The 57,671-nt window shown below is 37.4% G+C and carries 56 protein-coding genes (1 of these 56 only partly in view); 19 read left to right on the top strand and 37 right to left on the bottom strand.

The features are described from left to right. On the top strand, window positions 1-629 hold the 3' portion of the coding sequence (gene yfkAB / locus ACIQXJ_RS05550; RefSeq protein WP_403050608.1) for a radical SAM/CxCxxxxC motif protein YfkAB. The gene continues 484 nt to the left of window position 1, outside the view; only the last 629 of its 1,113 coding nucleotides appear in the window; its start codon lies beyond the left edge, outside the window; the stop codon is at window positions 627-629. A gap of 261 nt (window positions 630-890) precedes the next feature. On the opposite strand, the gene ACIQXJ_RS05545 is transcribed toward yfkAB, so the two are convergent. After that, window positions 891-1,883 (bottom strand): LLM class flavin-dependent oxidoreductase, encoded by a 993-nt coding sequence (locus tag ACIQXJ_RS05545; RefSeq protein ID WP_403050605.1) that lies wholly within the window; start codon window positions 1,881-1,883, stop codon window positions 891-893. 75 nt (window positions 1,884-1,958) lie between these two features. Then, window positions 1,959-2,384 (bottom strand): hypothetical protein, encoded by a 426-nt coding sequence (locus tag ACIQXJ_RS05540; RefSeq protein WP_403050602.1) that lies wholly within the window; start codon window positions 2,382-2,384, stop codon window positions 1,959-1,961. A 217-nt stretch (window positions 2,385-2,601) separates the two neighbouring features. Between ACIQXJ_RS05540 and ACIQXJ_RS05535 the strand changes: the two genes are divergently transcribed. The 6 genes from ACIQXJ_RS05535 (at window position 2,602) to ACIQXJ_RS05510 (ending at window position 8,731) form a co-directional block, all read left to right on the top strand. Further along, window positions 2,602-3,369, top strand: a complete 768-nt coding sequence (locus ACIQXJ_RS05535) for a TSUP family transporter (protein WP_403050599.1) — start codon at window positions 2,602-2,604, stop codon at window positions 3,367-3,369. A 120-nt stretch (window positions 3,370-3,489) separates the two neighbouring features. After that, complete coding sequence (locus tag ACIQXJ_RS05530) at window positions 3,490-4,008, top strand: RNA polymerase sigma factor SigV (RefSeq protein WP_403050596.1); 519 nt, start codon at window positions 3,490-3,492, stop codon at window positions 4,006-4,008. Next, complete coding sequence (gene rsiV, locus ACIQXJ_RS05525; RefSeq protein WP_403050593.1) at window positions 4,001-4,891, top strand: anti-sigma-V factor RsiV; 891 nt, start codon at window positions 4,001-4,003, stop codon at window positions 4,889-4,891. The genes ACIQXJ_RS05530 and rsiV overlap by 8 nt, the downstream gene beginning before the upstream one ends. A 108-nt stretch (window positions 4,892-4,999) precedes the next feature. Continuing rightward, complete coding sequence (locus ACIQXJ_RS05520; protein ID WP_403050590.1) at window positions 5,000-6,124, top strand: endospore germination permease; 1,125 nt, start codon at window positions 5,000-5,002, stop codon at window positions 6,122-6,124. Further along, on the top strand, window positions 6,124-7,581 hold the full coding sequence (locus ACIQXJ_RS05515) for a spore germination protein (protein WP_403050588.1): 1,458 nt from the start codon (window positions 6,124-6,126) through the stop codon (window positions 7,579-7,581). The genes ACIQXJ_RS05520 and ACIQXJ_RS05515 overlap by 1 nt, the downstream gene beginning before the upstream one ends. Then, complete coding sequence (locus ACIQXJ_RS05510) at window positions 7,574-8,731, top strand: Ger(x)C family spore germination protein (protein WP_403050585.1); 1,158 nt, start codon at window positions 7,574-7,576, stop codon at window positions 8,729-8,731. The genes ACIQXJ_RS05515 and ACIQXJ_RS05510 overlap by 8 nt, the downstream gene beginning before the upstream one ends. A 58-nt stretch (window positions 8,732-8,789) precedes the next feature. Here ACIQXJ_RS05510 and ACIQXJ_RS05505 read toward each other — a convergent pair whose 3' ends face one another. Next, window positions 8,790-10,541 carry an ABC transporter ATP-binding protein gene (locus ACIQXJ_RS05505; protein ID WP_403050582.1) on the bottom strand — a complete coding sequence of 584 codons (1,752 nt, stop codon included), beginning with the start codon at window positions 10,539-10,541 and terminating at the stop codon, window positions 8,790-8,792. 443 nt (window positions 10,542-10,984) lie between these two features. Between ACIQXJ_RS05505 and ACIQXJ_RS05500 the strand changes: the two genes are divergently transcribed. From ACIQXJ_RS05500 to ACIQXJ_RS05490, 3 genes are all read left to right on the top strand, one after another. Continuing rightward, the gene (locus ACIQXJ_RS05500; RefSeq protein WP_403050580.1) at window positions 10,985-11,740 is read left to right on the top strand and encodes a TerC family protein; all 756 of its coding nucleotides are present in this window, start codon (window positions 10,985-10,987) and stop codon (window positions 11,738-11,740) included. Window positions 11,741-11,945: 205 nt separating this feature from the next. Further along, complete coding sequence (locus ACIQXJ_RS05495; protein WP_403050577.1) at window positions 11,946-12,581, top strand: Bax inhibitor-1/YccA family protein; 636 nt, start codon at window positions 11,946-11,948, stop codon at window positions 12,579-12,581. Window positions 12,582-12,716: 135 nt separating this feature from the next. Next, the gene (locus ACIQXJ_RS05490) at window positions 12,717-13,226 is read left to right on the top strand and encodes a ferritin (RefSeq protein WP_403050574.1); all 510 of its coding nucleotides are present in this window, start codon (window positions 12,717-12,719) and stop codon (window positions 13,224-13,226) included. Between the two features lie 61 nt (window positions 13,227-13,287). On the opposite strand, the gene ACIQXJ_RS05485 is transcribed toward ACIQXJ_RS05490, so the two are convergent. The 16 genes from ACIQXJ_RS05485 to ACIQXJ_RS05410 all read right to left on the bottom strand — a co-directional run bounded on the left by ACIQXJ_RS05485 (window position 13,288) and on the right by ACIQXJ_RS05410 (window position 34,514). Beyond that, window positions 13,288-14,472: an iron-containing alcohol dehydrogenase gene (locus ACIQXJ_RS05485; RefSeq protein ID WP_403050571.1), complete on the bottom strand. Its 1,185-nt coding sequence runs from the start codon at window positions 14,470-14,472 to the stop codon at window positions 13,288-13,290. Window positions 14,473-14,489: 17 nt separating this feature from the next. Then, window positions 14,490-15,335, bottom strand: coding sequence for an AhlS family quorum-quenching N-acyl homoserine lactonase (ahlS, locus tag ACIQXJ_RS05480; protein ID WP_403050568.1), 846 nt, complete (start codon window positions 15,333-15,335; stop codon window positions 14,490-14,492). A 23-nt stretch (window positions 15,336-15,358) separates the two neighbouring features. Next, a complete protein-coding gene (locus ACIQXJ_RS05475; RefSeq protein ID WP_403050565.1) occupies window positions 15,359-16,780 on the bottom strand; it encodes an aldehyde dehydrogenase family protein in 1,422 nt (473 codons plus the stop codon). 104 nt (window positions 16,781-16,884) lie between these two features. After that, entirely contained in the window at window positions 16,885-17,874 is a 990-nt protein-coding gene (locus ACIQXJ_RS05470; protein WP_403050562.1) for a LacI family DNA-binding transcriptional regulator, read from the bottom strand. A 188-nt stretch (window positions 17,875-18,062) separates the two neighbouring features. Beyond that, window positions 18,063-19,913: a dynamin family protein gene (locus tag ACIQXJ_RS05465; RefSeq protein WP_403050559.1), complete on the bottom strand. Its 1,851-nt coding sequence runs from the start codon at window positions 19,911-19,913 to the stop codon at window positions 18,063-18,065. A 244-nt stretch (window positions 19,914-20,157) separates the two neighbouring features. Next, window positions 20,158-21,039: a ribokinase gene (rbsK, locus tag ACIQXJ_RS05460; protein ID WP_403050556.1), complete on the bottom strand. Its 882-nt coding sequence runs from the start codon at window positions 21,037-21,039 to the stop codon at window positions 20,158-20,160. 252 nt (window positions 21,040-21,291) lie between these two features. Beyond that, on the bottom strand, window positions 21,292-21,882 hold the full coding sequence (leuD, locus tag ACIQXJ_RS05455) for a 3-isopropylmalate dehydratase small subunit (protein ID WP_403050553.1): 591 nt from the start codon (window positions 21,880-21,882) through the stop codon (window positions 21,292-21,294). Window positions 21,883-21,913: 31 nt separating this feature from the next. After that, window positions 21,914-23,323: a 3-isopropylmalate dehydratase large subunit gene (gene leuC, locus ACIQXJ_RS05450; protein ID WP_403050550.1), complete on the bottom strand. Its 1,410-nt coding sequence runs from the start codon at window positions 23,321-23,323 to the stop codon at window positions 21,914-21,916. 16 nt (window positions 23,324-23,339) lie between these two features. After that, the gene (gene leuB / locus ACIQXJ_RS05445) at window positions 23,340-24,440 is read right to left on the bottom strand and encodes a 3-isopropylmalate dehydrogenase (protein WP_403050547.1); all 1,101 of its coding nucleotides are present in this window, start codon (window positions 24,438-24,440) and stop codon (window positions 23,340-23,342) included. Between the two features lie 90 nt (window positions 24,441-24,530). Next, window positions 24,531-26,072, bottom strand: coding sequence for a 2-isopropylmalate synthase (locus ACIQXJ_RS05440; protein WP_403050544.1), 1,542 nt, complete (start codon window positions 26,070-26,072; stop codon window positions 24,531-24,533). Further along, complete coding sequence (gene ilvC, locus ACIQXJ_RS05435; RefSeq protein ID WP_401010082.1) at window positions 26,059-27,093, bottom strand: ketol-acid reductoisomerase; 1,035 nt, start codon at window positions 27,091-27,093, stop codon at window positions 26,059-26,061. The genes ACIQXJ_RS05440 and ilvC overlap by 14 nt, the downstream gene beginning before the upstream one ends. A 96-nt stretch (window positions 27,094-27,189) precedes the next feature. After that, window positions 27,190-27,705, bottom strand: coding sequence for an acetolactate synthase small subunit (gene ilvN, locus ACIQXJ_RS05430; RefSeq protein ID WP_173478925.1), 516 nt, complete (start codon window positions 27,703-27,705; stop codon window positions 27,190-27,192). Next, window positions 27,702-29,465 (bottom strand): biosynthetic-type acetolactate synthase large subunit, encoded by a 1,764-nt coding sequence (gene ilvB, locus ACIQXJ_RS05425; RefSeq protein WP_403050542.1) that lies wholly within the window; start codon window positions 29,463-29,465, stop codon window positions 27,702-27,704. The genes ilvN and ilvB overlap by 4 nt, the downstream gene beginning before the upstream one ends. 512 nt (window positions 29,466-29,977) lie before the next feature. Continuing rightward, window positions 29,978-31,648, bottom strand: coding sequence for a dihydroxy-acid dehydratase (gene ilvD / locus ACIQXJ_RS05420; RefSeq protein WP_403050540.1), 1,671 nt, complete (start codon window positions 31,646-31,648; stop codon window positions 29,978-29,980). 380 nt (window positions 31,649-32,028) lie between these two features. Next, a complete protein-coding gene (locus tag ACIQXJ_RS05415) occupies window positions 32,029-33,351 on the bottom strand; it encodes a D-arabinono-1,4-lactone oxidase (RefSeq protein WP_403050537.1) in 1,323 nt (440 codons plus the stop codon). Next, window positions 33,339-34,514: an amino acid deaminase/aldolase gene (locus tag ACIQXJ_RS05410; RefSeq protein WP_403050534.1), complete on the bottom strand. Its 1,176-nt coding sequence runs from the start codon at window positions 34,512-34,514 to the stop codon at window positions 33,339-33,341. Before ACIQXJ_RS05410 ends, ACIQXJ_RS05415 begins: the two co-directional genes overlap by 13 nt. A 493-nt stretch (window positions 34,515-35,007) precedes the next feature. Between ACIQXJ_RS05410 and ACIQXJ_RS05405 the strand changes: the two genes are divergently transcribed. Further along, a complete protein-coding gene (locus tag ACIQXJ_RS05405) occupies window positions 35,008-35,553 on the top strand; it encodes a cysteine hydrolase family protein (RefSeq protein WP_403050531.1) in 546 nt (181 codons plus the stop codon). 118 nt (window positions 35,554-35,671) lie between these two features. Then, complete coding sequence (locus tag ACIQXJ_RS05400) at window positions 35,672-35,929, top strand: GlsB/YeaQ/YmgE family stress response membrane protein (protein ID WP_340824015.1); 258 nt, start codon at window positions 35,672-35,674, stop codon at window positions 35,927-35,929. 40 nt (window positions 35,930-35,969) lie between these two features. On the opposite strand, the gene ACIQXJ_RS05395 is transcribed toward ACIQXJ_RS05400, so the two are convergent. Beyond that, window positions 35,970-36,665: a lytic transglycosylase domain-containing protein gene (locus ACIQXJ_RS05395; protein WP_403050528.1), complete on the bottom strand. Its 696-nt coding sequence runs from the start codon at window positions 36,663-36,665 to the stop codon at window positions 35,970-35,972. Window positions 36,666-36,825: 160 nt separating this feature from the next. Here ACIQXJ_RS05395 and mscL point away from each other — a divergent pair, with 160 nt between their 5' ends. The 3 genes from mscL (at window position 36,826) to ACIQXJ_RS05380 (ending at window position 39,774) form a co-directional block, all read left to right on the top strand. Continuing rightward, window positions 36,826-37,215, top strand: coding sequence for a large conductance mechanosensitive channel protein MscL (gene mscL / locus ACIQXJ_RS05390; protein ID WP_403050525.1), 390 nt, complete (start codon window positions 36,826-36,828; stop codon window positions 37,213-37,215). A 278-nt stretch (window positions 37,216-37,493) separates the two neighbouring features. Further along, window positions 37,494-38,609 (top strand): methionine biosynthesis PLP-dependent protein, encoded by a 1,116-nt coding sequence (locus tag ACIQXJ_RS05385; protein ID WP_403050522.1) that lies wholly within the window; start codon window positions 37,494-37,496, stop codon window positions 38,607-38,609. A 4-nt stretch (window positions 38,610-38,613) separates the two neighbouring features. Continuing rightward, the gene (locus ACIQXJ_RS05380) at window positions 38,614-39,774 is read left to right on the top strand and encodes an aminotransferase class I/II-fold pyridoxal phosphate-dependent enzyme (protein WP_403050519.1); all 1,161 of its coding nucleotides are present in this window, start codon (window positions 38,614-38,616) and stop codon (window positions 39,772-39,774) included. Window positions 39,775-39,872: 98 nt separating this feature from the next. On the opposite strand, the gene ACIQXJ_RS05375 is transcribed toward ACIQXJ_RS05380, so the two are convergent. Together ACIQXJ_RS05375 and ACIQXJ_RS05370 are read right to left on the bottom strand one after the other, a co-directional pair. Beyond that, a complete protein-coding gene (locus ACIQXJ_RS05375; protein ID WP_403050516.1) occupies window positions 39,873-40,664 on the bottom strand; it encodes an alpha/beta fold hydrolase in 792 nt (263 codons plus the stop codon). Between the two features lie 80 nt (window positions 40,665-40,744). Further along, window positions 40,745-41,179 (bottom strand): NUDIX hydrolase, encoded by a 435-nt coding sequence (locus ACIQXJ_RS05370; protein WP_403050513.1) that lies wholly within the window; start codon window positions 41,177-41,179, stop codon window positions 40,745-40,747. Window positions 41,180-41,250: 71 nt separating this feature from the next. Here ACIQXJ_RS05370 and ACIQXJ_RS05365 point away from each other — a divergent pair, with 71 nt between their 5' ends. After that, window positions 41,251-41,745: a GNAT family N-acetyltransferase gene (locus tag ACIQXJ_RS05365; RefSeq protein WP_403050510.1), complete on the top strand. Its 495-nt coding sequence runs from the start codon at window positions 41,251-41,253 to the stop codon at window positions 41,743-41,745. 33 nt (window positions 41,746-41,778) lie between these two features. On the opposite strand, the gene ACIQXJ_RS05360 is transcribed toward ACIQXJ_RS05365, so the two are convergent. The 5 genes from ACIQXJ_RS05360 to ACIQXJ_RS05340 all read right to left on the bottom strand — a co-directional run bounded on the left by ACIQXJ_RS05360 (window position 41,779) and on the right by ACIQXJ_RS05340 (window position 44,754). After that, window positions 41,779-42,120 (bottom strand): cupin domain-containing protein, encoded by a 342-nt coding sequence (locus ACIQXJ_RS05360; protein WP_403050507.1) that lies wholly within the window; start codon window positions 42,118-42,120, stop codon window positions 41,779-41,781. 98 nt (window positions 42,121-42,218) lie between these two features. Further along, window positions 42,219-42,347, bottom strand: a complete 129-nt coding sequence (locus ACIQXJ_RS05355; protein WP_403050504.1) for a hypothetical protein — start codon at window positions 42,345-42,347, stop codon at window positions 42,219-42,221. Further along, window positions 42,326-42,478 (bottom strand): GNAT family N-acetyltransferase, encoded by a 153-nt coding sequence (locus ACIQXJ_RS05350; protein WP_403054841.1) that lies wholly within the window; start codon window positions 42,476-42,478, stop codon window positions 42,326-42,328. The genes ACIQXJ_RS05355 and ACIQXJ_RS05350 overlap by 22 nt, the downstream gene beginning before the upstream one ends. Before the next feature lie 338 nt (window positions 42,479-42,816). Continuing rightward, a complete protein-coding gene (locus tag ACIQXJ_RS05345) occupies window positions 42,817-42,969 on the bottom strand; it encodes a YpzG family protein (RefSeq protein WP_069513162.1) in 153 nt (50 codons plus the stop codon). Between the two features lie 117 nt (window positions 42,970-43,086). Continuing rightward, window positions 43,087-44,754: a sensor domain-containing diguanylate cyclase gene (locus tag ACIQXJ_RS05340; protein WP_403050501.1), complete on the bottom strand. Its 1,668-nt coding sequence runs from the start codon at window positions 44,752-44,754 to the stop codon at window positions 43,087-43,089. 191 nt (window positions 44,755-44,945) lie between these two features. Here ACIQXJ_RS05340 and ACIQXJ_RS05335 point away from each other — a divergent pair, with 191 nt between their 5' ends. Continuing rightward, on the top strand, window positions 44,946-45,533 hold the full coding sequence (locus ACIQXJ_RS05335; protein ID WP_403050498.1) for a GNAT family N-acetyltransferase: 588 nt from the start codon (window positions 44,946-44,948) through the stop codon (window positions 45,531-45,533). A gap of 85 nt (window positions 45,534-45,618) precedes the next feature. On the opposite strand, the gene ACIQXJ_RS05330 is transcribed toward ACIQXJ_RS05335, so the two are convergent. The 7 genes from ACIQXJ_RS05330 to ACIQXJ_RS05300 form a co-directional block, all read right to left on the bottom strand. Beyond that, complete coding sequence (locus ACIQXJ_RS05330; protein ID WP_403050495.1) at window positions 45,619-45,918, bottom strand: DUF3784 domain-containing protein; 300 nt, start codon at window positions 45,916-45,918, stop codon at window positions 45,619-45,621. Window positions 45,919-46,033: 115 nt separating this feature from the next. Continuing rightward, window positions 46,034-47,323, bottom strand: coding sequence for an alpha/beta hydrolase (locus ACIQXJ_RS05325; protein ID WP_403050492.1), 1,290 nt, complete (start codon window positions 47,321-47,323; stop codon window positions 46,034-46,036). A 585-nt stretch (window positions 47,324-47,908) separates the two neighbouring features. Next, window positions 47,909-48,298 carry a carboxymuconolactone decarboxylase family protein gene (locus ACIQXJ_RS05320; protein WP_403050489.1) on the bottom strand — a complete coding sequence of 130 codons (390 nt, stop codon included), beginning with the start codon at window positions 48,296-48,298 and terminating at the stop codon, window positions 47,909-47,911. Between the two features lie 221 nt (window positions 48,299-48,519). Further along, window positions 48,520-49,893 carry an argininosuccinate lyase gene (gene argH / locus ACIQXJ_RS05315; RefSeq protein ID WP_403050486.1) on the bottom strand — a complete coding sequence of 458 codons (1,374 nt, stop codon included), beginning with the start codon at window positions 49,891-49,893 and terminating at the stop codon, window positions 48,520-48,522. Window positions 49,894-49,972: 79 nt separating this feature from the next. Beyond that, a complete protein-coding gene (locus ACIQXJ_RS05310) occupies window positions 49,973-51,166 on the bottom strand; it encodes an argininosuccinate synthase (protein ID WP_401010121.1) in 1,194 nt (397 codons plus the stop codon). A 440-nt stretch (window positions 51,167-51,606) separates the two neighbouring features. Further along, the gene (locus tag ACIQXJ_RS05305; RefSeq protein WP_403050483.1) at window positions 51,607-52,362 is read right to left on the bottom strand and encodes an SDR family NAD(P)-dependent oxidoreductase; all 756 of its coding nucleotides are present in this window, start codon (window positions 52,360-52,362) and stop codon (window positions 51,607-51,609) included. Between the two features lie 9 nt (window positions 52,363-52,371). Continuing rightward, window positions 52,372-53,364: an MBL fold metallo-hydrolase gene (locus ACIQXJ_RS05300; RefSeq protein ID WP_403050480.1), complete on the bottom strand. Its 993-nt coding sequence runs from the start codon at window positions 53,362-53,364 to the stop codon at window positions 52,372-52,374. A gap of 345 nt (window positions 53,365-53,709) precedes the next feature. Between ACIQXJ_RS05300 and proC the strand changes: the two genes are divergently transcribed. Both proC and namA read left to right on the top strand, forming a co-directional pair. Then, the gene (proC, locus tag ACIQXJ_RS05295; protein ID WP_403050477.1) at window positions 53,710-54,516 is read left to right on the top strand and encodes a pyrroline-5-carboxylate reductase; all 807 of its coding nucleotides are present in this window, start codon (window positions 53,710-53,712) and stop codon (window positions 54,514-54,516) included. 46 nt (window positions 54,517-54,562) lie between these two features. Then, window positions 54,563-55,573 (top strand): NADPH dehydrogenase NamA, encoded by a 1,011-nt coding sequence (gene namA, locus ACIQXJ_RS05290; protein ID WP_403050474.1) that lies wholly within the window; start codon window positions 54,563-54,565, stop codon window positions 55,571-55,573. Between the two features lie 168 nt (window positions 55,574-55,741). Here namA and ACIQXJ_RS05285 read toward each other — a convergent pair whose 3' ends face one another. From ACIQXJ_RS05285 to ACIQXJ_RS05275, 3 genes are read right to left on the bottom strand one after another with little or no spacing between them, the layout of a single operon-like run. Beyond that, window positions 55,742-56,020, bottom strand: coding sequence for a YuzB family protein (locus ACIQXJ_RS05285; protein WP_403050471.1), 279 nt, complete (start codon window positions 56,018-56,020; stop codon window positions 55,742-55,744). 20 nt (window positions 56,021-56,040) lie between these two features. Next, window positions 56,041-56,763 carry a metallophosphoesterase family protein gene (locus ACIQXJ_RS05280; protein ID WP_403050468.1) on the bottom strand — a complete coding sequence of 241 codons (723 nt, stop codon included), beginning with the start codon at window positions 56,761-56,763 and terminating at the stop codon, window positions 56,041-56,043. A gap of 17 nt (window positions 56,764-56,780) precedes the next feature. Further along, entirely contained in the window at window positions 56,781-57,662 is an 882-nt protein-coding gene (locus ACIQXJ_RS05275) for a LysR family transcriptional regulator (protein WP_403050465.1), read from the bottom strand. Between the last annotated feature and the right edge of the window lie 9 nt (window positions 57,663-57,671).

The following is a 57,671-nucleotide window of genomic DNA, read 5'->3' as shown; positions in this document are numbered from 1 at the left end:
GTGCAGCCCTTTTCCAACGCATGATTGATAATGCGCGTATGCTGGCCGAGCATGGCGTGATGGTCTCTGCTGAAACAATGCTTAACAAAAAAACATTGCCTTACTTAGAGCACATCCACAATCAAATTATTAATGAGATGCAATGTGCTCGTCATGAAGTACATCCGATGTATCCATCTGACTTCGCAAGTTCGCTAACATCTCTTTCGCTAGAGGAAACACGCGCAGCTATTCATCATTTGCTTGATGTACGCGATGAAAATACTTGGATGCTCTTTGGTACATTGCCGTTTTATCCTTGCAGCACTAATGAGGAAGATCAAAAACTATTAAAACGGTTACGAGGGGCCAAAAACGTCACAATGCGTAATGATCCAGATGGCCGTTCACGATTAAATGTCAATATCTTTACAGGTGATGTCATCGTTACAGACTTTGGCGATGCATCAGCTCTCGGTAATATTGTTCATGATAAGCTACCAGCAATTTTCGATAAATGGATGGCTACAGATTTAGCAAAATCTTTAAACTGTCACTGTCCCGCTGTGAAATGTTTAGGTCCGAATGTCTTAGTTAAAAATATGTATTATCAAGACACTACTTTTATAAGCGGCTCAGCAAAACTTTAACCATAAAAATGGCCAATGCAACTGAATGCATTGGCCATTTCTGCTATAGATAAACTTTCTTAAATCGTTGTTTTCCGTTCCATTTCCCCCTTTCCGTAAACACGCACAGAACGGAAGACGTGGGCACCTCGCAAGCTAGCGAGCGTCGCAGCTTACTGTGCTGAGCGGACAACAATGATAACAGAAAAAAAGTGTTAGATTGATAGTCAATCTAACACTTTTTCTCTGTTGCCTCTGTTTATTACTTAATATAGATATTTGTTAAATCAATTCATTTGCCAATAGTTTATAGCAATTCAAGCGACTTTCCTGCGCATATTGATTGCAGTTTAGCATCACTTCATCAAAGCCATATTGTTCCTGTTCTGCTACTAAAAATGCAGCGACTTCCTTTGGTGTGCCTACAATATTTGCTTTGCGGTTGTTGGCAATCATCATTTTATCCATCTCTGTTAATGGATAATCCTTCGCCTCTTCTGGTGACATCGCCTGAATAATTTGCCCCTTCATGAGCTGAAGGCGCGTAATATCGATTGGCTTAGCTAAGTATTCCGCTTCCTCTAACGTATCAGCAACCGTTGCTGCATAGGTAACGATAATTTGCGGTTTTTCCATATAATAAGAAGGTGTAAAGTAAGATCTATACGTATCAAAAATATCCTTCGACATATTGCCAGTAAAGAACTGTGCATACGAATAACCTACACCACGTTGCCCTGCCTGCATGGCACTTTGACCACTTGAGCCGAGCAACCACGCTTCCGGTAATTGTATGTTAGTAGGGGAAGCAATAACTTGATCATAGACAGACTCGCCCGTTTTTTGATTATTCATCAATTTTAAAATGGTATCGAGCTTATCATATTGTTCATTAAAATGTTGTCTGCGTCCCTCTGCTAGTGCATAGATTGATGCATGATCTCCACCAGGAGCACGGCCAACACCAAAGTCAATGCGATTCGGTGCTAGTGCACTTAATGTTTTAAATACTTCTGCCAGCTTGTAGGGAGAATAATGCATCATCATGACGCCCCCTGTGCCAATTCGCATACGTTTTGTTTTCGCCGCTAAAAAGGCTGCTGTAATTTCAGGTGCTGAGCTTGCTAGTGATTCGCTATTATGATGCTCTGCTAACCACATGCGATTGAAGCCAAGTTCTTCCCCTAAAAGCGCTAATTGTTCTGTACGCACAAAGGCCTGTTCAGCAGTATGACCTTTCGGTACAGGAATTTGATCTAAAATACTTAATTTCAATGAAAACACCCTCTCTGTCTGTATGCTCTCCTTTCTACTGTAATATAGTCATCCCTTTTTACAAAGTAAAAGGACTTACTGATATGCGAGCTGTTTCATTTCCCAAGTTTCATAAACAATACCAACAAGCGTTCCTTTTTGTTCTGAATCAAGGACAACATCGTTAAACTTCATTGCAAAAAGCTTAAATTCAGTAGCTTCCTCATTCACTATGAATTGCAATATGGCATGTCCTTTTTCATCTGAAAATAGAATATCCCCTGAAAGTTCCACGACATGTTGACCAGTTTTCGCCTTATAATAACGCCAATAAGGCTCTGTAAAAGCATAATTAAAGGCATCACGTACTTTCACGTCAGCAAAATCAATCAAATATCCTTCCTTTACTGTATCGATATATACATTATCCGTAATATCTTTTTTCGCATTAAAAACATAGCCTACGAGCACACCCATAAACACAACACAAACAAACACTCGAAAATGATTTCCTAAAGACAAATGTCATCACGTCCCCTTTACGCAAAAACACCATTTCCTTCATAATACATTAAAATAATTACATAAAGTAGAATATTTTTGTATTTTGTAGATTTTTATATTTCCGCAACAAATGATGCATACTAAACGTGGGCAACTAAAAATAAATACAGGCTATTTACAGTCACTCCGTGTTCCGCTAATATCAGATTATTATTATAGAAAAGAGATGACGTTAGTGCCTTTCGATTTAGACCCAAATATATTAGTAATTCTTATTATTTTTGGCTTTTTGGCCGCATTTATCGACTCTGTAGTTGGTGGTGGTGGGCTCATTTCATTGCCTGCTCTCCTATTTGTTGGATTACCACCTTCCGCAGCTGTCGCAACAAATAAACTAGCTGGTACAATGGGATCTTTAACTAGTACCATTACGTTTTACCGCTCTGGGAAGCTAGATATTAAATCCGTCTATAAGCTGTTTCCTTTTGTTTTTTTCGGCTCCATGGTTGGCGCATGGATTGTCCATTTAATTGATCCAAGTGTTTTAAAGCCTTTAATGTTAATCATGCTAGCCATTGTAGCCGTTTATACAATTTTCAAAAAAGACTGGGGTAGTATTTCCACATATAAAAAGCTAACACCTAAACGATATGCTTTTTTCGTCCTTATTATTACTTTAATTGGCTTCTATGATGGTTTCTTAGGCCCAGGTACAGGGTCATTCTTTCTGTTTGCCTTTTTAATCGTTGGCTTTGACTTTTTAAAATCAGCCGGCAATGCCAAGTTTTTAAACTTCGGAAGCAATATAGCAGCGCTTCTTATGTTTATATACTTAGGTCAGATTCATTATACTTACGGCTTCGCTATGGGACTTGCTCAAATTGCTGGTGCGATAGTCGGATCAAAATTTGCCATTAAACGCGGGAGTAGTTACGTGCGTAAACTATTTATTGTTGTAACCATCCTATTACTTATGAAAAATACATACGACTATTTTTCGTGAAACCATTCTTACCTCTTGTATGAGGTAAGTTTTTTTTCATTGCTTCAACTTTTTCCCCACTTTCATACGTCTAGTAGTTGTATACAAATTTGAAAATGTTAAAAAGGAGCTTCTTTGGACATGAAAACAAGAAATGCATTTCAACATGAAGAGGTGTTTGTCCAGTTAATTCGTGAACAGAAAGAACGATTTTATTTGCTTGCCTATAGCTATACGAAAAATGAGCAGGATGCACTTGATATAGTACAAGACAGTATTCAAAAAGCGATGCTTTCTCTCGATCGATTAGAGCATGTGGATTACATGAAAAGCTGGTTTTACAAAATTGTTGTAAGGACATCAATTGATTTTTTGCGCAAGCATAATCGCTTACAAGTGACGGACGATAACACTTTACAATATTTAACGCCTGCTCAAGAAGATATTTACGAGAACATCGATTTAGAGCATGCTTTAGAGGAATTACCTCAAATGTACCGTGAAGTCGTGATTTTACATTATTTCGAAGATTTAAAGCTAGCTGATGTTGCCAATATACTGGACATAAAGCTAAGCACAGCTAAATCACGCCTATATAAAGCTTTAAAACTGTTAAAAATACAACTCCAAGATGTGAAGGGAGAAACAGCACATGGATAAAAAATTAGAAGAGTTAAAAAAACAATATAATGACGTTCCAATACCAAAGGAGCTTGACTTTGTAGTTGAAAGTGCATTAAGACAAGGGAAAAGGAAGAAAAAAAATCGAGGACCGCAATGGTTACTTGGAACAGCGGCAGCTGCTATGCTATTTACAGCTAGTTTAAATATCAGCCCTGCAATGGCACGTACATTGTCCGATATCCCTGTTGTAGGGAGTGTCATAAAAGTACTGACATGGACAGAATATGAAGTAGCTGAAGACACATATGACGCCACTATCAAAGTACCTTCTATTGAGCATTTAGAAAATACAGATCTTGCAAATGCTTTAAATGAAAAATATCGTTCAGAAGGAAAAGCACTTTATGATGACTTTATAGCAGAAGTTGGCGATTTGAAAGCAAATGGCGGTGGTCACTATGGAATAGATAGCGGCTATGACATTAAAACGGATAACGACCAGATTTTATCGATTGGACGTTATATTGTCAATACAGTTGGATCGTCATCAACCGTTATGCATTATGATACGATTGATAAACAAAACGAAATTTTAATTACGCTGCCAAGTCTATTTAAAGATGACAGCTATATTCATGCCATTAGTGAGAATATTAAAGAACAAATGCGTGAACAAATTGCGGCAACAAACGAAGATAAAGTTTATTGGGTTAAAGGAGCGGGCTTGCCTGATGAAGATCTAATGGATGTGTTTACTACTATCAATAAGGAACAACAATTCTACATTTCTGAAAAAGGAAAACTCGTGATTTCATTCGATAAATATGAAGTGGCACCTGGCTATATGGGTGTTGTGGAATTTGAAATTCCAACAGACGTTCTTCAAAATAGTCTTGTAAGTAATAAATATATTCATTAATCGCTGGCACTATCTCATTTAACGTGAGATAGTGCTTTTTTATGACTTATAATCTTTCTACTTTTTGTCAAAGCTAACTTGTATCAAAACATGTTAGAGGGTTTTCAAATGAAAGGTGTAGGATCAATTAGTATTTTACATGTTGTCTTCCTAGCAATGACTGTTATTGGCTTAAAAAATCACGTTACAATTATGCCTCCGTTATTGGAAACTACAGAAAGAGATAGCTGGCTATCTGTAATCTTAACATCAATTTTAATGTTTCCTTGGCTCTTTCTTTTAGTTTATATTCATAGAAAATCAAATCAAGAGCCTTTAAAAGATTGGCTGCCACAAAAAATCGGAAAAATCGGTTCTAATATTGTAATCTATATTATTGCAATTTATCTTATCATTATTGCGGCCTTTACAATGATTGAAACCTTACAGTGGGTTAATACTACTTTTTTACCTAGAACACCAAGGTTAATCTTGCTTGCTATATACGTCGTTCTTTGTATTCTACTTGTTACGACTAGTTTACAAACGATCGTCATCGTCAATGTATTCGTTTTATTAGCTGTAGTCGTTTTTGGATTTTTTGTTGCCTTTACAAACTTACAAGTTAAGGACTATGACTTACTACGTCCTTTTTTTGAACATGGATTTACGCCAGTTTTACAGGGGCTCGTCTTCCCCGCCTCAGGATTTTCGGAATTAATATTATTTTTACTCATACAACACCAAATTAAAGATCGAATGCGTTGGTATCACTTCGCCATTATACTCCTTATTTTAGCAGGGCTAACAATGGGTCCCCTCGTTGGTGCCATTACAGAGTTTGGACCAGCAGAGGCCTCAAAACAACGCTATCCCGCTTACGAAGAATGGGGCTTAGTAACAATAGGGCGCTATGTGGAGCATCTAGACTTTCTTTCAATTTATCAATGGTTGACTGGCACATTTATTCGAGTCGGATTTATTTTATATATCGTAACAGATTTATTAGGCATGGCAGGAGATCACCGACGTATTTGGAAAATGGTTGCACTTCCATTCTTTTTTATATGTCTACCACTAATGTTATTAAATGAACACATATTTCTACAACTTAAAGGAAATTATATGTTAGCAGGTACATTTATTTTCTTTTTCTTACTATCCATATTTTTAATGATTGTAGCTTTCATGTCCGGAAAAAAAGGAAAAAAATCTAAAGCCGATACCCAAGACACGGAAAGTGGTGACACTTGATGCCCTCAACAGAAAAGCCCTTAGATTTATCAACCTTAAAGCAGTTATTTGAAAAGTCTGCTGATGTTCATTTTCAAGAATATGCATTCCAGCAACATAAAGTACAATTTGTCATCTGTGAGGCGATGACCGATCAACAACTTCTCAATGACGTCATTGTCATGCGTGTTCAAGCTCTTTTTGATAATTTAAAGGACGCATCATTACACGATGCTATCAATAAACAGTTACACATCCCTGGCCTACAACAAGTAACAGACAAGTCAGAAGCCATTACACTCATTTATAATGGCCATTTACTTCTTTTTTTTGAAACAGATGAACTGCTTTATGCCAGCAATATTGCTAGAAAGCCTAATCGTAATCCTGAAGAAACTAGGATGGAAGTACTCGTTAAAGGACCTAGAGATAATTTTATTGAAGATATATCAGTCAATATTGCATTAATACGAAAACGATTGCCTACGAATTCCTTATGTGTAGAAAAAATGGAGCTTGGGAAACGCTCGAAGACAACCGTTGCTATACTTTATTTTGGCGACATTGCGAACTTGGAAATTTTAAATAGCATAAAAGTACAATTACAATCAGTCGATACAGATATTGTATTTAGCGGTGATTTACTAATGGAGCGTGTAAACAAAAATACTAGGTTTTTCCCTAAGACCGATTACACAGGACGGCCTGATTTCGCAATTCAAGCATTGGTACGAGGACGCTTTTTAATTTTTGTAGATGGTGTTGCTTATGCTGTCATTACACCTGTTAATTTATTTTTATTGTTAAAGTCAGGGGAAGATAATGAATACCCGATTGTTTTTAGTTCACTTGAACGTTTATTACGTATATCAGGTATTTTTATCGGCCTACTGTTACCTGCTTTTTGGCTTGCTTTAACAACCTATCATCAAAATCAATTACCTTTATTGCTTTTGGCAACTGTTGTCCAAGGTCGAACCGGCCTCCCCTTCCCCTCTTCGCTTGAAATGCTATTGATGCTATTAATGTTTGAGCTGTTTAGAGAAGCAGGCTTACGTCTACCATCTGTAATCGGTGGAACGATAAGTGTCGTTGGTGGTTTAATTATTGGTGATGCAGCAATACGTGCAGGTGTTACAAGTCCGGAAATGATCGTGATTATTGCCGTTTCTACCATTGCATCCTTTACACTCGTTAATCAATCACTCGTTACGACAATCAGTATTTTCCGGGTTGGCTTCATTTTATTAAGCGGCTTTTTTGGTTTATTCGGCTTCTTTATTTCACTATACGTAACCCTTCTTTACTTATGTAATATTAGAATATTTGGTAACTCTTATATGCAAATTGGGGCAGATTTAGATTGGTCAACCATAAAAAAAACACTATTACGCTTATCACCAAAAGGTTATACTAAGCGTCCAAACTATATCGCACCACAAGATCAAACCCGTACGAGTGAGGATAAAAATGAATAAAAAAATACTCAGTATATTGTTGTTAGTATTCACTACACTGTTATCAGGGTGTTGGGATGTCACTGAACCGCAAAGAATGTACTATGTCCATGCGCTTGGGATAGATTTTAAAGATGGCAATTATGAAACTTACATGCAAATTATTGATTTTGCCAATATAGCCAAATCCGAACAGCCAAATAATCCGCAAGCTCAACAGGCAGAAATTGGACATGCAAAAGGTAAAACAATTGAAGATTCTCTTTTCGATTTATATCATTCCATTGACCAAAAAGCGTTTTGGGGACATATCACCTATATTATACTTTCAGAAGAGGTAATGAAGAGCAACAAGGTAAATCAAGTGCTCGATTTCTTAACTCGTTATCGTGAAACACGATATCAAATTTGGGTTTATGGCACAAAAGAGCCACTCGATGATTTACTTATAGTTACACCGATAAATAATAAAGCTCTTACATTATCTAAACTCGGAGATCCGTTAAATTCTTTTAAACAAGAATCTTTTGTCGCACCAATTAACCTACGAAAATTAGTGATTGGTCTAAATGAGCCAAGTCATGAAGTTTATCTTCCATTAGTATCAATTGATAAAGGATGGGTATCTTCCAAAGGACAGTCCGAATCAGTGGAAATAAAAGGTATTACACTACTATCTAAAGAAGGATTAAAAGGATTTCTCACCCAAGAAAATGCAAATGGTATTAAATGGATGACTAATGAAACAATTCGCAGTGAAATAACCGGGCAAATTGGAGAGCATAAACAATTCGTAACCGTTACATTAGATCATATAAAAGTTCTTATTTCTCCAGTCGTAAAAAACGAAAACGTACGATTTGATATCGAAATAAAAATGGAAGCAAACGTTCTTGGTATTACAGAAGAAATTACGACCGATGAAATTCGTCAATTGGTCAAAAAACAGGTAGAAAAAGAAGTAAGGGAAACATTTAAGGAATCTTTAGCATTGAATACAGATATTTACCGTTTATCTGAACAGCTATATCGCAAAGACGTTAAGACATGGAAAAAATTAGAGAATAACGGTAAAATCGACTTAACGGAAGATTCTATTCGCAAAATAAAAATAACAGTAGTCAAAGTAAATCCTGGTAGGGAATCTTTTATTGAAACAATTACAGAATAGCAAGTAAACTAAAACAAAGGCATCGAGTATTGATTTACTCGATGCCTTTTGAATATGTTTAACATTCAAACTGTTGCATTACTTTTTCATTTTCTGTTTTACGAAATTGAATATGATGTAATTTTGCGAAAATACCGTCTTGTGCCACTAGTTCCGCATACGTTCCATCCTCTTCAATACCATTTTGTGTGACAACAAGTACCCGATCCGCATTACGGATTGTCGCTAGTCGATGCGCAATGATGAGTGTTGTTCGATTTTCAGCAAGTTCAGCTAACGATTGTTGAATAATCATTTCCGTTTCTGTATCTAGCGCAGAAGTTGCCTCATCCAAAATTAAAATCGGCGGATTTTTCAAGAACATACGTGCAATGGCAATACGTTGCTTTTGCCCACCAGATAGCTTTAAGCCACGTTCACCAATCTGTGTCTCATAACCTTCTGGAAGCTCTGCAATAAACGATTCTAAATGCGCCCTTTTAGCTGCTTCTTCAACGTCTTCATCACTTGCATCTAAACGCCCATAGGCAATATTTTCTCGAATTGTCCCTGTAAATAAAAAGACATCTTGTTGTACAATACCAATTTGTGCTCGTAGAGAGGCTTGTGTCATATTACGTACATCCAAGCCATCAATTGTAATTGCCCCTTTAGTGACATCATAAAACCTTGGAATTAAAGAACAAATTGTCGTTTTACCAGCTCCTGATGGGCCAACAAAGGCAATGGTTTGTCCTGCTTGCACATCAAATGTAATACTTTGTAAAACAGCTTTTGACGTATCATAATTAAAATCAACATCTTTAAACGAGATGTCTCCACATAAATGTGTTACTTGCTTTGCTCCCTCACGATCCTGAATTTCTGGCACCTGCTCTATCAACTCACGGAAACGCTTAAAGCCTGCCATCCCTTTCGGATATAGTTCTAACAATGCACTAATTTTATCGATTGGTTTAATAAGAACATTTGTATATAATACAAAGCTTACAAGCCCTCCATACGATAATTTCCCATTAAAGCTTAACCAAGCACCCACTACAAGGACAACCAATGTTAACAAACGAGTCATCATATAAATACTTGAATGCGCCCCTGCCATAATCTTATAGGCGTATAATTTTGCCGAACGGAAAAAACCATTTTGCTCTTTAAAACGTTCCATTTCATACGCTTCATTTGTAAAAGATTTCACAACACGAACCCCAGAAACACTATCCTCTACACGACCGTTTACATCTGCAATTTTAACGTACAACGTTTTCCATGCATTGTTCATCTTTATGTTACTAACTGTCACAAGCCACATTAAAAACGGCACCATAATCGCTGCAATTAAGGCAAGTGTTGGATTAACATTAAACATTATGATGAAAGCACCCAAAAATGTCATAATGGCAATGAATAAATCTTCTGGCCCGTGATGGGCAAATTCACCAATATCAAATAAATCATTCGTAATTCTGCTCATAATATGACCAGTTTTTGTATTATCAAAGAAACGGAATGATTGTCGCTGGACATGATTAAACAGTTCTTGTCGCATATCGGTTTCAATATTTATACCAAGTTTATGCCCTAAATAATTGACAATAAAGTTTAGTATGGTGCTAAGTGCGTATACTAGCAATAGTAAAATACTTACTTTGACAATCGTACCCCACTCCCCTGTAGGCAGTAGTTTGTCAATGAACCATTGAACAGCTAATGGAAAGGCGAGCTCTAGTAGTGCTACAACAATCGCGCTAGAAAAATCCACAACGAATAATCGTTTATGTGGTTTGTAGTATGAAAAAAACTTTTTATACATATATGACTCCCTTCTAAGTTGCTAAAAAATTTCACTTATCACCAATAGTAACACTTGCGATAATAATTTTGAAAATAATTTTTAAATATAAGATTACTTTTGATTTGCATTTAGTTCACTACATGCTATAATCTTTGTAAGAAGAATTGAATAGCTTTTGACATTTTTGTCAAAGGGGAGTAGCTAGCAGATGTGAGCGATACATCTGATTTCACATTCGTCATTACATGGCAGCCGCCATCGGGTGTGATAGCAAGCTCATCTAATAGATGAGTGCTGTACCGATAACTTTCGGTACAAATTATTATTTGGAGCTTCCAAATAGTTGTGCTTAGCAAGACCTTTGCCTATTTTTTAGGCATGGGTCTTTTTCTTTTGCCTAAAATTAAAAATAGGAAAGAGCATCATATTCATTTCTGTCCAAAATAAAGGAGGAAACACATTTGGAAGCCATTTTATTAGAATACGCATGGGTATTAGTTGTATTAATTGTACTAGAAGGACTTTTAGCAGCGGACAATGCAGTCGTTATGGCCGTTATGGTTAAACATTTACCAAAAGCTCAACAACAAAAAGCATTATTATACGGATTAGTAGGTGCATTCATTTTCCGTTTTGCCGCTTTATTCTTAATTACTACTCTCGTGAATTTTTGGCAAATTCAAGCTTTAGGCGCTGCTTACTTGCTATTCATGTCGATAAAGCATATTTACGATTCACGGAAAGCTTCGGGGGACTCAGATGAAATTAAAGAACCTAAAAAACAATCGGGTTTCTGGATGACAGTTGTTAAAGTTGAGCTTGCAGACATCGCCTTTGCAGTAGATTCCATTTTAGCAGCAGTTGCGATCGCAGTTACATTACCGCATTTAGGGAATTTCGATGTTGGTGGCATTAACGTAGGTCAATTTGGTGTTATGTTCCTTGGTGGTATTATTGGGGTCATAATGATGCGATTTGCAGCACGCTGGTTCGTACGTGTACTCGAAAAATTCCCGTCACTTGAAACGGCTGCGTTCCTTATCGTTGGTTGGGTTGGTGTAAAGTTGGCTGTCTTAACTTTAGCACATGAAAAATTAGGGGTTATTCCGCATGATTTCCCACACTCAACACTTTGGAAAGCTACATTCTGGATTGTATTAGTTGCAATTGCTCTAGGTGGCTACTTAGTAGGTGTAAAAAACCAAAAGAAAGCATAATCGATTTTAATAAAATTCGCCTAGACATAATGTCTTGGCGAATTTTTTATAATAGCTAATGGCGAATAACTCCGATTCAGTGTCAGTTTCTCCTAGTATAGTGGCGATTTCACTTGGTTTAATGGTGATTCCCCTACTCTATCAGTGATTGCTATTGTATAATCGGGTATTGGACTAAGAAAGCTAAAAAGAAAGGAATTTTTACATGGCTTACGCTAACCGTAATCAAAACTTAAACAAAATTTTAAAACACTTTACCTTTATGTGGGTACTGACCGCGATAGGAATATTTATCGCCACTTTATTACCATCGACAGTTATAATGCCACTTTCGATTCTTTGTATTATTCTCCTAATCATTGCCTGCTTTGTTCGTAGCTTAAAACTAGCCAACTCTATTATGTATGCAATCCCCTTTTTAATGGGTATTTTACTATTTTGGACAACACAATTTTTTATTGATCAGCTCGGACCGCAATTAGTTTTATTTGTTTTCGGAGCAACCGTTATCATTTTTGTCATACTGGCACTTGTAGGTATGATGATGAATAAAGATATTTCAAATTGGGGAAGCTATTTATTCACTGTGCTCATCGTCGTGCTTGTGTTTTCGCTTCTTTTTATATTTATTCCAGTAAGTAATATTATTGGGCTTATTATTGCCGCAGTTTCTGTCTTACTGTTTAGTCTCTTCACAGTGTATGATTTTAACCGCATTCGACATAATCATGTGGCCGACGAGGAAGTCATTGGGATTGCATTAAATCTATATTTAGATTTCATTAATCTATTTACGAATCTATTAGAAGTGATTTGGCGATTTAAAAATGTATTTGACTAAATTTTCTAATTGAGAACGAATATCAATTTATTTTTGCACCATTTATGACGAAAAAAATATTTTTCTGTATGATGACCCTCTTTCGCTATATACTATGAGAAGTAGTAGGTATTTACTGCAAAGGGAGGAACATTTATGTTATCTGAAAAACTACACACAGCGCTAAACGAACAAATGAATTTTGAATTTTACTCCGCTCATGCTTATATGGCGATGGCAGCATTTTGCACAGACCAAGATTACGATGGCTTTGCGAATTTCTTTTTAGTGCAAGCTGAAGAAGAACGTTTTCATGCAATGAAATTTTATAATTTCTTAAGTGATATGGGCTATCGTGCATCAATACACGGATTTGACAGTCCTGAAAATCATTTCGACTCTATTTTGCATGCCTTTAAAACGGCTATGTCTCATGAAAAAGAAGTAACTCGTCGTATTTACAACTTATCTGATATTGCATTAGATGAACGTGAGCACGCAACAATGGCATTTTTAAAATGGTTTATCGATGAACAAGTCGAGGAAGAATCAACATTCGATACGTTAATACGTAAAATTGAACGGATTGAAAATGATTCGAATGCTATCTTTATGCTAGATGCAGAATTAGCAAATCGCTCTTTCACGCCGGATGCCGAAGCTTAATAAAAAAGGGCTGTATCAAATAGTATTTGATACAGCCCTTTTCATTTTTCAAATGTTTTTCCTACAACGGTCGGTTTGGCTCACGAATTTCGCCATCAAATGCAGCGCGATAAATAGCAAAAATATCATCTCGATTTAACGGCATCGGACTACGGGCTAAAATTCTTGTTTGCTTTGTTGCATCATCAGTTAATTGTTCAAGTGCAGATTCTGGTATGTTAAAACCTTTCAAAGTCGAAGGAATATTTACATCGTGTACTATTTGTTGCAATGCATCAACACACTTATAGGAAGCAGCTTCTTGCGTTAAATACATAGAGGAAAGACCCATTGCATCTAATATATCTTTCATGCGTTTTTCACAACTATGGCGAATATAGCCCATTACGTATGGCAATAGTACAGCATTTGAATCTCCATGTGCAATATGGTACTGTCCACCAAGCGGATAAGCTAAAGCATGTACCCCTGCTACACCTGCATTAAAAAATGCCAAGCCTGCTAAGTAACTGCCATAACTCATATCTGAGCGTGCTTGCTTGTTGTTACCATCTTGTACCGCTGTACGAATTGAGTTACTGATCAATCTAATCGCTTGCAGTGCAAGACCATCTGTCACTTCATTTGCATTGATAGAAACATATGCTTCAATTGCATGTGTTAAAGCGTCTACGCCCGTAGCGGCAGTTACTTTTGAAGGCAAAGAAATTGTTAATTCTGGATCTACAATGGCTACATCAGCCAGTAAATAATCATGTGTCACGACATCCTTAGTCGTTTCTAACGATAAAACAGAAATATTTGTAACCTCTGAGCCTGTACCCGATGTTGTCGGAATTAATATTTTCGGAAGTCCTTTATTTTCTAGTGTTTTCGTGCCTGTTAAATTTAAATAGTCAGCCACCTGACCATCATGAGTAGCTAATACAGCAGCTAGCTTAGCTAAATCTAATGCACTTCCCCCACCTAATCCAATAACTAAATCAAATTGATGCTTTCGTGTATAGTCTACTAGTTTTTCACCAATTGCAAGAGGTGGCTCAGGAGCAATGTCAGTATAAATTGTCGTCTTATATCCATTGTCATGCAATGGCTTTTTAACTTGATCCACTAAACCTAAGTCTTGTAAAAATGGGTCCGTTACTATTAATATATGATTTGCTTGAAATTTTTTTACTTCTACACAAAGCTGTTGCAGACAACCCCAACCTGTATAACTTGTAGGAGTAAAGGTTAATTTATTCATTTTCAATCTACTCCTATCTATTCATAATAGCCTTCTGTGGATTTTCTAAATGATTTAAATTGCACAGGATCATGACCAAACCAAACTTGTGAATTCGTTTCATTTGCTAAGCGTCGAATTCGTTCAACTGTTGAATTATAGCCGACCGAATCATAAATAATACCAGGAGGCATAACAGGAGGTCCAAAACTTTCAGCTGTGTAAATGGCATCTGACGCTAAAATTATTCCTCCAGTTTCCGGCATATTAATATGCAAGCCAAGCATACCCCAAGCATGGCCACTACCAAAATTCAATATATTAATGCCTTCGGCAAGTTTCACATTATCTTCACCACGTTTGATTAATCGCCACTGTAAGTTGTTTTTAATCCACATATCAATATCACCCCAAACATAAGCACCATCCTTAACATTTCTCGCATATGTTTGTAATGTGCCATTAAATTCATCTTCCTGCACAATAATCGTTGCATTCGTAAAAAGTTCTAAACAACCTGCATGATCTAAATGAAGATGTGAAGCAACAACATACTTAATATCTTCTGGGCGAACATTTAATTCTTCTAAGCGATGGTGTAAATAGCACTCTTCTGGCATATTAATAGGAAATGCTTTTTGTGTAAATTCACCCCAGCGTCCTTCAGGTCCCATTGAGTTTGGATTACATGCTGTATCAAATAAAATTTTTCCTTCTGGATGATCAATTAAAACTGTATAAACAGGAAATTCAACAAATTCATTCGGTTGATTTGGATGATTGATTGTTGCCGGGTTATGCATTGCAATCATATAATTTTTATCCATCCGCATCGTGCCATTATCCATAACAAAAAGCTTAGCGTGTTGATTTATCATCTTCATTTACAAACATCCCCATTTCATGATTAGTTGTTATTCCAAATAACTAGTTTCATCTCGGTCATTTCTTCTATTGCATATTTAATTCCTTCTCTTCCTGTCCCGCTTTCTTTTATTCCACCATACGGCATATGATCTACACGAAATGTAGGAACATCATTAATAATGACACCACCCACTTGCAATTTTTTTGAAGCTTTAAAGGCTGTTTCTATAGAAGGTGTAAAGATGCCCGCTTGTAAGCCGTAATTAGAATCATTTATTGCTTCGATCGCTTCATCTATTGTGGACACTTTGTTGACGATAACTACTGGAGCAAAAATTTCTTCACATGAAACACGGCTATAAGAAGGTACATTGTAAAGCACTGTAGGTAATAAAATATTATTTTCAATGCGACCACCAGTAATTATTTGTGCCCCATTCTTCAATGCCTCTTGAATCCAAGTGAGGGCACGCTGTTGCTCCGTTTCTGAAATCATCGTTGTAAGATCCGTCGTTGGATGAAGTGGATTCCCTAGTGTTAGTTGATTAATTTTTGCTGTTATTTGTTCTAAAAATTGATCCATTACATTTTCCATGACATAAATTCGTTGTAGTGAAATACATACTTGCCCTTGGTTTGAAAACGCTCCCATTACAATGCGATCCATAATTTTATCTAATTGAACCCCTTCATCGACAATCACGCCCGCATTGGAGCCAAGTTCTAACGTTATCTTTTTCAGACCTGCTCGATTACGAAGTGAAATCCCTACTGCAGGACTGCCTGTAAAAGTAATCATTTTCACATGTGGATGTGCTAAAAATGTATCTCCGATGAGCTTTCCTTGCCCTGTGACTAAATTAAAAGCACCTGTTGGCAAATCTGTTTGGGCTATTAATTTTGCAAGAAAGTGTGCTGATAAGGCCGTTTGTGTTGCCGGTTTTAAAACAATTGTATTTCCTGCTGCTAATGCTGGTCCTACTTTATGTGCGACAAGATTTTGAGGGAAATTAAATGGTGTAATTGCCGCTATTACCCCAATTGGTTCACGTAATGTATAGGCAAAGCGTCCTTCTCCACTTTTTGAAGCGTCCATAGGAATTAACTCTCCTGCAAGTCGCTTCGCTTCCTCTGCTGCAAATTTATAGGTTTCAATTGTTCGGTCTATTTCTGCAATTGCATACTTTAGTGGCTTAGCAGATTCTAATGAAATTATCGAAGCAGCCTCATCTCGATGCTCAGCAAATAAATTCGATAATTGTTCCAAAATTTGTGCTCTCTGTAATGCTGTTAAAGATGCCATTTTTGAAGTTGCTTCTTGTGCACTTTCAATTGCATCTTGCACATCAACCTCAGTTGCCATAGCGAAACTAGCAATTAATTCTTTTGAATATGGGGCATACACATCTGTATACCCTTCTGTCATACGCCATTCGTCGTTAATCAATAATTCTTTCTTCAAGTCATCCTCCTCCTCCCTATTATGGTTACGTATTCATTTCTGAAAATAAAGAAATGAATACGTAACCATTTATCGAGTAAAAAAATAAACTGACGAATATCAGTTCATTTTTTACCCGTGGTGTTTCTTGGGAAAAGTTTAACAGATTCAGTTTGCTTGATGCAAGCACTTTTTTTCTCCATCACATCAAATAATTTTTCAATGGCTAGAAATCCTAGATTTTTTTCCGATTCGATGCCCACAGTAGTCAAGGATATTGAATGATGTTTACTTAACTCTACATTATCAATACCAATTACATTAAAATCGTTAGGAATAGCAAATCCTTGCTCTAAACATTGATTTAGAATTTCAATAGCAATAGCATCTGTTGCAGCACAAATCGCTGTCGGTCTTGGGTTTAGTAGCAAAAGTTCTTCAAATGCTCGCTTAATATCATCTTTGCTCGTATTTGTAAAAAATGTTGGCACTATATTTTTGTCAATTTCTGCTTCTGCTAACGCTCTTTTGAAACCCTTATATCTTCCAAAAAAAGTACTCATTTCATGTGGTCCACCAATCCAGCAAAGATCCCTATGCCCTAAAGAAAGCATATGTTTAGTCGCTAAATAACCAGCCTCCATATTATTTATTTCTACAAAATGCTTATTTTCTTTATGCTTACGATTAAACATTATAAAGGGTATATCCAATTTTTCGAGCTTATAAAATAATGGATCCGTATACCCGATAGAAGATAAAATAATTGCATCAACTTTCGTTTCTAATACGGAATTATAAATTGTATGTAAATTTTCTTCCGTTCCAAAATGCACATTTACTTTATAGCCCCTGGCGTTCGCATAATTAACAATTGCAGTTGTTGTATCGACAAAAAAAGGATTATGCAAAGGACCAGATATTAAAGTAATAATCCCTGTCTTTTGTTGTACCAGTGATCTTGCAATATCGTTTGGAATATAGTTTAATTCTTCAATTGCCTCCATCACTTTTTTTATTGTTTTCGGCTTAACTAATTCAGGTGTATTTAACACTCTTGAAACAGTCGTCTGAGAGACACCGGCAAACTTTGCTACATCTTTAGAAGAAACCAAAAAAACCCCCCACTTCATCTTTGTATGCCTATTTTATAACATCCAAAGGATATTGTTAATAGGAATGATCTCTAGTTAAGGTGAAAGCCATTATTGAAGTTGTTCCCTTTCATCCACACTTTAATGCCACATAAATAAAACAAAGCCCTAAAAGAATCCAACACTTTTAGGACTTTGACTACTAAATATTATGACTCATATTGTACTTCTAATTTTTTTGGTATTGCTGGAATATCGTTTGATCTAACATCCGTCTCTGCAAGGTGTAAGTCTTGTAATGGGTACTTACTGCCGACTTCAAAAGGAATTTCAATACTTTCCATTTTATTATTCATCTGACTTCTAGCTAGTAAGCCATTTTTCGATAAATCGATGTCAATGATCCTGTCGATTGTTTCTTCCAGCATTTGTTGATCTTTTATGCGAAGTGGCATTCTATCTTCCATTAAAAATGGCTGGATATTATCTTTAATAAATCCTTGTGCTTCAATTAAACACGAAAACTCATTTAATTTAGCTGCATATAATTTTAGTTGCTTTTTCTCTTTTGCACGTTGCTGGTTAAGCTCTTTTACCCTTTTCTCAATTCGAGCTAAACGTTTTTTCGATAAACCTATCAAATAGCTTTGGATTGATTGTATTTCTTCAATAATTGAGGCTTCCGCTTCTCTTACTTTCGCATACTGAGTAACACATTCCTCTTGCTGTTCATTTAAGCGAAGAACACGTTCTTTGAAAAATTCATTTTGGGTATGTTGACCAAAGATGGCTTTCATAAGGCCTTTGCCATGAATTTTTTTATGCTGTGCATCTAGGCGCTCATATTCTCGCATATATTCGTTGTGCATATTTCGATATTCTCGTAAGGCTTGCTGATAGATGATCGCCTTTTCAGTAAACTGTTCTACTTGATCATCCTGTAAATAATCATTTTGAGAAATCGTTTGTAATAGCTGGTACAATGTTTGTACATTTTTAAATACATTCGCTACCTGTTCATACTCTTGTTCGTATTCTTGTACAATCGCTAAATCGCGTTGGTAACGTGAAAATTCATATTGTGTATCGCCAGCAAATTTTTCTATATTTTCAACTGCTGATTGGAATGGGTCACGTTGTGGTATAACGGTTAATTCAAAACGGAAACGTTCTAGCCATTGTAAAAAACGAATAATAATAGCATACGTTTTTTTATCACTATTCATCGCAACACGTTGAATTTGCGCAATTAAATTATCATATTGACTCTGGTGCCATAACTCTTTATTTTCTGTTCGTTGTGCTTCAAGGGCGTCAATTGCCGAAATAGGAACAAAGTCGCTAATTAAATGACCAATTCGCTCTTTTTCAGAATTTATAAACGCTTCTGTATTATTATTTGTATCAATTGCATTTACGATACACAGAGGTACAACCCCTTTATTTTTTAAAGCCTCCATTAATAAAATTTCAGCATCGATAGCCATTGATTGAGAGCGTAGTACCCAGAAAATTTCATCAACACGATTTATCAAAGATTCAGAGAAATAGGCCATTTCTCCCCCGCCCGCTTCCAACGATACAGAATCGATAATTGTAACAGATTTCAATAAATCATGTTTTATATATACTTCTAGATAGTCTAAATGTTCACGTAAAATTTGTGATGCAAATGTATCTCCAGTTGTGAGTAATTCTAGTTTACTCATATCAAAAATTGCAACCATACCATCTAAAAAATAAGCTTTAACTTCCTCATTTTCACCATAACGTAAAAACGTGTTAACCCCTGTCGGATTTTGATCACTAACAGGTAAAATAGAACGGCCAAGAAGCCCATTCACAAGTGTTGTTTTTCCTACCCGTTGTTTCCCGACTATCAGTACCATTGTTTCATTGTTTGCATCTTGGATTATACGATTTAAGTGCTTAGCTGTATCTTTTACATATGTATTTTGTACAATAATGCTGTGCAGTTGACGTAAACGATCCACAAACTGTGGCAAAATATTATTCGCTGAGGCTGTATAGTCGATTGGCGTAGTGTCAATATTCGTCATCCTCAAAACCTCTTTCCTATGTATCTATAGTTTCATTATAAATGAAACTATTCTATTTCTTATACATAGTTGAAAATTAATAATAAAAAAGGACAAACTACTTAGTTTGGGTTGTCACAAATAGGATTTACTTCTTAGTTAAATTTTCTATATTTTCTTTATTTATAGCGCAACTAGGTAAATGAAATGAGATTTTCGAGCTAACATATGACGACTTAAAGCTAATCTTGAAATGCAATATTTTTTATTCATCAAAACCAGCCATTCGCGCATATACTTGGCTGAGCGTTGGCATACCGCCTTGTGCGCCTAATTTCTCAACAGAAAGCGAGGCAGCTATATTTGCAAAATAAACAGCTTCATCCAATGATTGGCCCTCTGTTAATGCATAAGCAAGTGCACCGTTAAATGTGTCGCCTGCTCCTGTTGTATCTAATGCTTTTGTCATATAGCCAGGAACATGAATAGGGTATTCTCCATCAAAATAACGAGCACCATCACTTCCTAGTGTAATGATCATCTTATTCGGATATTTTTCTAGTATACCTTCGAAATCGTCTCCAAATAACTGGGCACACTCTATTTCATTAGGTGTGATGTATGTTATATCCTTCATCCACTGTATATCAAAATTCGCCGCTGGTGCAGGGTTTAATAGCACCGGCACATTAGCATCCTTACATAATTTTAATGCATATGCCGTCGTTTCTTTAGGAATTTCTAGCTGTAAAATTACTATTTTGCTCTGCTCTATCACGTCCTTTACCGCATCTAAATAGGACGGTTCCAATTTATAATTTGCCCCTGGTACTACAATAATCCGATTATCATTATGATGAACTAAAATATTAGCTACTCCCGTCGATACTGAAGCCGACATAACTGTTTTCGTATTAATATGCTCTTGCTCTAAATTTGTTCGCAATGTATTACCAAAGTCGTCATTGCCTACGCAACCAACCATTGTTACCTGACTACCTAAACGTGCAGCGGCAATAGCCTGATTAGCGCCTTTTCCACCGGGACTTGTTCGAAATGCTTCACCAAGTACTGTTTCTCCTTGCTGTGGAAAATTAGCCATTTGTACTACTAAATCCATATTTAAACTACCGATTACTGTTATCATCTGAATCATCCTTTCCAATCTTACTTACCATTTTACCGAGTCAACAATAGAAAGACAAAGGCTGACTTGTTCTCACTCTTACGAGGTACCGGCGATTCCACTAGGTTTATCAGCGATTTCTAGCCATGTCCTGGCGATTCACCTGTTTTTTCTGCGCTTTGTCCGCGGTAACGGACAACAGTTTACAGCAAAAAAAGTGTTAGATTGATCGCAGTCAATCTAACACTTTTTTGTCTAAGCCACTTTTGCTAATTAGTAAGCTACTCGCTGCGCTTCATATGCAGCAATTTGATCTTCGTACTTAATTGTTAGAGCAATTTCATCCAAGCCATTTAATAAGGTTTCTTTATAATAAGAATCGATATCAAACGTATAGACTTTACCATCTTCGCCCGTTACAGTTTGTGTTTCAAGATTTACTTCCACATGGTAAGGTTTTGCTAAACCTTTTTCTAAAATTTCATCGCACTCTGCTTCTGTTAGCTTGATTGGTAAAATACCATTTTTAAAGCAGTTATTGTGGAAAATATCTGCGAACGATGGTGCAATGACTACATTGAAGCCATAATCTAAAATGGCCCATGGTGCATGCTCACGAGAAGAGCCACAACCAAAATTATCTTGTGCTACTAGAATTTTAGAGTCTTTAAATTCAGCTTTATTTAATACAAAGTCTTGCACTTCATTTCCTTGTGCATCATAGCGCCAGTGATAAAACAAATATTGACCAAAGCCTGTGCGCTCAATCCGTTTTAAAAATTCTTTCGAAATAATTTGATCTGTATCTACATTTTTGCGATCAAGTGGTGTAATAACACTTTTTATTATATTAATTGGTTCCATTTCAATCATCCCTTCCGTGTAAATTTAGTTTTTACACAGTTTCCTTCACGAATTCCCGTACATCAACGAAATGCCCTGCAATTGCTGCAGCTGCTGCCATTGGCGGTGATACTAAATGCGTGCGCGCGCCTGCACCTTGACGACCTTCGAAGTTACGGTTTGATGTTGATGCACAACGTTTACCAGCTGGTACAACATCATCATTCATTGCCAAGCACATCGAGCAACCTGATTCGCGCCATTCAAAACCAGCATCAATGAAAATTTTATCCAAACCTTCAGCCTCTGCTTGTTTTTTTGTAGTATGGGAACCTGGCACAACGATTGCTGTAACGTTTTCATGAACTTTGCGTCCTTGAATAACGTTTGCCGCAGCACGTAAATCGCTTAATCGTGAGTTCGTGCATGAGCCAATAAATACGTATTGGATATCGATTGAAGTTAATGGCTGACCTTCTTCTAAGCCCATATATGCAAGTGCTTTACGAAGAGCCGCTTTATCAGACTCATCCTTATAATCTGCCTGCGTTGGAACATTTTGCGATACACCTGAACCCATCGAAGGATTTGTACCCCATGTAATAATTGGCTCAATTTCTTCAGCCTTTATGATGCGGACTTCATCATATGTAGCATCCTCATCTGATGCTAAACTTAACCAATAAGCTGTAGCTTCTTCAAATTTGTCACCTTGTGGTGCATATTTGCGGCCCCGAATATAATCTACTGTAATTTGGTCTGGTGATACAAGACCAGCCTTTGCTCCCGCTTCGATTGACATATTACAGATTGTCATCCGTTCTTCCATTGACAGTTTGTGGATTGCCTCTCCAGTGAATTCCACAATATGCCCTGTACCAACGCCAATACCAAATTTCGAGATGATTGCCAAAATAATATCCTTTGCCGCAACGCCAACAGGAAGCTCGCCTTCAACACGAATTTCCATTGTTTTAGGCTTGTTTTGCCATAACGTTTGTGTGGACATTACGTGTTCTACTTCTGATGTACCGATACCAAATGCAATGGCACCAAATGCACCATGTGTAGAAGTATGAGAATCTCCACAAACGATTGTTTTACCAGGTTGTGTTAAACCTAATTCTGGTCCAATAACGTGAACAATTCCTTGATCTGGGTGACCCATGCCTGCAAGTTCAATCCCAAATTCAGCAGCATTTTTCGCTAATGTTTCGATTTGATTGCGTGCAATTGGGTCATTAATAGTCGGTAAATTTTTCGTTGGAACGTTATGATCCATCGTTGCAAAGCTTAAATCAGGACGACGCACTTTACGTCCGTTCATGCGTAAACCTTCAAATGCTTGCGGAGAAGTTACTTCATGAATTAAATGAAGATCAATATATAACAGGTCCGGTTTGCCCTCTTCCTGATAAACAACATGTTTATCCCAAATCTTTTCAATTATATTTTTTCCCATTGTCTTCACCTATTTCTTAAATATATGTTGTCATAATACTTTCCGATACAAAACTTGTATCAATTTCGTTAATTACTTTATCTGTCCATTCATTTGTAGATAATGTTCGCCCACCATCGCGTGCAAGGTCAGCTGTAAAGTAACCATCATCAAACACAGCACTAACAGCACGTTCAATTTCAGCAGCTTCTTCTGCTAGGCCGAATGAGTATTGTAACATCATAGCGACCGAAAGAATTGTTGCTGCTGGATTGGCAACACCTTGCCCTGCAATCTCTGGTGCTGAACCGTGTACTGGTTCATAAAGACCAAAATTATCACCACGGATGGATGCGGATGGTAATACACCTAGTGACCCTGTTATAACCGATGCTTCATCACTTAAAATATCACCAAACATGTTTTCTGTAACAACTACATCATAGTGAGCTGGATTTGTAATTAATTTCATAGCTACTGAATCTACTAAGTTGTGCTCGACTTGTACATCTGGATAATCCTTTTTCTTTGCTTCTACAACTTCGCGCCATAAACGGCTTGTTTCAAGTACGTTTGCTTTATCGACAGAACATAATTTGCCTCCACGTAAACGTGCTAATTCAAAGGCATTTTCAACGATACGCTCTACTTCTGCTGTTGAGTAAACTGTAGTATCAATTGCGCCATTTTCAGTACGCATACGTGGTTCCCCGAAGTATACGCCGCCTGTCAGTTCACGTACGATCATTAAATCGACGTTTTCGGCTACTTCACGTTTTAAAGGTGAAGCATCTAGTAAACTCGGGAACGCCTTTACTGGACGTAAATTTGCGAATAAGTCAAAGTGCTTGCGAATACGTAACAATCCTTTTTCTGGACGTAGTTCTGGAGGGTTATTGTCCCATTTCGGACCCCCTACTGCTCCTAATAAAATGGCATCACTGCTCTCACACATTTCAATTGTTTCATCGGGTAGTGGATTATTGTGTTGATCGATGGCAGCGCCTCCAATCGTTCCATAACCTAAATGGAATGTATGGTTAAATCGTTTACCGATTACTTGTAATACACGTATAGCTGACGCAACCACTTCTGGCCCAATTCCGTCGCCAGGAAGTACTGTAATTTTTTTCTCCATTTATAAAACACCTTTCTTTTTATAGAGTATGGTTACGCTGTTTTTAGGAAAGACTCTCACCTATTTTAGGCAGGTGAGAGCCAAATCATATTAAACTAGTTGACCTTGAGCTCGAAGACTTGCTTGGATTAAATGTCGATTAATCGCATTTAAATAAGCTTTCGCAGATGCTTCTAATACATCTTGAGATGAGTTTCGTCCCGTTGTTGATACACCATCGTATCGAATATTAATGACAGCTTCACCAAGTGCATCGCGCCCTTTGCCGACAGATGTCACACGGTAATCAATAACATTGATGTTACCTGGCACAAGTTGTTCTAACGTATTAAAAATAGCTTCTACTGAGCCTGAGCCCGTTGCCACTACATTTTTCACATGACCTTCTGGCGTCACAACCGTTGCAGTGGCTGTCGGAATATTTTCTGTACCATATTGCACCTGTACCATTTTCAGTTCAAATAATGGCACATCTTCAATTTGAACTTGTTGCTCCGTAAGAAGTGTTAGTAAATCTTCTTCCGTAATTTCCTTTTTACGATCTGCGAGCTGTTTAAATTCAACAAAAGCTTTGTTTAGCTTTTCATCTGACAGTGTGAAGCCCATTGTTACTGCACGATCTCGGAAGGCAGCACGTCCAGAATGTTTTCCAAGGACAAGTGGCACTTCACCTTCGCCAATTAGTGCAGGTGAAATAATTTCGTAAGTTTCAGGATTTTTTAGCACGCCGTCTTGATGAATACCAGACTCATGGGCAAATGCATTTTTACCAACGATCGCTTTGTTCGGCTGAATCACGACATTCGTTAGTTTACTTACTAATTGAGATGTACGCTTAATTTCTTGTAAATTAATTCCTGTCTCCACAGGGTAAATATCTTTACGGATATGAAGAGCAACTGCGATTTCTTCTAGTGCAACATTCCCCGCACGCTCTCCAATACCGTTAATTGTTCCTTCAATTTGTGAAGCACCATTTTCGATAGCAGCGATTGTGTTCGCCGTCGCCATCCCTAAGTCATCATGGCAATGTGCTGAGAATTTAACTTTTTCAGCACCTTTCACATTTTCTAGTAAAAATTTAAATAATGCCCCATATTCTTGTGGAGAAGCGTAGCCAACTGTATCCGGAACGTTAATCGTCGTTGCACCAGCTGCAATGACGTCATTCATAATACGTACTAAAAATTCGCGATCCGATCGGAAAGCATCCTCTGCAGACCATTGCACAAGTGGGAAGTATTTTTTCGCATATTTCACAGCTTCAATTGCTTGTTCTACTACTTGATCTGGTGATTTTTTTAGCTTGTATTCCATATGAATTGGAGAAGTAGCTAAAAAAATATGAATATGTGGTTGCTCTGCTACTTTAATAGCTTCCCATGTTGTATCTATATCTTTTTGAACGCAACGAGCTAGCCCTGTAACGATTGAATTTTTCACAGTACCGGCAATCCGGTTAACCGCCTCAAAATCACCAGGAGATGAAGCAGGAAAACCTGCTTCAATAATCGTTACACCTAGTCGTTCAAGTTGCTTGGCAATTTCAATTTTCTCTGCTGTATTTAAGTTGATACCTGCAGATTGTTCGCCATCGCGAAGTGTTGTATCAAAAATATCAATTTTTCGCACTTGTAGCCACTTCTCTCACAACTTTTTCCTTACCTTCATTAATGAATGGCATCATTGCGCGTAATTTTGCACCAACTTCTTCGATTTGGTGATTAGCACCAGCTTCTTTGAACTTCGTATAGTCTGGACGACCATTTTCATTTTCTTGAATCCAGCGACGAGCAAATGTACCATCTTGGATATCTGTTAATACATCCTTCATACGACCTTTAACAGATTCATCAATGATACGTGGACCTGCCACATAATCACCCCACTCAGCTGTATCTGATACTGAGTAACGCATTGTTGCCATACCACCTTCAAACATTAAGTCCACGATTAATTTTAATTCGTGTAATGTTTCGAAGTAAGCAAGTTCTGGTTGGTAGCCAGCCTCTACTAATGTTTCGAATCCTGCTTTTACTAATTGAGTTGCTCCACCGCAAAGTACTGCTTGCTCACCGAATAGGTCAGTTTCTGTTTCCTCTTTGAATGATGTTTCAAGTAAACCACCACGTGCTGCGCCAATACCTTTACCGTAAGCAAGAGCTAAATCTTTTGCTTGACCAGTTGCATCTTGATGGATTGCGAATAAACCTGGTACACCAGCACCTTGTTGGAATTGACGACGTACTAGATGCCCTGGACCTTTTGGTGCTACTAAAAAGACGTCAACATCTGCTGGTGGTGTAATTTGACCGAAGTGAATATTGAAACCATGAGCGAACATAAGAGCTTTACCAGCTTCTAAATATGGAGCAATTTCAGCTTCATAAACTGCTTTTTGACGCTCGTCTGGAAGTAAGATTTGAATTACATCTGCTTGTTGAGCTGCTTCCGCAACTGTTTTAACATCTAAGCCATCAGCTTTTGCTGCGTCGAAAGATCCGCCTGGGCGAACACCTACTACTACATCGAAACCTGATTCTTTAAGATTTAATGCATGTGCGTGACCTTGTGAACCGTAACCGATAATTGCGATTTTTTTCCCTTTTAATACGTCCTCGTTGATGTTTTGTTCATAGTACATAGTAGCCATTGTTTGTTTCCTCCTAATAGTGGGTTTATTTTTTTGCTTGTGATGCTTACTACTTATTCAGTATGACAAATCACAAGTTTCAATTTTATATGCAAACTATTTTAAAATAGAGAGCTGCGTATTCATGATTTTTTGCGTTTCACGAACAGATGCTGTAGCACCCGTACGCGTTAATTCTTTAATACCATATGGGCGAATAAGCTCAATAAAGGCATCAATTTTTTCTGGATGTCCTACCACTTGATATGTCACAACATTTTTCGCTGTATCAATAATTTGTGGGCGGAACGGTTCAACAATTGAGTTCATCTCCAGACGTAAATTTGGTGGTGAAATAACCTTCACAAGCGCTAGCTCACGAAGCACGATAGATTTATCTGTAATGTCATTGACTTTTAACACATCAATTTGCTTCGATAGTTGCTTCACAAGCTGTTCAATTTTCCGCTCATCTTCTACATTTACAACAAAAGTCATTTTAGAGAAGTTTGGCTGTTCTGTATGACCAACTGTGATCGATTCGATATTGAATTGACGCTTCATAAGTAAACCTGTTACACGGTTTAGTACACCACTTTGATTAATCACTGTTACGGTAATTACTCGTTTCAATTCTTTTTCACCCCAATCATTTCATGTAACCCTTTACCTGGTGCAACCATTGGGTATACACATTCAAGCTGTTTTACGCGGCAGTCGATTAACGCTGGCTCGTCATTAAGAAGTGCCTCACGGAAAATACTTTCCGCTTCGTCAATTGTGTTAATTCGATAGCCTTTAATGCCGTATGCATCCGCTAATTTAACAAAGTCTGGCTGAATCGGCATAAGTGATGATGAATAACGCTCTTCATAAAATGTTTGTTGCCATTGGCGTACCATTCCTAAACAGCTGTTATTTAAAATCACAATTTTTACTGGTAAGTTGAATTCTTGTAATAATGAAAGCTCTTGTGCAGTCATTTGGAATCCTGCATCGCCTACAATCGAAACAACTTTTTTGTCTGGCTTCGCAAACTGGGCTCCAATTGCGGCCGGGAAGCCGAAGCCCATCGTACCAAGTCCACCAGACGTTACCCATCCATGATCATTGTTTAAGCGGTAATATTGCGCAGCCCACATTTGATGCTGCCCTACATCCGTCGTAACAATGGCATCCCCTTCAGTAATTTTATGCACAAGCTCTAGCGCTTCCTGCGGTAATACTTCCGAGTCACCAGCTTCTTTTGTATACCAAAGCGGATATTCTTTTGCGTGATTATTTAAAAATTCTAGCCATTGTGTAGTATCTGGACCATCAAAGTCTTTTTTTAATAAAGATTTTAGCGCCTCTTTCGCATCCGCAACGATTGGGATATCGGTCGGTACGTTTTTACCTATTTCAGCCGGATCAATATCGATATGGACAATTGTCGCATTAGGTGCGAACGTTGCTAAATTCCCTGTTAAGCGATCATCAAAGCGAGCACCGATATTTAAAAGTAAATCCGATTTCGTAATCGCAATATTCGCTGTTACAGTCCCATGCATCCCTGCCATACCAATGAATAATTCATGGTCACCATGGATGGAGCCGAGACCTAATAATGTATTGGCCACTGGAATTCGATACTTTTCAGCGAATGTCGTTAATTCTTCACGTGCATCAGCAAATAGTACACCAGCTCCTGCTAAAATTACTGGATTTTTAGCTAATGAAATTGCTTGAATAGCCTTTTGAATTTGTAAATAGTTCGGCTTATAGGTTGGCTGATATCCTGGTAAATAGATTTCTTCAGGTTCTTTTGGTGGATTATCCACATCAAACAGCATTTGAGAGACGTTTTTTGGGAAATCCACAACTACTGGTCCTTTACGGCCTGTGTTGGCAATATGGAAAGCTTCCTTCACAATGCGTGGAATATCATTAACATCCTGCACTTGATAGTTATGCTTTGTAATCGGTGTTGTAATGCCCATAATATCTGCCTCTTGGAATGCATCTGTCCCAATAACAGATGTTGCTACTTGACCAGTGAAAACAACTAGTGGAATCGAATCAATCATCGCATCCGCAATACCTGTTACTAGATTCGTTGCACCTGGACCACTTGTTGCGATAACAACTCCCGGTTTATTCGATACACGTGCATAGCCTTCAGCTGCGTGAATGGCACCTTGCTCGTGACGTGTTAAAATATGACGAATTGGGTTTTTGTACATTGCATCGTATATTTGAAGTACTGCCCCACCTGGATATCCAAAAATTATCTCTACACCTTGATCATGTAGCGCTTGGACTAAAACGTCTGCACCGTCTTTCGCTTGAAAAGTTTGCGCTACTTCTTCTGTCGCCAATTGTTCTTTTTCATTAATTGAAACATTTGTACTCATCAAAATATGCCTCCTTCTTGTCTTTCGATTCACAACAGCATACGACTACCTGTTCTAGTTAATGAACACTTTAATGATTTAACGTTGAAAAGGTTAAGAAATTTATGCTGGAAAACATAAAATAGAATATACTGTTCTTTTTGAAAAAAAATAAAAAGCCCTTTTCTCCGAACGCAAATAACTACCTTGCGTAGGGATGAAAAAGACTTTTCATGGTACCACCCTTGTTTATAGCAATAAAAATTGCTACCTCGCGAATAAATGAAAGCATTTATGCACCAATGTAAGTAAACTTACATCCAATACGATGTCATAAATCATTTATTCATTAATAACGAGCACTTCGATTATGCCCGGAACTATCTAATGGCGATCACGCGTTTAATAGTTCACTCCGAGGGGATGTCGGATCTAGTTGTATCGCCGGCTTCCAGCACGACCGGCTCTCTGGTAGATACAAGGCTCTAGAACCTTTAACCTCATCAACGTTTTAACTTATTTATTTTTTAGTACTAAATTTTCATAACGCCACCTGTTGATGCGCTTGTCACTAATTTTGAATACCTTGCTAACCAGCCACGTTTGATTTTTGGTTCAAAAATCGGCAGTTTAGCACGACGTTCTGCTAATACTTCATCGGATACTTCTAAATTGATTGTACGATTCGGTAAATCAATTGTAATAATGTCACCATTTTCAACTAAAGCGATTGGACCGCCCTCTGCTGCTTCTGGCGAAATATGCCCTATTGAAATACCACGAGATGCACCTGAGAATCGACCATCAGTAATTAACGCCACTTTGGTACCAAGACCACGACCTTGAATCGCTGATGTTGGTGCTAACATTTCAGGCATCCCTGGGCCACCTTTTGGTCCTTCATAACGAATGACGACTACATGGCCTTCCTTAACAGTACCGTTATCAATATTTTCTTGCGCTGCCTCTTGTGATTCAAAGACAATGGCTTCCCCTGTAAATACTTTAATAGAAGGATCTACAGCACCAACTTTAATAACAGAGCCATCTGGTGCAATATTGCCAAATAACACCGATAAACCACCGACTGGACTATAAGGATTGTCTTTTGTACGAATGACTTGATCATTCGTAATCTGATAATCTTTTACTAGTTCACTCATTGTTACTCCTGCAACAGTAGGACGATTTGGATGAATAGCACCTGGAATAGATGCTAACTCATTGATGATGGCACTTACGCCACCTGCTTTATTAATATCATCCATAGAAATATCTGAAGCTGGCATAATTTTCGCTAAATACGGCACTCGCTCTGCAACTTTATTAATATCTTCAATGTTATAGTCAATTTCAGCTTCATTTGCGATTGCTAATGTATGTAGAACCGTATTTGTGGAACCACCCATTGCCATATCTAGTGCAAATGCATCGTCAATTGCTTCTTTTGTAATAATGTCACGCGGCTTAACGTCTTCTTTAATCATGCGCACTAATTGTTTAGCGGCTTCCTTAATAAGTTTATGTCGTTCCTCAGAAGTGGCAACAATTGTACCGTTGCCTGGAAGTGCTACACCTAGCATTTCCATTAAACAGTTCATAGAGTTCGCTGTGAACATCCCTGAACATGATCCACATGTTGGACATGCATTATTTTCAATATCTAACAGCTCTTCAGCTGACATGTTACCTGATTTATGAGCCCCTACACCTTCAAAAACTGAAGTTAAAGAAAGCTGTTTTCCTGTAGCAGATGTTCCCGCCTCCATAGGGCCACCAGATACAAAAATCGATGGTACATTTGTACGGACCGCTGCCATTAACATCCCTGGTGTGATTTTGTCACAATTTGGAATGTAAAATACTCCATCAAACCAGTGTGCATTAATAACTGTTTCTGCTGAATCTGCTATAATTTCACGGCTTGGTAAGGAGTAGCGCATACCAATATGCCCCATCGCAATACCATCATCAACACCGATTGTATTAAATTCGAATGGAATACCACCCGCTTCAATTATTGCTTCTTTTACTACATCCGCAAATGTACGTAAATGAACATGACCTGGAATAATGTCAATATAAGAGTTACAAACTCCAATAAATGGTTTCCCTAAATCTTTTGCTTTTACTTTGCCTGTTGCATATAAAAGACTTCTATGTGGCGCACGATCTACGCCTACTTTAATCATGTCACTTCTCATATTAAACGCCCCTCATTTATTGCTATGTTCGTTGATATATACAAAATGTTCTGTCTATTTTGTTTTTGCCTTAGCATATTGCCTTTGTTGGCAGCTAATTGTTGTAACGAACGTATTAAATTGTTGTTATCATAGTACGAATAACTATACTAAGTCAACAGTGTTTTTTGAATTGTTTAAAAAATTCAAATACTCTGCTAAATATGAAATCGTTTACATGCTGATTAAGCATCACTTTTATCTCGAATTGATAAATATTTTGACATTTCGTTCAAATTTTAATTTTTTTATTATAAACAATATTCAGTATGAATTAATTGTAAAAGTACTTATTGTTTTCCATTCCTTTCAGCGAGAATATTTACGATTAATTCAAAATTTTATAATATAAATAATTGTTCTAGGTAATGTGTGAAAAATACTTTATCAGGATCGTATTTTGCACGAATGGCTAAAAATTTATCTATATTTGGATACAATGCTTGGACTTGTGAAGCAGTTAAATGACTTTGTTTTCCCCAATGTGGCCGTCCCTGATATTTTTGCATTAGCGTATGAATCCATTTAAAATAAGGCTCCTCCGACATACCTTTATACATATGAAATGCAATAAACGCTGATTCCTGTCCCTGCGTTGGACTTAAATAACCGGATTCACCAGCTGTTGTTCGACATTCCAGTGGAAAATGCACGTTCAAATGTCCTTTTTTAAACGTTGCATGAATCTCTTCCATACATGCTTCAAATTGCGTTAATGATATCGCGTACTCACTTTCTTGGAATTTCACACTGCGAGGTGAGGGGAAAATTTCATAGCTTATACCAATCTTCTCGGCCTCCACCACATTTGCCGCAGCTAATTTGCTCATCGCACTACTTAGGGATGGCTTCCACTTACATAGTTCCGAAATGGCAAAAAACGCACCATTTTCTACTATTTGAAGTTTTATATTTTCTACGACCTTACTCCATTGACTCTGATACACAGGAGCCATTGCATTCATCCGTTTAATTTGAATCGTCTCACTTCCTGGGAAGTAAAACCACTCCACATGACGATGCTGTCGTATATCTTTGGCGAATGTCGCAAGCCCATTTGTTAATGTATCCCTAGACCCAATATAATGTAAGCTATATAGCGGTAACACTTTAATTGAAACCTTTACCAGTACACCAAGCATGCCGAGTGAGACATGAAGCGTCTCGGATAATTCATCAGCATCTCTATTATGTTCGTGATATGTTCCATTCCCATCAACGAAACACCAGCGTGTCACTGCTGACGATATCGAACCTAACGTCACACCTGTCCCATGTGTACCTGTGGATACTGCACCAGCAATCGTTTGTTCTTGAATATCGCCCATATTAATGAGACCAAAACCATGTTTTGCGAGCTGTGGACCGATTTCGTATAAATACGTTCCAGCCCATAATGTAGCCTCTTGTTTTTCCGCATCAATCGAGATGAGCCCTCGCATATTATGTAATGAAAGTGCAATATGCTCTGGCATTGCAACAGCACTAAAAGAATGAGCTGCACCTGTGACACGAATCGTTTTCTTTGTATCACGCGCATGCTTCACTACGTTTACTACTTCTTCTATAGAACGAGGTAAATACATTTCACTTGGATAAGAAATAATATTGCCTGCCCAATTCGTCCATTTTTCTCCACTTTTCCACTTTTCTACAGAAAACATTGGCCATCCCCCCTATATGTTGCAAAGCTACCTACGTATTGGTCTCCTCTTATTCCATGTAGTACTTGAAATCTTTCGCATAGCTCCCCAGCTTTTGCATGACGAAAATAAATGGTGTCACCAATTGCGATTGTTTTACCTTTTACTTTAATAGGTGTCTGCACCTCTCCTGCCCCTTCTAAACTAAGAAATGAAAAAAAAGCAGGGTCATAAAATGCTGGATATCGATCAACTGCGATAGCTCCAGATGCTGGGTAGCCTCCACCATGACAAACAACAATATGTTTCGCCGGTTTTCGCGTAACACGGAGTGCAAAACCTGCTGCTTTGGCAAGTCGCAAATGGGAAAACTGATCAAAAAGCGCTGGTGCATAAAATGCTGAACCAACTGTGATTTCCGTCACTTCTTTCTGCTCAGCCGTATATGTCATACTTCCTGTCCCACCACCATTGACAAAGTGTAATTTCGGAAAATATGCCTTAATATGCGCAATTGCTAATCTACGAAACTGTGTAACTTGCTTTTTTGCTTGTGTTTGCATTACATCTATTAATTTACCTTTTATAGCATTTGCAGGTCGATTACCAACACCTGCTATTTGCGCTTCATAGCCCATGACACCTACAACTTCTATATGCGATTGCTCTTTTAAATATAATAAGAAAGGTGTTATTGACTCCAACGAATGGAGTGAGGATCGCTTCGTTCCAAAATAGAGCACTTTAAAATCAGTCGACAAATTGATATCTATACAAATAGATACTTTAATATCAAGCTCCGACCCTATTTTCTCTAAAAATGCTACATGTTCAAGTCTATCAACCATAAATGTGACCGTTCTTCCTTCTTTCACAAACTGTAACAGCTGTCGAACTGCTATTTCTTCCATAATTGGATAGCCAAGAAGGACATCATCAAAATGTTGTTCAAGTAAAAACAATGTTTCTGCTGCAGTAAAAGTCATGAAGCCTACTACGTTTGAAAGATTTTGCTGTACATAATGCAGCACCTCCACCGAACGGATTGACTTTGTGGCAACGCGGATTTTTTTTTGCCCGCATGCTTGTTGAACCTTTTTAATATTTTCATCTAGTGCGTCTAGGTCAAGCCATGCAAATGGTCGCTCTAGCCCATTGAATGCTTGCTGAAATCTTGTAGTCATCAAATCCCCCCATATGCTTTATATATTTGACAATAGAAAGAAAAATTCACCTTATAAAATAAAATGCTTGTCTACTTCATACTTGCAATACCACCCGAGCATGTCATTGGTCTTGCATTCTAGCATGACAATATAGAGGCAACAAAAAACAACCGTGGACTACGACGAAATTGCCTTCACGGTTGTTTTAGTATAGGTCAAGCATTGTACTCACCTTTCTATTGTATTTTTAATTACGAAGCAAATAAAAACTCCGCAGCTAAATTTAACACCACTACTAAATGTAACGCAGCGATTAAGAATCCTTGGCGATCTAAACGTTTCATAACAGACATATTCATAAACTATCCCTCTCCTTTTTTCACATTATACGCGCACATTCTTCAATTTTCAAACTATTCTTAATATTAAAATATAACTATTTTTCTGACAACCAAAACCAAATATGGCATGATAAAGAGTGAAATCATGCCTAAAGGAGTGGAGAAAAATTTTGAAAAAAGCATTACTTGTCATTGATTATACAAATGATTTTGTAGCGGCAGACGGCAAACTATCATGTGGAGAACCAGGTCAATTACTAGATACGCCTATTGCCACATTAATTGAGCAATTTATTGCTGAGAAAAATTTAGTAGTCTTTGCTAATGACTTACATGAAGAAAACGATCCGTTTCATCCTGAAACAAAGCTTTTTCCTCCTCATAATATTCGGGGTACGCTTGGGCGCAATCTATACGGACATGTTGGTAAAGTTTATGACTTGCATAAAGAAGAAGTAATTTGGCTCGATAAAACACGCTATAGTGCATTTGCAGGAACAAATTTAGCCATTTTACTAAAAGAACGTGGCATAGAGGAAATTCATTTAGTTGGTGTTTGCACAGATATTTGTATTTTGCATACTGCTGTAGATGCTTATAATTTGGGCATTTCTACAGTTATTTATGCAAATGCTGTAGCTAGCTTTGACGCAGCTGGTCATCATTGGGCTTTACGACATTTTGAACATACATTAGGTGCAAACGTTGTGAAATAACATATGAAATCATAAAAAAAAGAAGCTGTTTAGGTTTAATAATCTCCAAAAAGGTTATAACTAAGTAATGCCATTATAGAAATGCCATTATATCTTAACTTTAAGGAGATGGATAATTTTGATTAGTTTCATTTGGTTTTTAATTATCGGAGGAATTTTAGGTTGGTTAGCTGGCGTCATTTTAGGAAAAGACGTTCCTGGAGGTATTATTGGTAATATTATTGCCGGGATTGTCGGTTCTTGGATAGGTAGTATGGTTTTAGGAAATTGGGGTTGGAGAGTCAGTGATTTCTACGTATTCCCAGCATTAATAGGTGCAATCGTACTTATCTTCATTGTAAGTCTTATTTTAAAAGGTATGCGTAAAGCAGCCTAATTATGTACAAAAGAGCCATTCAAACGAATGGCTCTTTTCGTTATTTTGAATTAATAAGGACTGCAGTTTTTAATTCATCATGGTAATCATTATACAAATTATAGTAATGTAACACATTGCTAACGTATTCCTCACTATGATTATAATTAAAAACTGCCCGTTTCACATCACCTTTAGCAGCACCATACTTTGATAAATAATTTGCTGCACTAAACACTGCATCTTCAATATCATATGGATCGGCTACACCATCACCATTTGCATCAACTCCGTACCCACCATATTTTTTTATAATAGCTGGATCCATTAGCTCTGCTTTTGAAATATTGCCCTTGCCCAGTCCAGAGCAGGTTGGATGCTTCCAACCTACAAATGTACAGGGCATAAATTGCATATGACCTACCGCACCAGCTGGTGATACAAGAGATTTCATAGAGGAAAATCGCGTTTCAATGCGATGATGGGCTGCTAACAATGTCCATGGCACACCATATTTTTCTTCAGCAGCAACATATACGGGAATATATTGCTCTGGAATGTTCATATCAAAATTTTGCTGTATTTCTTCAATTGCCTTTTGTTGCGCAAGTTTTTCAAAGATAGGAAATGTTTGAAGTTCCCTCCACGCAAAAAAGGCGAGTACATACACAGTAATCGCTACAGGGATTAATAATGCTATCATCCCCATCTTTACAGTTGGTGATAGCAGTGGTTTCTTTTGTTTTTTTTTCGCCATATGTCACACCTAATCATTCTTTGTCTACTTCCATATTACCAAATTTACCGTTTTATGTTGTAGATTTTTTCTATTTTTATTTTTACTTTGTTATAATGAGGCGAATATAGTAAAATACAATTCGATTGTTTTATTGGATATTAGTAGGAGGATTTAGTTTATGTGGAAAGACTTTAAGGAATTTGCTATGAAAGGCAACATCATTGATTTAGCGATTGCAGTTGTAATTGGTGGTGCTTTCGGTAAAATTGTTACATCTTTAGTCGAAAATATTATTATGCCATTAGTCGGTGTTTTAACGGGTGGCATTGATTTAACAAAAAGTTTTATGTTTGGTTCAGGTACAGCCCAAGTCAAGTTAGGTGTATTTTTACAGTCCATCATTGACTTTTTAATTATTGCTTTTGCCATTTTTTTAGCTTTGCGTCTGATGACCAAATTTACTAGAAAAAAAGAGGAAACTGTTGTAGAGGAACCTACACCAGAGCTCGATGCAAAAGAGGAACTTCTAAAAGAAATTCGCGATTTATTAAAAAAACAACAAGCATAATAAACAAGGCTATAGCGCATCATTCAATTCGAATGCTCTATAGCCTTTTTGAATATGCATACAGTTCCATCCTCAGCAATTAATCCCCTACTATTCCTACATGATTTAATTTCAATAATCTATGTAATTTTCTGAAATCATCTTGTCCTTCTGTACTATACATGTTAAATTGGTAACAATTATAGAGAATCTTGAAGATACTAATCAAATTATTCTATTAAGAAATAGAGTCCTGATTGGGCTCTTTCTATATCATTGATGAAGAAAAGAGTGACGATATGACAAACAATAGAACTATTGAAACAAAACTTGTACAGCTAGGAAATTTAAGTGACCCGAGTACTGGCGCTGTTAGCCCTCCAATTCATTTATCGACTGCTTATAAACATGCAGGTATTGGTGAATCTACAGGTTTTGACTATGCACGTACAAAAAATCCAACACGTACCATTTTAGAGGCAGGAATTGCTGATTTAGAAGGTGGCGACGCTGGCTTTGCCTGTAGTTCAGGTATGGCTGCGATTCAACTTATAATGTCTCTGTTTAAGCCTGGTGATGAATTAATCGTACCGGATGATTTGTATGGTGGTACATATCGACTTTTTAACTTTTTTAAAGAAACATACAATATTAAACCTATCTATTCAAAATTTAAATCTGTTGGGCAAGTAGAGGCTTTAATCAATGAAAATACTCGCGCCCTCTTTATCGAAACACCAACAAATCCACTTATGCAGGAATTTGATCTTAAAGTGTACGCTGAGCTTGCACATAAACACGGTGCATTGTTAATTGTTGATAATACATTCTACACGCCATATTTCCAACGACCAATTGAACTAGGAGCCGATATTGTGTTACATTCTGCGACAAAGTATATTGGAGGCCATAATGATGTTTTAGCAGGTCTAGTTGTCTCAAAAGGCGCTGAGCTGTCAGAACGTATCGGCTATATTCATAATGGTAGTGGAATGGTATTAGGTGCGATGGATTCTTGGTTATTGATTCGTGGATTAAAAACATTGCATCTTCGCTTAAAACAACATGATGCAAACGCGAAGGCAATAGCTGCTTATTTAGAAGAAGAAGAACTTGTAACAGACGTACTGTATACAGGCAAAGGTGGTATGCTTTCATTCCGACTTCAAAAGCCTGAGTGGATTGACCTATTCCTTCGAAACTTAAAGTTAATTATTTTTGCAGAAAGCCTTGGTGGCGTTGAGAGCTTTATCACATATCCTGCCACACAAACACATGCCGATATGCCATACGAAGAACGTGTAGAACGCGGTGTTTGCGATCGTTTACTACGCTTCTCTGTCGGCATTGAAGAAGCTGAAGATTTAATTGCAGACTTAAAACAAGTGTTTGATACGCTAAGAAAAGAGGCATAAAATAATGAAGCAACATATTGAAACAGCTCTTATCCACGCGGGTGTGCGTGATGGCTATGAAAATAAAAAAGGTGCTGTAAACGTTCCTATGTATGTCTCTTCAACATTTCATCAAGAGAGCATCGATGAGTTTGGCGAGTATGACTATGCACGTTCTGGTAACCCAACACGTGATGCATTAGAGAAAGCCGTTGCCGAGCTTGAAGGTGGTGTTCGTGCACACGCCTTCTCTTCAGGAATTGCAGCTGTATCAGCAGCATTAATGCTATTATCTCAAGGTGATCACATCGTGATTACTGAAGACGTCTATGGTGGCACCTATCGCTTTGTTTCGAAAGTATTACCTCGTTTTGGTATCTCTCATACATTCGTTGATTTTACAGATTTAGCGGCGATTGAAGCAGCCATTACGCCTGCGACAAAGCTTCTTTATATGGAGACACCATCAAATCCAACATTAGGAATTACAGATATTCGAGGCGTAGTTTCGATAGCTAAACAATATCATTGCTTAACGTTTTTAGATAATACGTTTATGACACCACTACATCAACGTCCTCTTGACTTAGGTGTAGATGTAGTAATTCATAGTGCAACGAAATTCTTATCTGGTCACTCTGATATTATTGCAGGACTAACAGTTACAGCCGATGAGCAACTAGGAAACGACCTTTATTTTATCCAAAATTCTTTTGGGAATATTTTAGGTGTACAGGATTGCTTCACATTACTGCAAAATATGAAAACAACGGATGTGCGCTTTAGTCGTTCTGCAACATCAGCACAAAAGATTGCACAGTTTTTAGATACGAACCCACTCGTTGAACAAGTCTACTATCCAGGTCTTTCATCACATCCTGGTTACGATATTCATCATAGCCAATGTACAAGTCCAGGGGCTGTATTGTCATTCCGCCTACCTAACTATGCTGCAGCAAAAGCATTAGTGGAAGCAATGAAAATCCCAGTTTTTGCTGTATCTCTTGGTGGTGTGGAATCCATTCTTTCCTACCCAGCTAAAATGAGCCATGCTGCAATGGAGCCTGAAGAGCGTACAAAACGTGGTATCACAGATGGCCTATTACGATTTTCAGTAGGACTGGAGCATGTTGATGATCTAATTGCTGACTTTGCTCAAGCACTAGAAATTGCTGCAAAATCATAAATGTCAGAATTGTTTAAGTGACTGGCACTTCAAACCCACTTCGATTTCCTGCGGCCACAGTGTAGTCGGCGGGAGTTAAGTGGGTTTTACTTTGTTATTCAAAACTTAACAGCTGAAGTAAATTCAGAATTGTTTGGGTGACTGGCACTAAGCCAATTGTCTATTATTTCATTAAATAGAGCTGGATTCGCTAATGAAATACCATGTCCAATATCGGCGACTACCATTCCTTTACAATTAGCATTGCTTTTCACCAAGTCATTTGCAGATTTTTTCATGATTGATTTTTCTTTATTCCCGACGAGCACAAGCATTGAGGTTTTAACATGCTTAAAGTTTTCTGGGATTGAGAATGATAAATTTTCCGTCAGTACAGTTGTTAACGTTCGTTGTGACATGCGACAGCTTTCTTCATAATATTGCGCAAACTTTTCTTTCGGGATATAAAGCGTTTTAGCTTGAATTTTTGAAAATGTTCGATTTGAAATAAGTGGAGAAGTGAGTTTTATTGTAGGGGCAATCCATTTTTTAAAAGCAGGCATTGGCCTCACTAAAGCGCTATTTATGACAGCAATATCGATTAAATTTGGTCTCATACTTACCAATTGCACAATAATTTGAGCCCCTAATGAAAAACCGATAATTGTTATCTTTCGATTATTAGAAACCTGTTCTATAAGATCAATTATTTTCTGTGCAGCTTGTTTCATTGAAAAATATGTATCATCACTATTTTTTCCATGTCCAGGTAAATCAGGAACGATACAATGATAATGTTGGGCAAAATATATTATTTGTTTTTCCCACATCCAGCCACTGACGCCACCCCCATGTAAAAATACGATAAGCGGTGCATTTTTGTCTCCATATTCTTCATAATAAAGCGTCAAAATTCCTTCCTCCTTTTCATCTACTCTTAGTAGCTCCTTTGTCTTTATTATAAAAATCCCTTCATTTAGCAAAGGTGATTTTATTGTTCATTCATGACACTTACAAAAATCCGATATAAATAATCACCATGTCCTTTTGCTAACACGACGGCATCTTTATTTTCAATCCAATAAAATGTAAATTGTAAGTTACCTTCGTTTATGCCTGTCGGATTGTGTTGCCATGTAGGACGTGCATCATTTGATATTAAGTGGTAAAAATATCGTTTTTGTAAGGCTCCTGAATAATGTTCAGCATAATCCTGTGCGATTAAGCCTTTTACTTCTAAATTTGTTAACCCTGTTTCCTCCACCATCTCTCGTATTACTGCTTCTAGAGGCGTTTCTCCTTCTTCAACTGTCCCCTTTGGAATTTGGATACCAGCTCCAGCTGTATTTTGTTCAAATACAAGCACTTGGATTCGCCCCTCGAATTCCCTTGTAATATACCCAAATGCTTTTTCCAAAACTTGCATTAATCCATCTCCCTTTTGTCGTTTTAAATGTTACAATATATAGAAATTATTGAAATTGTAGGTGATAAGTGTTGACACTCATTATACGGCAAATGAAAGAAGAAGACATCCTTTTTGTACAAGAAATTGCCAAAGCAAGTTGGTATGCAACATATGAAGGAATCATTCCGATGCATATTCAAAATCGTTTTCTTGAAGCTGCCTATAGCGAAGAAGGTTTAATAACACGTCTTCAAACGAGCCCATTTTTAGTAGCCGAGTTAGGTGAAACACTTGTTGGCTTTGCTAACTTTTCAAATGTTAATGACGACGGACAAGCAGAGCTATTCGCTATTTATTTACTTCCAGGTGCGCAAAATAAAGGGATCGGCTCAGCCCTATTAGAAAGTGGGATTCAAAAATTACAGGGGATAACTTCCCTGATTGTATGTGTAGAGAAGGACAATACAATTGGAAGTCAATTCTACAAGGCAAAAGACTTCCAACATGTTGAAGAATACGATGATTTATTTGATGGGCATATTTTAAAAACGTTACGGTTGGAGCTTGCGTTAGCAAAAAAATAACGGAGTCACTTGCACCCCGTTATTTCCCTCGTTTTATTCAAGCAAATCAATTTGTGTAGATTGAATAACGAGGGCTGTTAACCCTTTGTCACTTCCTGACTCATGTGCTTCTCCCTCTTGCCAACAAATCCCCTCCCCTTGTTTTACAAGTAATTTCTCCCTATCTTTACCACTGATCCATCCTTCTCCCTGAATAACAATGAATAGCTGTGGTACTGGTGCTTCATGTAATCCAACTACACCACCCGCTTCTATGTATATAAAACCAATATTTGTTGGCTCTACAGTTTTCATTATTTTAGTATAAAATGAATCATGTGAGTTGTAATTGTTAATTGCATTGCCACTATCCTTTGAGAACTGATAAATTTTCATAGCAAATCCCTCTCCTTTTTCAAACGTTTTATAAATTAGCGATTTCAGAACTTAAACCATTTTGTACAGTAACACATCATCAACATACTCGTTATCCCTTACTTTAATTTCATTAATTTTTCTACCTTCTTCAATAAAACCCATTTTTCGATAAAGAGCAATGGCCCTATATTTGTTGAAAATACGCCTAAGCTAACTTTTTCAATTACTGGATTGGCAGCCGCCATGTCAGTAATTCCCCTATTAAACGTTTACCAATTCCTTGCCCTCGTTGATCTTTTCGAACCATCATGCCAAAACTACCAGTAAGGGCTAAACGTTTTCGATTAGGCGACAAAAATACTAGCCAGCCAACGATATCATCATTGCATTCAGCAATTAAAATTGTTTCATGGTCACGACTGTATCCATGCTTGTTGTCCTTCGATAGTTTGTTGAAATTCTTCAGTTGTCGTTATTAATAATAGTTCTTCCGCTAAAACTTCTTGTTGGATTTCAAGCATTTTTTTGCATCAGCAAGACGCGCAAGACGAATGTTCATTTGATTGTCCATTTCCTATCTTCCTTCCAGTTCCTCATTTCTTATATTTTACTATAAATCAATTACTTGGATATTTACTAATTTTCCTTTAATAAGATGCAAAAAAGCCCAGATAAAATATCTGAGCTTGATAACACTTATTGCTTCTAGCATGATTAAAACTGTCGGGCTTTCGCTTCACTTCTCAAGATACGGTTATGGAGAGTAATCTCCGTTTCACCATTTACTTGAGATTTTGAACGCTTAATCCTTGTCCAGTTACGGTGGATTTTTTGAGATTTTGGGTCTAGTTGTTCAGGCCTACTCATTTTACATCCTCCTCATCATTATAGACTTCATAAGTGAATCCATGTTAGTATGACCATTTTTTTAATTACTACACGTTCCTAGACACTATTGTGAAAAATTTTATAAGCCTAACATAGTTACCGCATAACAAAGTTATTTGCACCATCATATACTCTTAGCATATTTCGACCACTTTCCTTAGCAACGTAAAGTGCCTGATCTGCCTTATCAATCAAATCGTAAAAGGTCGAAATGTCCTTATCATTGGCAAATTCTGCAATGCCAATACTCACTGTCATAGGAATAAACTGTTCACCTATAGTAAAAGGATACTCTTCAACATTTTTTCTTATTCTTTCTGCTATTTTCACAGCACTTTCCAACGTCGTCGCTGGGGATAAAATTACAAATTCTTCACCACCGTATCTCGTAGTAATATCTTTTCTTCGTACAGATTCTTTAATAATCTTTGCAACATGCTTCAATACCTCATCCCCAGTCAGATGCCCATATGTATCATTAACTTTTTTGAAAAAATCGATATCAATTGCTATACAGGAACAATGAAGCGCATTGTTTTTACAGTCTTGAAAAACATGCTCACCCTGCTCAATTAAATAACGGCGATTATATAGTTTCGTTAGTTGGCAAGTAACAGATAACTCCTTAAGTAATATGGTATCTTCTTTCACTTTTGCGCTCATCTCATTAAAAGATGAACAAAGCTCCTGAAACTCTTTGGCATACGGTGCTAACTGTTTTTCATTAATTTTATAATCATAGTGTCCTTGCTCCACCTTACCAACGCCTTTTAGTAACTGCTGAATCGGCTCTTCTATTTTTTTCGTTATCATTAACATAACTTTAATGGTTAAAAATGTGCCTACTAAAATACAAATCGCAAATAAGCCAAATCTTTTGATTAAAGGTGTATACGCTTCCACAAGATTGACTTCAGAAATAAAATACCATTTGCCTTGATTAATTGGCTTACTTTTTGCTAATACCCATTCGCCTTTTGCATCCTTATAGGAGTTTATTGGTGATTGCGTTTGATGAGATTGAGCAATCGTTAAAATTTGTTCATCAATGTTATAGTTTTGCGAGAATATATTTTGATTCGCTGAGTTCACTTCTTTCTTATTGGAAACTAATTCTGTTAACAAAGTTCCATCTTGATTGACTATATAAGCATGTCCCTGAAAACCCACTCTTGATTCATTTAAAAGCAAATCAACTGTACTAAAATTCACAGTGCCAAAAACAACACCATTAAATTGTTGCTGCTCATCAAGTATAGGAGATGCGAAAGCAATGATAGGTTCCTTTGTTACTTTACTAATTAATACATCTGTAATATACTGCTGCTTCGTTTTTTTGGCTGCTTGGAAATACTCACGATTTTTCACATCAATGCCAATCCCGTTATGTTGATATTCTGTCACTGTATCGAACTGTACTATTCCTTCTTTGTTAACAAAGACTAAATCAGTAAAAACAGTTTGTTTTTTATATTCTTGAAAAAATGCTTGCGTTTGTTCATACTGATAGCCTTTAACAAAAGCTAAATTCGTAATTGTATGTATATCTTCGGAACGCTCCTTTAACCAGCTTTCAAAAAAATAGGTTTGAGCATCTAAGTAATTGGTCATTTCTTCTTTTTGATGGTTAATTGTTTGCTGATATTCGATAAAAATTGTCGGAATAAAAATACATAAACTAATGATAAAAATAATAACGATATGCCCTCTTCGAAGCAGATTTCTTATCGTATTTTGCCATAAAACCTTTTTAATTATGTTCAAAACCTTTCCCTCCACAAAAATTAAATGGAAATTTTTTATTTTTCATATCAAAAATACCACAAGAAATAGATTGAAGCAGTGAGAAATTTAATAGTTGAATGGTAAATTATAAGAATTCATCGAATTTCTGTTACAATTTCCCAACAAAGCATTTAGTATAATATGTATATTAATTCAATTAGGAGGAACTTATGGAAATTAGAGAGTATCAATTAGAAGATGAAATAGGTTGGGTTCGTTGTAGGGTGTTATCATTTTTAAATACTGCTTATTTTGACAATGTTCTTAAGAAAAAGGAAACATATGCTAACCCAGCCATTGAGCTAGTAGCAATTAAGGATCATCAAGTCATTGGTTTAATTGATGTTGAATACGAAGTGCAACCGCAAACTGTTTGTTCTCAAGGCGATGGGTTAGGAGGAATGATTTGGCACATTGCTGTTCATCCTGACTATCAAAAAATGGGAGTTGGTCATCAATTATTGAAAGCTGCTGAAAAAAGAGCGAAAGGAAAAAAAGTAAACCGCTTGGAAGCATGGACAAGAGATGATGAGTGGGTAAACGATTGGTACATAAACAATAAGTTTTCAATTGTAGATTCCTATTTACAAGTATTTATTGAAGGTGAAAATGAAATGAAGCAAACGTTAAAATCCGAAATACCAGAACTCTACCCCGTTCAAGCCTTTGCGCACTATGTAGGGAAGGAAAAGGAGATGATAAAGAATCGCTATACTAGAGTACATGAATGTTTTTGTTTTGAGAAAAAATTGTTGTGAATAGCATACTAGAACTGTACACAATGTGAGGTGCGACACCTTTGTAACGAGGGTCGCACTTCCATTGTGAGCAATTCTTCATTCTTTACGTTATAATGCGATTTGCTGTATTCGCAATTATGAGTGTAAATACAGTGAGCCCTATAAATTGGACGAGACTTACTATCAAGAGCCATTCAGTTTGGAATACCCCATCGAGTGCCAATAATAGTATACAAAAACAATAACCATACATGATTTTGCCTATAAATTTAGCTAGTGCTTTTTTATTATAGGTCTCTTTTTCACTCTGAGCCAATGTGTTAAAGCCTGCAATTAACATGCACCATTGCCATGCGATAAAACAATTGCAAATATTAAAAATGGAATCATAATGATTAATCATACAATGGCTTCCACGATAAATTCTCCCCAATGTTGTGGCCCTCAATGAAAGTTTTAAAGGCAATAGCGACGAACAACATACTAAAATTAAGCTTTTTTAAGTTTGCGTCATACTGCTAGTCATTTGCGATAAATTTGTGAATCGCAGGTAATAAGTTCGGATGCAGCGGTAATGTTGGGTCTTTATAGGTAGCTAAATTCTCCTCTCGATTCTCGGGTGCGTTTTTGAGAATATGGTTCATGCCATCCATATAGATAAGTTCTGCTTTTTCATTGCCTTGCTTTAATGCTTCTGCGTCTGTAGCTTTCACTTGGATATCTGTTGTTCCTTGAATAATTAATACGCGGCCTTTAACTTTTTGTAGCTCATTAGCTGGATTATATTTAAGCCAAGATATCATATATGGCTGCACAGAAGGTCTAAATAATGATTGGAGCTCAGGAGAGATATTTTTCACTTGCTCTCCTTTTTTGAGTGTTGCAAGAATTGTTGTTGCTTCAGTTGTTAGGGCAGGTGTTAATTGTCCTGTTAATTGCTCCAGCAGTAATGTATCAGCAGCTCTACCTGCACCTGCTATTGAAACAAATGATTCCACATTGGCTTTTTGTGCAGCGAGCATGCCTATTAAAGAGCCTTCACTATGACCAATTATATGGACACTTGAAAAGTCTTTATTTGCTGTAAGTGCCTTGAGTATTTGAACTGCATCGTCAACATATAAATCGATGGAAATATCATCCTCTTTCGTTAACAAAGACGTATTATCTCCAATGCCTCGTTTATCGTATCGCACACTTGCAACACCTTCTTGAGCTAATCCTTCTGCAAGCATTTTCAAGCTATTATTTTTTCCAGCAATAGCTGAGTTACCATCCTTATCGGTCGGTCCAGAACCTGCAATAATGAGAACAACTGGTGACGGCTCCTTACGACTCTTTTGAAGTGCTACTGTTAAATCACCATCCTTTACAGGAACTGTGAATGTTTCGTAGGATACTGGCTCTGCAGGCTGTTCTTCATACGGTTTTAATAGCAAACGGAATTTTCCACCATTTTGATTAAACGATGCTTCGATTTGCTCTCCTTTTAACGTTCCGTTCACCTCAATAAGAGAACCATTTAAGTTAATGATAATTTGTACTTCATTCCCATGATAAGTTACGCTTTTAAAAGGATAATTACTTAAGCCTTGTGCAGGAACAGATAAAGATCCACTCTCTTTTTGTAAATCTACAATAATTGGTAGCGAGCCATTTGGAATTTCAATATCTCCTGCCCATTTTCCGATTAGTTGTTCATTCATAACTTGCCCCTCCTCTTTCGTGTCCACCTTTGTTGCCTTTTCCTTTTGTGAACAGGCAACTAATAATATTGCGATACAGCATAATACAAATAGTTTTTTCATAAAAGTCCCTCCTTATAAAAAATAGCGATCACATCAGTATTATCCTGAATATTCAGGAACGTTCGTCGCTATTGTTTCATTTGTATGTAAATGCTCAAAACGTTAAAGATTTTCCAAATAAGGATTTGTAGTCCTTCATCTGTCATATTCAGAGTATAACAGTTGTGTTTACAAAATCAACTAAAAACAAAAAAGACCCAGAAAAATTCTGGGTCCGTGGACACTTATACCTTCTATTTGATTGTACAGTTGTGGTTTCTACTTCATCCTAAGATACAGTAACACAGAGTATTCTCTCATTACCTAACCCTTAAGATATGTGAAGTATCAACCTTCTTCAGCTGTGGCGGACTTTCCTGAGATTCATTGTCTACTGGTGTTGAACTTGAACTACTCATTCTGCATCCTCCTCATCAATTTCGATGATTAAGTGTATCCTTTAACAGTATGGGACACTTTGCAAAAATCTATACATGTTATTCATAACTTTTTTTCATTAATGCTCCACTAAAATGTAAATTTAAACAAAAGTCTAATTTCGAAGCAATAGGTAATACTAAGCCTCATATTAGAGCTTGGATTGTCCTATTTTACACTTAGTTGCATATCCTGAAATACTTGTTGAGCAATAGTTAACGCGTTTTGCACACGTGGAAAACCGATATATGGCACTAATTGCAACAGTGCTTCTACAATTTCTGTAGGTGTTAACCCTGCATGCAAGCCTCGTGTAATATGTGTTTTCGTTTGTGGCACGGCACCTTGTGTAACAACCGCTGTTATTACGACAAGTGCCCGGCTTTTAGCATCAAGACCTGGCCGTGAATAAACATCTCCATAGGCAAACTCGATAATCATTTTGCGCAAATCGGGTGCTATATCAGCTAGTGCATCTGAGTCGACCATGCGAGCTACTTCTTCTTCCGTAACATATTGTTTTATCGTTTCTAACCCCTTTGTAAAACGATCCGTCAACTAACATTCCTCCCATTTAGAATACTATTTTTTTCTTATACAAAAACCCCAATTTCGCGTCTCCGAAAATTGGGGATTGTCCTTCACTTATGTCAGGTACTCTTTTTAGTTTCACCCTCTGGCTCCACAGAAAAAGGAATAATAAGGTTTTCATAGCGCCTCACTGGACAGCTTTAATGAATATCTATGCAAATGTCACTTAGGACTTGCACGCAAAATAGTTAAGAAAGACAAGCTTTTGCTTTCTCGATTTGAATAGTAACTTGATCGAAGCCTGTACCACCTAGTGAATGTCTACGGCGTACGGCTGCTTCAGGTGCTAATACATCATAAATGTCTGCTTCAATAAGCTCACTTTCTTTTTTCATGTCTTCAATTGGTAAATCTAATAAATAAATGCCCTTTTGAATACATGTAAAGACTAATTTACCTGTTACTTCATGTGCTTCACGGAATGGCATCCCTTTTGTTGCAAGATAATCTGCCAATTCCGTCGCATTTGAGAAGTCAGAGTGTACTGCCTTGTGCAGACGCTCTGTATTTACTGTCATCGTGCGCACCATACCTTCAAAGATTTTTAAAGAACCAAGAATCGTATGCACTGTATCGAACATACCTTCTTTGTCTTCTTGCATATCCTTGTTGTATGTTAACGGTGTCCCTTTTAGTACAGTTAGTAAGCCCATCAGGTTACCATAGACACGACCGGTTTTTCCGCGGATTAGCTCTGCCATGTCGGGATTTTTCTTTTGTGGCATAATGGAAGACCCTGTTGAGAAGGCATCATCCAATTCGATAAATTTAAATTCATCTGTTGACCATAAAATAATTTCTTCGGCAAAACGAGATAAATGCGCCATTAATAATGATGAATTACTTAAAAACTCGACGATAAAATCACGGTCACTTACCGCATCCATTGAATTTGCATATACTTCACTAAAGCCAAGCAGCTCTGCTGATTTTAAACGATCAATCGGGAAAGTTGTCCCTGCCATTGCACCAGCACCTAGTGGTAATATATCGATGCGTTTAATGGATTCTGTAAAACGTTGTTTATCGCGCTCAAGCATCCAAAAATAGGCCATTAAATGATGTGCAAAAGAAATCGGTTGCGCACGTTGTAAATGCGTATAGCCCGGCGCAATTGTTTCAACATGCTCCTCAGCTTTTTCTAATAACGTTTTTTGGAATGTCTCAATTAAATCGATAGCTTCCTTTACACGTTTCTTCAAGAAAATATGCATATCTGTTGCTACTTGGTCATTACGGCTACGACCTGTATGAAGCTTACCACCCACTGGTCCGATGCAATCAATTAGCATTTTTTCAAGGTTTAAGTGAATATCTTCATTCGCAACCGTAAATTCTAGCTCACCTGCGATTGCTTTTTCTTGTAATTGTGCAAGACCACCAAGAATAGCTTCTACATCAGCTGCTGGTAAAATTCCTGTAGCACCAAGCATCGTGACATGTGCGACACTACCTTCTAGGTCTTCCAAAACAAGTTGTTGGTCAAAGCCAATCGATGCGCCAAACTCATCAACCCATGCTTCTGCTGATTTTTGGAAACGTCCGCCCCAAAGTTTTGTCATAACAGCTCACCTTTTTCTACATTTCTTATCGAAAAGGTGCAGTACAGCGTTCATGCTACACTACACCCTAATTTAATAATTATTTTTTATTAACTGAAGAGTTAACCACTGTTGGCAGACCCCATAATTCGATGAAGCCTACAGCTGATGCGTGATTGAATTGGTCTTCTTTAGAGTATGTTGCTAATTTTTCATTGTATAGTGAATTTGGTGATTTACGTCCTTCTACAATCGCATGACCTTTATAAAGTTTCACACGTACAGTACCATTTACATATTGTTGTGATTCTGCAAGGAATGCTTGTAATGCATCACGTAAAGGAGAGAACCATAAACCATCATAAATTAGTTCAGATAATTTTTTCTCAATGACTGGTTTGAAGTGTGCTAATTCTTTCACAAGCGTTAAGTCTTCAAGCTCCTTATGCGCAGTTAAAAGTACTTTTGCACCTGGAATTTCGTATACTTCACGAGATTTAATACCAACTAAACGGTTTTCAACATGGTCAATACGGCCAACACCGTGTGCACCTGCTACTGCATTCAGTTCTTGAATTAAATCAGCAAGCTTCATTTCTTTACCGTTTAATGATACTGGTTTACCCGCAATAAATTCGATTTCTACATATTCAGCTTCATTTGGTGCGTTTTCTACAGAAACTGTTAGGCCATAAGCTTCTTCTGGTGGTGATACCCAAGGATCTTCCATTACGCCCGCTTCATTTGCACGACCCCATAAGTTTTGGTCAATCGAGAATGGAGAATCTAATGTTGCAGGAATCGGAACATTATGTTGCATTGCATATTCGATTTCTTCATCACGGCTCCAGCCCCACTCACGCACAGGTGCTAAAACTTCTAAATCTGGATTTAATGCTTTAATTGAAACTTCGAAACGAACTTGGTCATTTCCTTTACCTGTGCAACCGTGAGCCACTGCGTCCGCACCCACTTGGTTAGCGATTTCCACTAACTTTTTAGAAATTAATGGACGAGAAAGTGCTGATACTAATGGGTATTTTTGTTCGTACCAAGTATGCGCCTGTAACGAAATAAGTGCATATTGTTCAGCGAATTCATCCTTTGCATCAACCATATAAGATTCAATTGCACCTACTTGAAGTGCTTTATTTTTCACAAATTCAAGATCTTTACCTTCACCAACGTCTAGACAAACTGCAATTACGTCCCAACCTTGTTCTTTTAACCACGGAATTGCTACAGAAGTATCAAGACCGCCTGAGTATGCTAATACTACTTTTTTATTTGCCATACGAAATGCGCCTCCAATTGCTCTATATGATATGTATGTTTATACACTCACTTAAAAGTTTATACACGAATAGTATCATGTTATAAAAATAAATACAAGTGCATTTTTATAAAATAATGTACTTTTGTGAAGAATGTTAAAAGTCTGCAATAGCAATAGTTATCGCTAGTATTCGAACAGTGAATATTTACACTCGAAAATACGACTTATTCCTATTTAGCTGAATGTATATGATATTAAAAGGCGCTGGCTCTTAAAACGAAAAAACCCACTTCGCTTTCTGCGGTTATATCATAAGCCGCAGGAGCCTTAGTGGGTTTTCACTTGGATATTTATAAATTGTTTGAGTGACTGGCACTTAGCAAGTGTACTTTTCTAAAGGAGTCTCTGTATGTTTTAGCTTGAATATTTATAAATTGTTTGGGTGACTGGCACTCATATTATTTTTTATTGAATAATGGTTTTGCTAAAAATTCGATGGTAGCTGGCGCTAATGCATATAGTTTACTTGTCAACCCCATCATTCGTGGCAAGTTCACTTCTCGGACTGGACGTTCGATTGTTTTTACCGTGGCTTGTGCCACCTCTTCTGGTGTTAATAACAATCTACCTAAGGTCTCTCGATAACCACTTTCATCATTTACTTTATCTAAAAATGGAGTATCAATTGGTCCAGGATGAATCGCCGTTACTTTAATATTGTACGGAGCTAGCTCCATACGCAGGCCATTTGTAAAGCCGACAATGGCGTGTTTTGTCGCAGCATAAACACTTGCTTTAGGTGTCGCTACCTTTCCAGCCTGTGAACCGATAAATATTAGTTGCCCTTGCTCACGCGCAATCATTCGAGTCGCTATACGCTTTGCTAAATACATCGGAACACGAATATTGAGCTCCACCATTTCGGTAATATCGTCATCTGATAACATCGGTGCAATAGCGAACTTCCCTACCCCAGCAGAAAAAATGGCTACATCAAGCATAGGTAGCTGCGCACATACGTCGTCGATTGCTGTTAGGGATGTTAAATCAGCTTGTATAACATTGGCGCCTAAACGTTGTAATGTTTTTAAAGCTACTTCATTACGCCCAGTAGCATACACGATATGGCCTTGTGCAACTAACAATTCGGTTATTTTCAGGCCAACTCCACTCGTTGCACCTGTTACAAAGATTGTCTTTTTATTCATTTTCATGTATAAAACCTACTTTCTTTTAAACAAATAGACACCTTCATTATTCTTCTCTGAAACCACTAGGTTCTTTGCCTCTAAATAGTCTAAATGTCCAAGTGTTTTTGATAATGTCAAGCCAAGCTGATGCTGAAAAATCGATGGATATAACCGTTTTGTCATTTGTACAACCGTTAACTCATCACCACCAAATAACTCATACACCTTCATAGATTGATGATGTTGTCGTTCAAGACGTTTATCAATTAAATGTGGTATGTCTTCTAAATTTGCTCCATGCCCTGTATACATAATGTTTACAGGCAATTGACGTAATATTTCTAGCGATGCATTATATTGCAACAATGATTTCGGGCGACCTAGTGTGCGGTCTAAAGGTGGCTCGATTAATGGATTTGGTGTAATTTTTTCTAACAATAAATCTCCGCCGATAACATTATGCGTTTTTTCATCCCAAAAAATGAAATGACTTTGTGCATGTCCTAATGTTTCAATTGCCTTTAAACCAGGATGCCCGGGTACTTCATCCCCATCGTGTAAAATTTGTGTCAATGGTCGTTCTCCAACAAGCTCTAATTCTCGACGAACATGGACACTCTGTTGAATATATTCTCGGGGTACGCCATGTTCGAACAAACGCTCACTGTAAAACTGCTCATGATAACGTAAAAACTCTTCATCATGACGTAGCCATTTATCGTTATAGGCATGGCCTAAAATTTCTGCATGTGGAAAAGCATCAACCCATCCCGCATGATCAGGATGGTGATGGGTTAATACAACCTGTTCTATATCTCGTAAATCAAAGCCAGCTGCTCGAATACCCCATTTAAGTGCATCATAAGCTTCCATTGTTTTTGGACCAACATCAAATATTGTTAATGCATCACCTTTGACAACAAATGCATTGACGTCTCCTACTGCATAGGGTGTTGGAATTTCTATTTTATGTATCGACAAAGCTGTCTCCCCCTTTTTTTGCGCAACTAATGAATACCGATTCATCTATTCTACAAGTTTTTCTTTCTTAAGTCACCCCTCCTGTTGACAGCTTGACATATTATCAATATAATTTTGAATAATCAAATTATTTATGTGCGTTGAGGAAGCCAAGTATGTAGTTGGTGAAGGTGTCAAGAGAGTGTTACATTTGCTGCAAGTAACATCACCCACTCCCATTACAGAACCTACTTCTGAGCAGTTATGACAACATAACCGTCCCCCTTGCGATAAAAGGGCTAAGAGTTGTGCCAATTGGCAAACAAAGGTGGTACCGCGGAAACGATAGCGTTTTCGTCCTTCTATGTAAGGACGAGAGCGCTTTTTTATTTTGAATCGGAGGTTTTTCCTATGAAAAAAATACTTTTTATTGGTGCTGGCTCGATGGCAGAAGCATTAATGCAAGGCTGGATTAAGCAGAATGTATTTAAAGCACAAGAAATTTATGTCACCAATCGCTCAGATAAGGAACGTTTACAATTTTTACACGACACGTACGGCATCAATTGTAATTTTGAAGAAACTATCTATCAGCAAGCAGATCTTATCATTTTAGCGATAAAGCCAAAGGATGCCATAACAGCCATGCTTGAACTGAAATCAAAAATAACAGAGCATACTGCAATTCTATCCATTTTAGCAGGCATTGCTATTAGCACTATAACAGAGCAGTTAGGATTGCGCCCTGTAGCTAGAGTAATGCCAAATACATCTGCAACGATCGGAATGTCCGCAAGTGGTATAGCATTTAATGGGCAAGTATCAGCGACACAACATACAATGTTTTTGCAATTATTAGAAGCAGTGGGATCTGTAATCGAAGTTGAGGAAGACCAGTTGCATGCCGTTACAGCGCTATCTGGCAGTGGCCCTGCTTATATTTATTATTTAATGGAAGCATTTGAACGAGTAGGAATCGAGGTAGGGCTTTCAAAAGATACTGTAAGATTACTTATGACACAAACCCTCGCAGGTACAGCTGAAATGTTAAAGCAATCCGTTGATGAGCCTGATGTGCTTCGAAAAAAAGTTACGAGTCCAGGTGGTACAACAGAAGCTGGTATTAAAGCGCTCGAACAATATCAATTTAATGAAGCGATTGAAGCATGCATAAAAGAAGCTGAAGCTCGATCTCGCGCACTTGCAAAAAGTAAGTAATCCATGCAAAATAGAGGTATTAACTAGGAATTAGGAGGGCTTTGCATTGACTAAATTATTTGAACCATACCAATTACAAACGATTTCGTTAAATAACCGCATTGTCATGGCCCCGATGTGTATGTATTCTGCTAAGGATGACGGTTTTGTTACACCTTTCCATCTTGTGCATTATGCAACACGTGCTGCTGGACAAATTGGGTTAATACTATTGGAGGCTACTGCTGTAGTACCCGAGGGGCGAATCTCTAGTAACGACCTTGGTATTTGGGATGACGCGCATATCGAAGGTTTACAACAATTAGTAACAAATATGCAAGCTTACGGAGCTAAAACAGGCATTCAGCTTGCCCATGCAGGACGTAAAGCAACTGTAGATGATGAAATTTTCGGTCCTTCAGCCATTGCTTTTAGTGATGATTATAAAACACCGTCTGAAATGACACTTGACGATATTGAATATGTCATTGAAGCCTTTAAAAAAGCTGCTGTTCGCGCCCGTCAAGCAGGTTTTGATGTGCTTGAGATTCACGGTGCACACGGCTATTTAATTAGTGAATTTTTGTCACCAGCAACAAATAAACGAAGCGATCTATACGGTGGTTCTCAGGAAAATCGCTATCGCTTGCTACGTCAAGTAATTGATGCAATTCGAAGCGTTTGGGAAGGCCCTTTACTCGTTCGTGTTTCTGCGGAAGACTATGCACAAGATGGCACAACAATGGAGGACTTTATCGTCTTTAGTCGTTGGATGAAATCGCAGGGCGTAGATTTAGTCGATGTCTCAACTGGTGGGGTCGTACAGGCACATATTCATCCGTTCCCTGGTTATCAAGTTCCACATGCTGAAACGATAAAACATGGGGCAAATATTCCTACTGGTGCAGTTGGTCTAATTACAATAGCGCAGCATGCTGAAGAAATATTGCAAAATAACCGCGCTGACTTAATTTTCTTAGGTCGTGTGTTATTACGAGATCCCTATTGGCCACTCCATGCTGCAAAGGAACTGGGTGAAAAAATCGAACCACCTGTGCAATATGTACGAGGTTGGTAACTCACTTCTCTTATAAGCACTTCTACACACGCTGATAGCTTGTTAACTTTTGAGCTATCAGCGTTTTTTTTGTTTTTATCGGCGATTTGGCATGGTTTATCGGCGATTCCCCTCGAGTAATCGGCGATTCATGCATTTCTATCGGCGATTGCTCACGTGTTATTACCTTTAAAAAAGCGGGTTTTGCTTGATTTCTTCATCAACCGCTTGTACTAGTGAAGGCGCGTCAGATGCCGTAATAATCTCGCCATTAACAATTGCAAAAATGCCCTGCTCGCAAATTTCACAGTGGGAAGTACAACCTGATTCTTCTATTTCTATATCTGATCGCTCTGCTAAAACATCGTAGGCATCAGCTGCACCAAGCGATAAATTTGTCAAACAAAACTCAACTCTATTGGTCATTTGCTGAGGCTTTTTATTTTTCTTAAACAATGAAAATACCATAAAATCTCCACTCCTTTTAACTACATTCTCCCAGTTTCTAGTGCACAGGTCCAATCCAAACGTCCATTTTCTTTACTTTTGTTGATGACCCCTTGACGGTCATAGCCAATAAGTACTTGCTCAATTAGCCAATGCTCTTGTTCTTTGCTAACAATTGTGTAATTAGCGAATGGCGAACCTGACTCCATTTTGTGATAGATTGGGATCACCTCTTCATAAGCTGGGAGACCGACGCTGCCAGGGTTAATAATTATTTTATTATTTGGAAGGTAGACTACTCTAGGAATATGGGTATGTGCACAAAAGATAATTTCTTGTTTAATATCCTGCACATATTCCATAATTTCTTCATTTTTTTTCAACGTTGAGCCATTTGCGCCCATATTTTCTAACATATATGTTTCATCACATGCAGGTGTACCGTGGCAAAAATACATATCCTCTGTTTCTATTACTGCAGGCAAATTTGTTACCCATTGTCGATGCTTGTCCCCTAATAAGTGTTGCACATAACCTACTGTTGGATTTGGAATGTTTTCTAGTAACATTCTATCGCAATTTCCCATTATACTTTGGACCTTCGACTCTACTAGCAGATCATATGTTTCTATCGGAAATAGCGGACCATACAAACTATCCCCTAAATTATAGATTGTTTCAATGCCCCTTCTGTGAATATCCGTTAGGACAGCTTGTAATGCATCCTTATTACCATGAATATCAGCCAAAACTGCAATTTTCATAATAAAGTCGCTCCTTTCTATAAATAGTCCCTTGTTTGGAATAATAGCAATAATTCTTGCGGAACTTGAACGGAATCTTTGTAAAAAAGGTAGACGGGGACGCTAGGTAATGCAAACTCTGTAAAAGGTACAATATTAAAGCGCCCTTCCATTCGCTCTCTTCTAACAATCATTCGAGGTAAAAATGACATACCTAAGCCGTCTTTGATTAATCGTTTGACAACATAAGATTGTGATATTGACACATGTTTCGTATAGACGTATTTATTATGGATTTGATGTAATAAATCTTCCCAAATGGTTGGATGATGATGGGTAAATAAAGTATATGTTTGAAACAATTCTTCATAATCAATATAAGCGCCTGTTTCGTCATCAAATGCATCTAACGGAATGACCAATTCTAATGGACTTTCTACTAGCAGTTCTTGACACCAATGTCGATAGCGTGTTGGCAATAATGAAATACCGATATGTGCCTTGCCATGATGAATTAATTCTTCTATTTTGGAGGATTCCTCCACTAGAATTGAAATTTCAATTGTCGGATGTTCATTTATAAACTGGTAAATAACATGGGGTAAAATTGTTTCCACCATTAACGGTGTCATTGCAATAATAATTTTTTCTTGAATTCCCTTCGTCACTAACTGAAAGCGCTCAATACTTTTTTCCCACTGTTGCATGATTTGCAACGCTTCTGTTAAAAATAACTCCCCTGCCTCCGTTAACTGCACGCGATTTTTCTCCCGTTTAAATAACGAGACATTCAGAAACTGCTCTAATTGATGAATATGTACGGTAATACTTGGTTGCGATACATGTAATTCTTCAGCAGCCATTCGAAAATTACACGACTTCGCTGCTACAACAAAAGACTTTAACCATTTATAATCCATACCTTCCCC

Source organism: Lysinibacillus sp. NPDC097868, assembly GCF_044761135.1.
In the GTDB taxonomy this organism is placed as follows: domain Bacteria; phylum Bacillota; class Bacilli; order Bacillales_A; family Planococcaceae; genus Lysinibacillus.
This window is presented reverse-complemented; position numbering and strand designations above follow the sequence as displayed.

Coding starts and splice junctions, on each gene's coding strand:
- ACIQXJ_RS05530 (WP_403050596.1), top strand. CDS start 3,490: ATGAAAACAAGAAATGCATTTCAACATGAAGAGGTGTTTGTCCAGTTA.
- ACIQXJ_RS05485 (WP_403050571.1), bottom strand. CDS start 14,472: ATGAATAAATTAACCTTTACTCCTACAAGTTATACAGGTTGGGGTTGT.
- ACIQXJ_RS05415 (WP_403050537.1), bottom strand. CDS start 33,351: ATGTTTTCTGTAGAAAAGTGGAAAAGTGGAGAAAAATGGACGAATTGG.
- ACIQXJ_RS05490 (WP_403050574.1), top strand. CDS start 12,717: ATGTTATCTGAAAAACTACACACAGCGCTAAACGAACAAATGAATTTT.
- ACIQXJ_RS05360 (WP_403050507.1), bottom strand. CDS start 42,120: ATGAAAATTTATCAGTTCTCAAAGGATAGTGGCAATGCAATTAACAAT.
- ahlS (WP_403050568.1), bottom strand. CDS start 15,335: ATGAAGATGATAAATCAACACGCTAAGCTTTTTGTTATGGATAATGGC.
- ACIQXJ_RS05385 (WP_403050522.1), top strand. CDS start 37,494: ATGACAAACAATAGAACTATTGAAACAAAACTTGTACAGCTAGGAAAT.
- ACIQXJ_RS05495 (WP_403050577.1), top strand. CDS start 11,946: ATGGCTTACGCTAACCGTAATCAAAACTTAAACAAAATTTTAAAACAC.
- ACIQXJ_RS05345 (WP_069513162.1), bottom strand. CDS start 42,969: ATGAGTAGGCCTGAACAACTAGACCCAAAATCTCAAAAAATCCACCGT.
- ACIQXJ_RS05395 (WP_403050528.1), bottom strand. CDS start 36,665: ATGGCGAAAAAAAAACAAAAGAAACCACTGCTATCACCAACTGTAAAG.
- ACIQXJ_RS05325 (WP_403050492.1), bottom strand. CDS start 47,323: ATGAAAAAACTATTTGTATTATGCTGTATCGCAATATTATTAGTTGCC.
- mscL (WP_403050525.1), top strand. CDS start 36,826: ATGTGGAAAGACTTTAAGGAATTTGCTATGAAAGGCAACATCATTGAT.
- ACIQXJ_RS05285 (WP_403050471.1), bottom strand. CDS start 56,020: ATGGTATTTTCATTGTTTAAGAAAAATAAAAAGCCTCAGCAAATGACC.
- ACIQXJ_RS05520 (WP_403050590.1), top strand. CDS start 5,000: ATGAAAGGTGTAGGATCAATTAGTATTTTACATGTTGTCTTCCTAGCA.
- ilvC (WP_401010082.1), bottom strand. CDS start 27,093: ATGGCTACTATGTACTATGAACAAAACATCAACGAGGACGTATTAAAA.
- ACIQXJ_RS05355 (WP_403050504.1), bottom strand. CDS start 42,347: ATGGCGGCTGCCAATCCAGTAATTGAAAAAGTTAGCTTAGGCGTATTT.
- ACIQXJ_RS05380 (WP_403050519.1), top strand. CDS start 38,614: ATGAAGCAACATATTGAAACAGCTCTTATCCACGCGGGTGTGCGTGAT.
- ACIQXJ_RS05510 (WP_403050585.1), top strand. CDS start 7,574: ATGAATAAAAAAATACTCAGTATATTGTTGTTAGTATTCACTACACTG.
- rbsK (WP_403050556.1), bottom strand. CDS start 21,039: ATGATAACAGTAATCGGTAGTTTAAATATGGATTTAGTAGTACAAATG.
- leuB (WP_403050547.1), bottom strand. CDS start 24,440: ATGGAGAAAAAAATTACAGTACTTCCTGGCGACGGAATTGGGCCAGAA.
- rsiV (WP_403050593.1), top strand. CDS start 4,001: ATGGATAAAAAATTAGAAGAGTTAAAAAAACAATATAATGACGTTCCA.
- ACIQXJ_RS05280 (WP_403050468.1), bottom strand. CDS start 56,763: ATGAAAATTGCAGTTTTGGCTGATATTCATGGTAATAAGGATGCATTA.
- ACIQXJ_RS05515 (WP_403050588.1), top strand. CDS start 6,124: ATGCCCTCAACAGAAAAGCCCTTAGATTTATCAACCTTAAAGCAGTTA.
- ACIQXJ_RS05410 (WP_403050534.1), bottom strand. CDS start 34,514: ATGACTACAAGATTTCAGCAAGCATTCAATGGGCTAGAGCGACCATTT.
- ACIQXJ_RS05300 (WP_403050480.1), bottom strand. CDS start 53,364: ATGAATCGGTATTCATTAGTTGCGCAAAAAAAGGGGGAGACAGCTTTG.
- leuC (WP_403050550.1), bottom strand. CDS start 23,323: ATGGGAAAAAATATAATTGAAAAGATTTGGGATAAACATGTTGTTTAT.
- ACIQXJ_RS05310 (WP_401010121.1), bottom strand. CDS start 51,166: ATGGCAAATAAAAAAGTAGTATTAGCATACTCAGGCGGTCTTGATACT.
- ACIQXJ_RS05335 (WP_403050498.1), top strand. CDS start 44,946: ATGGAAATTAGAGAGTATCAATTAGAAGATGAAATAGGTTGGGTTCGT.
- ACIQXJ_RS05465 (WP_403050559.1), bottom strand. CDS start 19,913: ATGACGAATATTGACACTACGCCAATCGACTATACAGCCTCAGCGAAT.
- ilvD (WP_403050540.1), bottom strand. CDS start 31,648: ATGAGAAGTGACATGATTAAAGTAGGCGTAGATCGTGCGCCACATAGA.
- ACIQXJ_RS05305 (WP_403050483.1), bottom strand. CDS start 52,362: ATGAAAATGAATAAAAAGACAATCTTTGTAACAGGTGCAACGAGTGGA.
- argH (WP_403050486.1), bottom strand. CDS start 49,893: ATGACAAAACTTTGGGGCGGACGTTTCCAAAAATCAGCAGAAGCATGG.
- ACIQXJ_RS05275 (WP_403050465.1), bottom strand. CDS start 57,662: ATGGATTATAAATGGTTAAAGTCTTTTGTTGTAGCAGCGAAGTCGTGT.
- proC (WP_403050477.1), top strand. CDS start 53,710: ATGAAAAAAATACTTTTTATTGGTGCTGGCTCGATGGCAGAAGCATTA.
- ACIQXJ_RS05370 (WP_403050513.1), bottom strand. CDS start 41,179: ATGCAAGTTTTGGAAAAAGCATTTGGGTATATTACAAGGGAATTCGAG.
- ACIQXJ_RS05330 (WP_403050495.1), bottom strand. CDS start 45,918: ATGATTAATCATTATGATTCCATTTTTAATATTTGCAATTGTTTTATC.
- leuD (WP_403050553.1), bottom strand. CDS start 21,882: ATGGAACCAATTAATATAATAAAAAGTGTTATTACACCACTTGATCGC.
- ilvB (WP_403050542.1), bottom strand. CDS start 29,465: ATGAGTACAAATGTTTCAATTAATGAAAAAGAACAATTGGCGACAGAA.
- ACIQXJ_RS05505 (WP_403050582.1), bottom strand. CDS start 10,541: ATGTATAAAAAGTTTTTTTCATACTACAAACCACATAAACGATTATTC.